The following is a 57423-nucleotide window of genomic DNA, read 5'->3' as shown; positions in this document are numbered from 1 at the left end:
GATCAGATGGAAGGCGACAACGCCTACGTAGAGGCTTGGCGCGCCAAGCGCAAGGAAATCAAGGAACTGGAGCAGTCCGGCTCCGGGTTGGATGGTCAGCGTTATCAAGTCTTTGAGCACGCCGAGAAGTGGTGCGCGCCGATTGAAAATGCGAGCCGGTTGGCGGATGAAATAAGCGCTTGCATGTCTGCGCTTTATCAAGGAGGGGCGGCAATCGCGCAGGCAGTGGAAACTCTGCAACATCAAACCCGTCTTCAGCTTTCGACGCCGGCTTTGGCAATGCCGAGCGATCAGGAGATGCAAGCCGCACGGTCGCAGGAGCGTCACGCTGAGAGGGTTTTGGCCGATCTTCATCAACAGTACCTCCAGCACGCAATCAATGAGACAGGCTTGTTGAGCGACGATGCCATCAAGCAAGGCAACCGGCTACCACCTGCACCTGATGCATCCCTGGCGCAACGCATGGAAACCGCATCTCAAGCCATCGAGGCACTCAAGCAACGCGAATTGGCAAACCGCGAAGAGCGTCAGATATGGCAGCCGTTGCTAGACGATTGGGCGGCAGATTTACGACGCAACAAAGCTGCTGAAGAAGACTGGCAGCACATGGGGCCGGAATTCCTGGCCAGTTGCAATGTGGTTGCTATCACGTGCAATGAAAATGAACGCACCCTCGATGATGCAGGGCAAACAAGTTTTGATGTCGCCATTATTGATGAAGTGAGCAAGGCCACGCCGCTGGAATTGCTGATGCCTCTGATGCGGGCGCGCCGGGCAGTGCTGGTGGGCGACCATCGTCAATTGCCACCGCTGTTCCAGGAAGGTGATGAGGCGCGCAGCATTCAGGACGAGGTGGAAGAAAATGAAGCCGAAGGCGACGAATCCAACGGAGCCTCGGCGCAACCCCTGCTCACAAGAGACAACCTGCGCCGTTTTGAAAAAATGGTGACGGCTTCACTGTTTAAATCGCACTTCGAGAATGCCGACGATGCGATTCGCTCACGGCTGAATGAGCAATTCCGCATGCACCCCCAAATCATGGATATGGTGAACCATTTTTATGATAAGCGGCTGTTGTGCGGCATCGTTGATGCCGACAAGAAACGCTTCCATGGTCTGGGCCTGGCGAACGTGGAAGGCGGCTCGCCGCTGCTGACGCCCGATGACCACGTCTTGTGGGTCGATACCACCTATAACCTGCGTAACGAGATACATCGGGAAGACATGAGCGGCAACCAGCCGTTGCGAACCAATCGGCTTGAAGCCGAGTTGATCGCCGAAGCCCTTGAGCAAATCAATCGACAATCCGAAACGCAGGGCTACTCCTCGTCCCGCAAGCGCAAGGTGGGTGTGGTGTCGTTCTACGCCAACCAATGTCGGGAAATTCGCGCAGCCATGCGCCGCCGCAGGCCGCAGGGTTCCAACGGCCGATATGAATGTCTCGATGTTGAGGTCAATACCGTGATTCGCTACCAAGGTAAGGAAAAGCCCATCATCCTGGTCAGTCTGGTGCGACACGATGGTCATGACCCAAGGCGTTCCGGCAATCAGCCACGGCGACGATCCAGCAAAGCTAACGTAGCGCGGTTCGAATTCATTAACGTGGCTTTCTCGCGAGCCCAGGAGCTGCTTGTCGTTTTTGGGGCCCGCAGCATGTATGAGTCCTATGAGGTGGACTTGCCTCATATGGATCAGGCAGGTACGGAGAAACGCACGGTCTACAAAGACATTCTGAATCAGTTGGAGCGTGATGCCCGTCTTGTCCCCGCAAGACAGCTTATGACTGCTGACAGGATGACGACGGCGCAACCGCAGGCTAAACGTACTTACAACGCTTCACAGGGCAAACCGCGATCGGACCGGGGAGGTCGCCGTCCATGAAGCTTGGAAATTATGCGGTCCCTCTGCCGGTGTATCAGATTGAATCCAGTGTGACTTATCACACCGAGCGCAAGCCTACGGTGTTTGAGCGCATGGTATTGCGACTGTGTGATCCCATGGTTCATTTCCCTGGCCGACAGAGCTTGTCTCTGCTGAGTGTCTTCCGTGATCAGTTGGGCGCAGGCGATGTGCGCGAATTGCTGGAAGGCTGTGTTTCCGAACTTGTTGCGCTGGGGGCATTGCCTGGATTTTCCGGGCGAGATCCACTGGTCGTTCCTCTTAGTGAGTTTGGGCTGACCCCAGAAGGCGTGCAGTTTTTGCGTGACGACCGCCTGCCTGTACGTTCTCGCACAGTCAAAGTCTGGCATCGTTACGACCCCATCAGTGACGAGATCAAGCTGGCCAGTAGCGATGGGGCGCGTATGCACCAGAGCAACACGAGCCGCATCTGCGCCGCAGAGCCGGCTTTGAGGCCGCAAAACCCATTGGCTCAGGTTGAGCGTGCCATAGCGCAGGAAGCTTACGACTGGAAAAATCCTGCGACGGTTATCGACCGCATTGTGCCTGTCGTTAATTCAGCAGGATGGGTAGAGCGCCGGCTCGAAGTATCGTGCAGCGAAGACGCCGTATTGTCGGCCCGAGCGCCGCAGGATGCCGCCCTGCAGCGGTGGTTAGAGCAGGCACAGCCTGAGCTGGCATGGGAAATTCTGCTTGCCGATACTCTGACCGGCGAATTAGACGCTTCCCTTCCTGTCATTGATTCGGCTGTTCTGCGGGCTGCCCGGGCTGCTCGACCTATTGCGGTAGCCGATGGCGGGTCAGTCAAGGTGCAACTCTGCGTCGTTGCACAGGGCTTTCCTGCTGCTGAATCCTGGACGCCAGTCATCGTTCTATCAGCCGAAGTGATCGAGCCCACACTGGTTGCCGACGGCAAGTCGTCAACTCTAACGCTGCATGTGCCCGTACCAGCGAAGATGGTTGCCGGATTTACCAGGTTATCGCTGGCCCATGAAGGTACTGCGAGTGTGAGTGCTGAAGTCACGGGGACGTTGCGCCTCTATTGGGCCGGGCAACCTCGTATGTGCGGCATGGCTGTTACCTTGAATGAGCAAGCAGCCACTGCACTTTGGGCAGATTTACGTGAGGATTTGGAGAGTGCTTGCGAGCATGCCGAGGATCCCCGCATCGCCTTTTTACCTTTAGCCTGGCGGGCCGGCGGCGCAATCACTGAAACCCTCTGGGCTTGGCTTGCTTCACGCACGGCGCTCGCTCTGGAGGATTTGTTTGCTGTGGCCGAGGAGGGAAGGCTAGCCATTTCTATGTGGCTGCCTGGCAGGAAAGACTGGATGTCTGCGTGGGGCGAAGCGTTGGCAAGAGCGGTGGATGAGTCACTTAGGCACTCAACGAACAAGCATGAGCTTGAAACGACAGTTTTTCTCTTGAATCAGATGAAAAGGATGCTGCCTCAAGACAAGGTCGAATCGCGGCAAAATGCGCTGCTGCGTCATGCCGCGCCCGTCAGAAAAATCGAGGATCTAAAGCAACTGCGAGCAGCGCTGTCGTCTACCGCAAAGATTCCCGAAGAGCTACTTGCGGCCGAGTTGCGGCAAGTATGGCTGGGACAGGCGTTGGCACGGGAAGAAATGAAACTCTATGGCCCACATGCCATGCAGCATCCCTTGCAGAATATCGAGAAAGCCGTTCAAGCAATTTATCGGGATATTGGCGAGCGGGCGCTTAAAGCTACAGAAAACGCCCAAATAGACACACGCGAGCTGACTCTAAGGGCTCTAGATGCTGTGCACATCTGGCGAGAAACCTCAGAAGACTTTGGCACCCTGAATACGCCATCGAGTCAATGGGCTGCTCTCAATGAGGCGATTGAACGCTGGAATCTCCTGGCGCAGGAGAAGCTGGCACCGGTTGAGGCAGGTCGCCGCATAGTCGTGCTGGATACAAGTGCCCTTATGGAGCATGCCGAGCTTTTAGTGAACTTGCCCCCTGACGTTGTTCCTGTGGTACCGCGCCGCGTTCTGAGTGAGCTGGACGGTTTAAAAACCAGCGAAGATGAAAGCCGCTCAGCTAAGGCTCGAAGGGCCATACGTCAGTTGGAGGGTGCCTCTTCTCGCATTCGCCATGAAACTGAGTACCTGGATTTGCTCCCTGTTGAATGGGATGCAAGTCAGCCTGACCATGCGATTCTTTCAGCAGCATTATTCTTCCGGCTTAACGCGGTGTTATTCGTCAGTAACGACATCAATCTGCGCAATAAAGCACACTCGCTTGGATTGAAGACTGAAGATGCCAGGGGTTTTGCGCCGGCTCGCGGCCACTCTGCTGGTACATCATCCAATTCCTCGAAAAAGCGAAATCAAAGGACGATTAATAGGACATGACGGCATGAGTCGGGCAGACGAGTATCGCTATCAGATACAAAGACAGCGTAAACAAGAACTGGATCGGCAGCGCGTACGCGCCACTACGCGCCCTTTCGTGGAACGCTACCGTAGCGTTTTGGATGACGTCGCAAGGCAGGGACTGGATGAGGGGGTTGCGGCGGAGTTTCGTGGGTTGAGCGCTGAACTTAGGCGCATGGAATCTTTACTGGATTCTGATCCGTTTGCCGCCAGAGACATGAGTCGTTCCCTAGGAGGAAGATTCCATGGTCTACCGCGCTTGGCGCGTGAGCAGCACCGCTCGCGCCAAGAGGCAGAGCGGGCCGCATCCGAGGCATTCCGTAAAGCGCAGTTAGCCGAGGCTGAGCGGCAGTTACAAATTCGGGTCGAACTTGACGTGGCATGGCGCGACGGTTTGAGCGGCTGGAGTACACCTGTTGCCCTCAACGCCGCGTTTGGCGAACTGCAGCAACTGCGCGCGCGGCTGTCAGGTGGCGCCGCCAACAGCATGACTCCGGCGCAAGTGGCAGCCGTATTGCTCGAAGTTCGGCAACGTTATGAGGCCGATGCGGAGCGCCAACTGGAGGTGATGAGGAATCGAGTTGAAAGCGAGGCGGTGGTCGACGCACTGACGTTACAAAGGAAGCAGTTGGAAGAGGAAGTCAACGAGAATGGTGGCGAACGTGCCGCCAGGCTGCGTGACGCCTTGATCCATGCCACTGGGCTGGCTCCTGCAGCGCAGACCGAAGTATTGAACCAGCTGGCGCAAGAGCAGGATGATGTAGCAGTTGATGAGAGTCAGCGCCGTGACGTCGTGCGGGCGGTTTATCAGTCGCTGCAAGACGCCGGCTTTGTTGTGGACGGACCAGAGCATCTTGTATCGCAAGGGCAAGATGAAGTGTTGATTCGTGCCCGTCGCCCCGCCGGTGCACAGGCAGATTTTCGGATCAACTTGAGCGGCCACCTCAGCTATAAATTTCATCAATACAAAGGCAAAACGTGCGAGCGCGATGTAAGTCCTGTGATGGCAACGCTGCAAGATGCTTACGGTATTAGTTTGACTGATAAGCGTGTGATTTGGGTGAACCCCGATGACAATGACCAGGATGCCCGCCCGTATCCGGATGCTGCCCAGGAGAGAAGTAAATGAGCTCGACATTGTTGGGTTGGCAGGAAGACTTTCGGCGCGAATGCGGCATTCGGCGTGGTTTGATTTTGCACGGCAATACAGCTGACCTGACATCCGACCCCGAAGTGCCCGGGCAATGGGTAGCAGTGCCTGCCGCATTGACGAGTCTGCTGCGTCAGCGCGGCTATCAACATGTGGTTTTCTGGAATCGTATCAATGGTGTCAGCGGGATTGATGCGAGAGCCTGGGCAGAATTGCAAAGTTCAGCTTCGCCGCCTGCGCAAAGCGAAAGCTCCCCTAGGGGACAGGCGTATGACATGGGAGATATGTCGCCCCCCCCTGTACCAGCGCCGGTATCGGGCGCCATTATAGCCACCGCCGATGATGTGTTGGCTGTGGCGGCGCACTGCTTGCGAGAACCTCGCCCAGAAAAGCCGGTTGCTTTCATTATGGACTGGACACAATACCTGTTTGGTAGCGCCAACTCTCTGAGTGAGAACGAGCGCGGATGGTTGCTGCGCATCGGCCAGGCTACCCGTGATGCGGCTGTAGTTCGCAATGCTGAGAGTATCGGACACGCGCAATCAATGTTGGTGATGCTGTGTGGGGGCTTGAATGTATTGCCACCGGCCCTCTATCTGAATAACCCGCTTTTTCGGGAAATATCCATTCCCCTGCCTGCGCGGCAAATTCGTGAATCCGCCGTTCTGGGTTTGAAAGAAGTATTCCGGCTGCAGCCCCCCTTGCAACAAGGCGGACGAGAATTGGCCGACTTCGTGGATGGGCTGGAAGGACAAAGCATCCGCGACATTCACAATCTGGCGCGGCTTTCGCGCCAAGAGACTGAAACCTCAGGCGCGTTATCCTTGCTCAACTTGTATCGCCACGGGCGCAGACACAGTCCCTGGGAGCAACTGGATCACAGAAAGCTTCAGACCATCGCGGAAACTTTAGGTCGGCGCGTAAAAGGGCAAGGCGAGGCTATTGAATCGGTGCGGCGCGTCCTTGTGCGCGCCTTCACAGGACTTTCGGGGCTTCAACATTCATACAGGCAACGCACTCCAAAGGGTGTGCTCTTTTTCGTAGGCCCTACCGGCGTCGGTAAGACCGAGCTAGCAAAGTCCATAGCGGAATTTCTGTTCGGTGATGAAGAAGCCTGTCTTCGTTTCGACATGTCCGAGTTCAACCACGAGCATGCCGACCAGAGACTGGTCGGTGCGCCTCCGGGCTATGTGGGCTACGAAGCTGGTGGGCAGTTGACCAATGCCGTCAAGCAAAGGCCGTTTTCTCTGTTGCTATTCGATGAAATCGAGAAAGCTCATCCGCGCATCCTTGACAAGTTCCTGCAAATTCTGGAGGACGGCCGACTGACAGATGGCAAGGGCGAAACCGTTATGTTTTCGGATACGGTCATCGTGTTTACCTCGAACATTGGTGCGGCCGATGTCAGCCATGAAAGCCAGAGTGTGCGCGATGACTTTATCCAGGAGGTCAGGCAGCATTTTGTGCATGAGCTGAAGCGCCCGGAACTTCTAGGGCGCATCGGCGAGGCCAACATCATTCCGTTTAACTTCATGCGTGACGAAGGTTTCCTGATCGATATTGCCCGTGCCAAGTTGGAGCCACTGCGTAAAGGCCTCAAGGACAAATGGGGTGTTTCCGATTTGAGGTTGGTCAAAGAGGCAGGAATACTCGCGTTGTTGGTCAGCGATGTGGATCGCGGAGCCGGCGGGCGCGGTGTTCCGAATGCGATCACTAATAAACTGATTGATCCCTTGGCTGATTTCCTTTTTCAGAAAATGGCCAGCCCTGAGCTGTTAAAAGATAAAGCCATTGAGGTTCATATTGCGGGTGGCCAATTGATCTTTGAGTTGGAGTGACCTCATGGACTGGGTGAACCTGGCATCTCGCTTGCCTTGCACAGAAGTTGAAGGTCCGGGGCGAAGAGCCGCTGTGTGGGTACAGGGCTGTAACAAGCGCTGTCGCGGCTGTTGCAATCCAAGATATCTCCAGTTCGTTGAGCGCGAGCTCGTGTCAGCCCAGTCCGTTCTGGATTGGTTATCTGATGCGCATCAAGCCTACGACCTTGAAGGCGTTACCTTTCTTGGTGGTGAGCCTATGTTGCAGGCAAAAGGATTGGCTTTCATTGCGCAGGGGGCGCAGGCACTTGGGTTGTCTGTGATGGTCTTTAGCGGATACACCAGGGCTGAACTTGACGAGCTGAAATTGCCGGGCGCAGATCAACTATTGCGTAATACCGATGTGCTGGTGGATGGTCCATATGAAGCTAAGCTGCCAGACCAGAGCCGTCTCTGGGTTGGCTCCACTAATCAACAATATCATTACCTGTCTCGCCGGTACGATCCACGAATCGAGAAGGGCGAAGCTGTTGAGCGAGCGATAGAGTTGCACCTTGACGCTCGTGGGTCGATTTTCGTAAATGGATGGCCAGAAAAAATATATTCGAAGTTGATTGACTGATGAGTAATTTCAGGTGGGGGTGCCGAGGCGTTTGGCCAAGCAGCAATCATGAATCAATGGTTTTCCAGTCAGGATGATGCGGCAACAGGCTGCGCCTAGCTAGTTATGAAATCGACGATTTACGATCAGATGTGTTCCCAAGACCACTAGGCGTTCGGCAATCAACGCCTCGGATGAACCTGCTGAGACGCTGAGACGCTGAGACGCTGAGATACTGAGCTGCTCAAAATGCGGTTTAGGCGGCCTTCCACTCTGGCCAGTACGTCCCGTTACGTTATCTGTAACTACTACCAGATGGGTTGGGGAGTGCCTTGCGGGAGCTGAAGATGAAATGGAACATAGACCCTATTTGAATGGAGCGACTGGATGGACCGTGAAGAGTTAGAGCAGTGGGTTCAGTTCAGGATTTTGAAGAGGTTCGACGTTTTGGTCGATTGCTCCGAGCTGGAGACTCCCCTCCTTAAGAAGCTGGCAAAGAGACTGCCCCGCACCACTGGCGAAAAGCTGACCTACGCTGCTTGGTGTGAACAAGTGTTCGGCCCAGGAGTTCGCCCGCTGGTTGCCATCAATCATAACGAGGTTGCGGGACAAACGCGGCTTGGTTCCCTGGGGCTGGGCTTGGCCAGCGAACTTCGCCGCCAGCAACGGTCCCTCAAGGAGTTGCAATCTAGATTGGATCAAAGCTTGGAGAAGCGACCAGCCGCTCCTGGAGCTGCTCCTACCCAGCTACCTGCGATAGAAACCGAGCAATCATGGGGCTGGCGTAACTTTTACTCAGGTGGTTGGCGGGGCCTGCGTCGTTTGCTTGGCAAGGTTGAGAACGTTGGACCTGGGCATATATTCGATTACCAAGGCGCAACCAACAGAGACTATCGGATCGAACTGATCAAGCTAGTCAGAGCTACGCTCGCCAATGCGGCACAAGTAGGGCTTGGGGTGAATGCGGCGTTTCCAGCCGAGAAAATCAAAGATGCTGCTATTTCGGGCGGAGTTTTTTACGGCAACCCGGGAGAAGAGCCGAGCTACTCCGTAGGGAGTTTTGTGGTAAATGAGATGCCGACCGATATCTTGGATCTGACGGACGCCCTCCGTCATCATGCGCCAGAAGAAGTGCGAGACGAGAAAGCCTCCCTCCACGTGGAAGTTTACGAGCTTGGAGCCGCAGCGCCTTTGGACGACTCGACGGTGCAACACTTCATTCACTACCTCCAGAAGCTGTTTCAAGCCTTGGCGAAGTCTGCTGATCACGTTCCAAGAGGTGCTCTGCGCGAAAAGATCCTTCTGGGTCTTATGCTTTCGGTCTCCGCGCCTAACTGCTCACTCGAGTTGGCCCTAGCGGACCTGCACTGGCTGGGATGGCGTTCACATGATGACGATGACTGGAACGTTAGTGGGGAGCAAAAATCTGACCTCGATCCAGGGAGGATAGTGGATATGTTTATCGCCACGTTGAGCAGCCTGCGTTTCTGACAAGGCCTGCCACAACTGTTTTGGGCAATGGTGAGTCTTGCACCGCCAGATCTTCGACCTAGCACCTCAAGCAGCTAATGATGACCGGTGTATTTGGAAGGCGCGTTGGGCTGAGTCAATTGCAGGGATGGATACCTCCTCTCAGCTCCTCCAGTCCTCTTAGCTAGTAGTCAAAGGCATACTCCGCGCATAAGCCGCGTGGGATAGGGAGGCACGGTTTAGGCACAGAATTGGCACAGCGATAAACAAAAGGGCCCAGGTTTTCACCTGAGCCCTTGTTTTGTATGGCGCACCTGGCGGGATTCGAACCCACGACCCCTGCCTTCGGAGGGCGGTGGTCCACAGGCGGGTCTGGCCGACCTTGAGGTCAAGGCCGCTGGTGTAGCTGGCGGCGGCCCGGTCGATCAGCGCGCCCTGGCGCAGCAGGTAGCTGGCGGCGTCGGCATGCACCTGGCCGCCGACGGTGGACTCGACACCGCCGAGGCTGCCGGCATCGATGGCCGATTGCAGGTAGTAGTTGTAGGCGCTGTAAGTGCCGGACAGTTCGCTGTTCTGCAGTTGCTGCAACAGCAGGGCGCCGGCGGCGGCGTTGCCGGCGAGAGCGGTCATGCCGGGCAGGCTGTTGTAAAAGACCATCTTGCCACGCAGCACGTAGATCGTTTCTTGCGACAGGCCCAGGCCTTCCTTGAGGTAGTTGTCCATGCTGCCGTATTGCGTGGTGACCTCGTTCAGGCCGGCTTGCAGGTAGCTGGCCTGCACGCCCAGCAGCGGCGCGTAGACGGCTGCCATGCTCGACGGCATTGCGGCGAGGGTCGCGGCGACGCGGGCGGCGGTGTAGTCGTTGGTGGCCAGGTAGTCGGACATGATCGTGCCGCTGTCGACCCCGGCGATGCTCAACAGCACGGCCGCGGTCCAGCCGGTACGGTCCTTGCCTGCGGTGCAGTGGAACAGCGCCGCGCCGTCAGCGCTGGCCAGCTCGTTGAACAACACCGAGAACTGCCCGCGCATGCCGGCATCGCTGACGAAGGCACGGTTGGTTTCCTCCATCATCGCCACCGCCTGGGCGGCGCTGGTGAAGGCGATATTGGTGACATTGGCGCCGGAGGTGGTGCTGCCGATGATGTCGATATTCTGGTACTCGGCACCGGTGGGCAGCGTATCCGGCGTGGCGGCGATCTCGCTTGGCGTGCGCAGGTCGTAGACGTTGCTGATGCCCAGGCTGTTGAGGGTTGCCAGGTCCGAGGCGGTCGGCGTCAGCGCATTGGAGCGGTAGAACTGCCCGGCGCGCATCACCCCGTCATTGCTGGTGGTGTAGGCGCTGGTGGTGCCGGCGACGTCACGGAAGTTGTCGATGCCCTTCAGTCGTGGCGTATCGAGCGGTTCGCCGGCCTGGACCTGGGCGGCGGCGATGGACAGGCTGAGCAGGGACAGCGAACACAGGATGCGATGGAACACGGTGTAGCCTCTGGAAAACCTTGGGGAGGGCTACTATCAGCGGCGAACGGGGCGTGAATGTGACAGAAAAGGGGGTTGGAGAAATGCTTGCGCGATTGGTCCGTGGCGTGCGTTTTTGGTCTGTGATCCGCAACGGGCTCGGATAAATCACCGCTGTTTGTAGGGAAATAATGATGCCTCGGCGGAACTAGATCGATTTCGCTCAGTCTGTAGTGGCGTATTAATGTCAATCATTCAAGGAGGCAACCGGGTTTCGATTCAGTAGCGATTCATCTTGTTTTATCAGGCGACCGCGGCGTTGCTGTGTGCCTGTCCGCTAACCTTTCCGTTGCGAGGATTTTCATGAAGTTCAAGGACGTATTCCGCTGTGCCCCCGCCGCTTGCCTTGCCTCTGTTTCGAGCCTTTGTCCCAGGTTCTGATTCACGTGCTCTGCTTCAAACGAACCCGCCTCGCTGACTGAGTCGGGGGTGTTCGTTGTCGGCTGACCTCGTCAACAGGCAGCCATTCGAGTCGATGCCCTGGTCTGCATATCGCTGATTTCACCTGGCGGGACGGTTGTCGCCTGCCCGAAACAGACTGCGGCATTACTTTATTTCGGCACATGGTTTTCGCAAGGATGAGCAACCCAATGGCGCTATTCGTTCAAAAGCCCATTTTCTGGAATACCCGCCAGTACACCGCGCCTTCCGGTGCGCCCGGCACCGGTGGTTATCCCAAGGAACATGGTTATGGACAGGAAGAATGGAACAACGCTGCGCGGATGATCGTGACCCGCGACGGGCTGCGTTATCGGGTGTTTCATACCGGTGCTCTGGGCGCCGCACCGCTGGAGCGGCATGCGGGCCGTATTTTCATTTTCATGACTGCGTCGCACAACGGCATCCAGCAACTGGTCGGCGTGGCCGGGAACGCAACGTCGCTGCTGCATGAGCCGCAGCGGGTGCAACGTGATGCGATCGTCAAGGAGCTGTCGTTGCATGAGCTTTGGAAAGAGGCCTGGAGCGTGCCTCGGGTCCGGCGTAATTACCGCAATGATCCGCGGCTGTTCCTCAAGCGTTGGCGAAACGACCTCAACCGCATGCCAAGCTGGATATGCCCTGAGGAGTTGTTCTGGTGGTTCGATGAACCGGTGACCCTCGATCCCTGGGCAATCACCGGCAAGCGTCGATTGCTGGGTATGTTCAGCAGCTACACCGAGCTGGATACCCCCATGCTGGAGCGCCTGCTCGATGCCATTCCCGTCGCGCAGCGCCAGGAACAGTGGGAACGGCTCAACCACGCCATCCAGCGTTCCTTGACCGAGGCGGCGCTGGCGGAAGAGGTTGCGCAAGGCAATGCGGCGTTTTCGCCGGGTACCGTGAGCCTGCGGGCGCGCCGTGGGCAGAACAAATTTCGCGAGAACCTGATGCGCATCTGGGGCAATGCCTGTGCCGTGACCGGCGTCGCCTGCCGGGAGGTCTTGAGGGCGTCCCATGTGAAACCCTGGTCGGAGTCCACGCCGCGGCAGCGAATCGACGGGCATAACGGTTTGCTGCTGTCGGCGAACCTTGATGCGCTGTTTGATCGTGGGCTGATTACCTTCGATGAGTACGGCCAGATGCAGATCTCCGCGCGCCTTGATGCAGCGCACCGGCAGGCGCTTGGGCTGCCGCGCCCGCTGCGGTTTCTGCCGAAGGAGATGCTGGATTATTTGCGGTATCACCAGCAGCATGTGTTTCGCCATTGAGGGATGGCGGCACTGTGCATGCGCCCGTGCAGATGCCGCACAGCCCCTACCGAAGCCTTTCTTCCACCTGTCGAGTACAAACCATGCTCGTTGTGTTCAGCGGACTCCCGGGAACGGGCAAGACTACGATTGCCAAGCGCCTCACGTCCAGATTGGGCGCGGTCTATCTGCGGGTCGACTCGATCGAACAGGCGATCCGTCGCTCGGGAATAACGGACGTTGGCGTCAGTGGATACGCCGTGGCCAATGACCTGGCGCTGGGCAATCTGCGCCTTGGCCATTCGGTGGTGGTGGACTGCGTGAACCCGGTCCGCGAAAGCCGCGAAGCCTGGAGCGCAATCGCCGCACAGGCTGGTGTGGCTCTGCTGAATGTCCAGGTGGTGTGTACAGACCAAGAAGAACACCGTCGCCGCGTGGAACACCGCGAAGTCGATGTGCCGGGGCTGGTGCTGCCAGATTGGGCGGCGGTGCTGGAGCATGAATACGAACCGTGGCAAGAGGCGGTGTTCACGGTGGATACGGCGCGGGTTTCGGCGGAGGCGGCGGTTGATCTGATCACGAAACAGGGGCATGCTGGCTTTTTGATTCCATTGGCGCTGAAAGCGCGGGGACGATAGCTTCCCTGTTCGCCTGAAGCACTGCTGTTGCTCAACGGCATAAGGGACTGTCGCCGGGCTACCTGCCTTTCCCTGTGTCATCACGATCATGGTTGAGGGGAGGGGGCTTATGCCGGCTGCAGCGGTTGCGACGTATCTTGGAAACAGTGTGGGGCAGCAGTTCCTGTGGGAAGCGAGCAAGACGAGGTTGCTCAACGATTGTCTTTCCGCGCCACCGGTCGCGCGTCCGGCCTACAGCCTCAGTTGCTATGAGTTGCCGTTTTACGCGGCACGCCAGACCGGGGTAACGGACCTGGCCTGCGATGCCGTGGCACAAGGGCTGTTCGCGCTTATGCAGGGTCGACCCGTGCCGGCCACCGCATTCGTAGGTGGGTTGCGCTCCTACAACAACTACGGCTTGTGGCAGTACATCTGGTGGCAGAACCTGCCGCTGGCCGGCGATTTTGTGTTTTTCAGCGGCCCAGGCGCCAAGTACATGGCGCATGTGGCGATTGCGACGGGAGTCGGCTACGACACGGTGTCCTTCGGTCACAACGGTCTGGGCGGCGGCGGTGCTCAGGCATTGCAAGTCGCCAACCTGACCGTCGCCCAGATTTTCGCGCTGAACCCCCAACTGACTTCGGCGCATTTCTTTACGCCGACCTGGTAACGGGCGCTGTTGCTGAACGTACCCGCGATTACGGCGCCAACGTCGCGTTATCAATCACGAACCGGTACTTCACCTCACCCTTGAGCATCCGCTCGTAGCTGTCGTTGATCTGGTCCGCGCGGACCAGTTCGATGTCGGCGACGATCTTGTGTTCGGCGCAGAAGTCGAGCATTTCCTGGGTTTCCGGGATGCCGCCGATCATCGAGCCGGCGATGGCGCGGCGTTTCATGATCAGGTTGAACACGTTCGGCGACGGGTGGCTGGTGGCCGGGGCGCCGACCAGGGCCAGGGTGCCGTCGCGCTTGAGCAGGACGAGGAAGGCATCCAGGTCGTGGGGCGCGGCGACGGTGTTGAGGATCAGGTCGAAGGACTTGCCGTGGGCAGCCATTTCCGCGGCATTGCGCGACACCACCACTTCGTCCGCGCCCAGTTCGAAGGCCGCTTCGCGCTTGGACTCGGAAGTGGTGAAGGCCACCACGTGGGCGCCCATGGCGTGGGCCAGCTTGATGCCCATGTGGCCGAGGCCGCCGATGCCGACCACGCCGACCTTCTTGCCAGGCCCGGCACCCCAGTTGCGCAGCGGCGAGTAGGTAGTGATGCCGGCGCAAAGCAGTGGAGCGACGGCCGCAAGCTGTTCTTCCGGGTGGGTAATGCGCAGGACGTAGCGTTCGTGGACGACGATCTGCTGCGAGTAGCCGCCGAGGGTCCAGCCGGGTGCGTCCGGGGTCGGGAAGTTGTAGGTGCCGATCATGCCGTCGCAGTAGTTTTCCAGGCCGTCGTCGCAGTCGGCGCAGTGCTTGCAACTGTCGACGATGCAGCCGATGCCCACCAGGTCGCCGGCCTTGAAGCCGCTGACATGGGCGCCGACATGGGTGACGCGCCCGACAATTTCATGGCCGGGCACGCACGGGTACTGGGTGCCTGCCCATTCGGAGCGGACCTGGTGCAGGTCGGAGTGGCAGATGCCGCAGAAGGCGATGTCGATCTGCACGTCGTGGGCACCGGGCTCGCGACGGGTGATGGTCAGCGGTTCTAGTGGTTTGTCGCTGGCGTGGGCGCCGTAGGCGATGACTTGCATGAAAGAACTCCTTGGAGGGGCTGAAGACAGGTTCATGTTCCGCGCGAAGCGGCGCGCGCCGGTAACCCATTTCGACCGCGTTCTTGCCTGATCCTCGCAATCAGCCCTTGAGCGCGGCCTCGATGATGGCGATGTCGATCTTGCCCATCTGCATCATGGCTTCGAAGGCCCGTTTGGCCGCGGCCCGATCCGGGCTGGCGATGGCGGTTGTGAGGATGCGCGGGGTGATCTGCCAGGAAATGCCCCATTTGTCCCGGCACCAGCCGCAGGCGCTGGCCTCGCCGCCGTGGCCGATGATGGCGTTCCACAGGCGGTCGGTTTCGGCCTGGTCGTCGGTGGCGACCTGGAAGGAAAAGGCTTCGTTGTGGGTGAAGACGGGACCGCCGTTGAGGCCCAGGCAGGGGAGGCCCATGACGGTGAATTCCACGGTGATCACATCGCCTTGCTTGCCCGAAGGGTAATCGCCAGGGGCTTCGTGCACGGCGGTGACGGCGCTGTCCGGGAAGGTGGCGGCGTAGAAGGTGGCGGCCTCCAGGGCGTCGTGGTCGTACCAGAGGCAGATAGTGTTCTTGGCGGTCATGGCGGGGGCTCCCGAGTCGTGAAGACTGAGTCTAGCCCCTGCCTGACGGTTGCAAGGGCGCCTCCCGACCAACGCTGAAACTGACGCCGGATCTACAGTGAGGCATCAAAAAAGGCAGGCTGAATGCGGCTTCTCAAGGTGACGAAGTTCTTTTCCACGAACGCCAGGAACACCAACGCATCGAAGACCACGCTCAGCGTGCCACTTTTATCCTCGAGCAGTTCGATCAGGTCTCGTTGTTGCAGGATGGTTGTACTCAACGCCTTGATGGTGTCGTTCAGTTCTTCCCTGTAAGTCTCGAACGCGAGTTCATTGGCTTCATCTAAGTCGATGGTTTTGAGGTCAAGCTCCATGTCGGTTGTGCTGAGGGCGCCGTTTTCTAACTCAAGCTTTTTCTTCAAGGCGTCGACTTCCTCGCCAAGCCTTTTGATTTTCTCTTCCTTGAATGCCTGAAAACGAATCAGGGTGGCTTCCAGGCTGAGTTGATTGATCTTGTGTGAAGACTCTTCGATCACGTGTTTGGAGTTCGCGTAAGTCCGTTTTGAATCCTCGTCCAGAACGTACTGAAACGGCAGGCTCTCGGCATAAGGCGGGGGCTCCACGCCGGTATCCGCGAAGGGGTTGCTGACGAAGCCGACCCTCGCCGATGGCGACAGCGCACCCATGTCCCTGAAGTACTTGACCGCGTGATACATGTTCAGGGCATTGGGCCGGAAATGACCGCTGTGGGCATGCACCAGGGTGATCTTGCCTTCTACCACGATCAGTTCGCCGGCGGCCTTGGCGAACTTGCCGACAAACGAAGAGTGGGCAATCTGATCGGTCTTGTTGAGGTGGTTGAACAGGTAGACCGTGCCGTCGAGCCCGACGACAAAGGCCGCGATCCCAGCCTTGTCATGGGAGCTGTAGTTATGGGTCGAGACCGGCTTCCCGGTCGTGACGCTCTGGACCACACCGTCGGCAATGCGATAGGCGTAGCGCTGAACCTGGGTTTCACTAAAACGGATGGTGTTGCCCATGTCGCGGTTGAAGTTGCCAAGCGTGATCGCCAGGAGTTTTCCGTCCTTGAAGCCATCGCTCATGATCTTCCAGTAATCAGGCACCGGTTCTCTCCTTGATTCAGCGCTATGCACGGCAAGCGGAAGTGGGCAACGCAGGCGGGGACCTCGCCGCGCGAGGAAATCATAGCCTAATGCCACCGCCTGTCGATGACCAAGCGCAACCCCGCTCAGGCGCCGCTCAGGTCGCCACCCGCGACGTCGAGCCGATCACCGCCTCCAGCACGCTGAAATCGATCCAGTCGCGCACATCGAAATGCCGCGGAATGAACTGCCAGCGGTAGAGGAAATCGGTGAAGTCCTGCAAGGCCGTGATCGAGCGGCTGTCGAGGGTGGTGCGCAGGCGCCGGTGGGCGTCCTCGCCGTAGGCCGCCGCCACCCAGTACTCGCTGGTGTTCAGTTCGCGGGCCAGGTAGCGCCGGGTTTCGTCCGGGTTGGCCCAGGCCCATTGCTCGGTGCGCAGCAGCACATCGACGATGCGTTTACACGCGCCGAAATGCTCGTTCAGCAGGTTGATGTCCACGGTCAGTGTGCGTGGCGTGCCGTTGTTGGCGCGGATCAGCGGGTCGGGGTGCGAGCCGGTGTCGATCACCACGTGCAGGCCCAGTTCGTAGGCCAGTTGCAGGGCCGAGGCGCCCTTGAGGAAGATCGCGTCGATATCGCCGCGCAGCAGGCCGATCAGTTCGTTGTTGCGCCGGCTGATGCGGGTGCCGCCCAGGTAGACGGCGGCGCCATGCACATGGGTGACCTGTTCGTCGCTGTGGGTGCCGCCGTAGGGGTAGTCCACCAACTCGACATCGGCCACGTTCAGGCCTTCCAGGCGCAGGGCGTTTTCCAGCCCGCGCAGGGCCTGGGCGCGGGTGAAGTCGATTTGCACGTTGGCCCATTTCGGCAGGCCGAAGCGGCGGTTCTTCAGGTCGCGGACGGTTTTCACCCCGCTTTCGGCGGTGGTCAGGATCAACTGCACTTCATCCGCCCAGCTCAAGCCGAGCACCCGCGTATCGACTCCGGCCGAGTAGGCCCAAATGGCCGGGATGTTGCCGCCGTGGCGGACCGAGTTGGGCAGGTGATGGTCGTAGTGCGCTTCACGCACCTCCCGTTCGCTGGATTCGCGCAGCGACTGGATCGAGGTGCCCAGCGGGGCGAAGGCTTCGGCCAGGCGGCCGGTCTGCACGGCGATGCCGAGGCCGGTGGGCACCGGGCTATGGGTGTACCAGAGGGTATCGAGGGGTTTGCTCATGTGCGGATCTGGTCCTTGAAAAGTGGCCGGTTATCCGGCCAGTGGTGTATTCGGCCCGTCCTGGTGGGCGTGCGCTCAGGCGCTGGCCTTGAGCGCGTCGGGTTTGCGCTCGCGCAGCAGTGGCAGCACTTCCTGGCCGATGCGCAGGGCTTCTTCCAGGTGGGGGTTGCCGGCCAGGATGAAGGTCGAGAAACCGGCGTCGCGGTACTCGGCCAGGCGCTCGGCGATGTTCTGGTGGCTGCCCACCAGGCCGACGGTCGGGCCGGGCTTGGCCTTGGCGAAACCGGCCCAGAGGTTCGGCCCGAGGATCAGGTCGTCGAAGCGCTGGATGTTCTGGTGGTAGGCGGTCTGGCGCGCCGCGCCGACCGAGTCGCTGGCGCGGGTGAAGGCGCTGGAGACCACGCTGGGCTTGCCTTCGATCCGCTCGAACTGGCGGCGCAGGTCGGCCCAGGCGGCTTCTTCGGTTTCCCGGGCGAACAGGTCCACGCGCAGGCCGAAGCGCACGCTGCGGCCCTGTTTGTCCGCCAGCTCGCGCACCCGCTCGATGTGCGGCTTGAGCTGGTCCACCGGTTCGGCCCAGTTCAGGTAGACATCGGCGTGACGCGCGGCGACGTCCAGCGCCGGGTCGGAGAACCCGGAGAAATACACCCCCGGCTTGCGCTCGTTGCCGAGGCCCGGCGGCAGCGCGCCGTTTTCCAGTTGGTAGACCTCGCCGTCGTAGCTGAAGCGCTCGTTGCTCCACAGGCCCTGGATGATGTCGAGGAATTCGCCGGTGCGCTTGTAGCGCTGGTCGTGGTCGAGGTAATCGCCCTGGGCGCGCTGGCTGGCCGGGTTGCCGCCGGTGATGATGTTCCAGTCCAGGCGGCCGTGGCTCAGGTGCTGGAGAATCGCCGCCTGCTGCGCGGCGTAAGCGGGCAGGGTCCAGGTGGCCTGGAAGGCGATCAGAAAGCGCAGGCGCCGGGTTTCCCGGGCCAGCGCCGCAGCGACAATCCACGGCTCCGGCCCGGTGGGCAGCAGCGCGCCTTCGAAGCCGGCCAGTTCGGCGGCCTTCGCCACCTGGGCGATGTAGTCGATGTAGGTGAAGCCGTCCGGCGTGCCGTCGGCCAGCAGCCCCGGTGCGATATGCCCGTGACGGCCGACGAAACTGCCGCGGTTGTGCTTGTCGGTGGTCAGTTGCGGGCCGTCGGTGCCCAGTGGCAGACGCCAGAAGAATTCGGTGCTCATGGCAGGTCCTCAGTGGATGTTGGAAGGGTGGTGCAACCGGCGTGCCACGGTGGCTGCCGGGCCCTTATCGCTGGCAGGCCAGCGCCCACGGGGCCGGCATTTACAAGGCTTTGTGGGCGCTGGCTTGCCAGTGATGAGTCCCTGACAGGCGACGACGTTTCCAACCGGGTGCTGCCTGAGCAGCACCCGACAAGCAGCCGCTGTAGCCGATGCAACATCAGCCCTCCACCAGCTCGCCGCGCTGTTCATAACTGCGATACAGCGCCGCATACGCGCCATTCGCCTCCAGCAACTGGCGGTGCGCGCCTTGCTCCTGCACCTGGCCCTGGCGGATCACCACGATGCGATCGGCGTCGCGAATGGTCGCCAGGCGGTGGGCGATGATGATCGCGGTGCGGCCTTCGCAAAGCCGGCGCAGGGCGCGCTGGATGCGCCGTTCGGTATGCACGTCGACCGCCGAGGTGGCTTCGTCCAGCACCAGCACCGCCGGGTTGGCCAGGTAGGCGCGGACCAGGCACACCAGTTGCCGCTGACCATGGCTGAGGTGGCTGCCGAGGCTGCCGACCTGGGTCGCGTATTGATGGGGCAGGCGCTCCAGCACTTCGTCGGCGCCCAGTTCCCGCGCCGCGGCGATCAGGCTCGCGTCGTCGGCGCCGGGAGCGGCCAGACGCAGGTTGTCGAGGATGCTGCCGGCGAACAGCACGTTGTCCTGCAGCACCACGCCGACATGCCGGCGCAGTTGCTGCTGGCTCAATTGGCGAATGTCCACGCCGTCGAGTTTCACCGCGCCTTCGTCGACCTCGTAGAACCGCGTCAGCAACTGCACCAGGGTGCTTTTGCCATGCCCGGACGGGCCGACGATGGCCAGCACTTCGCCGGCGCGGATGCGCAGGTCGAGGTTGTCGATCACCGGTTGCGCGGCCCCGGGCTGATAGGCGAAGCGGACCCGTTCGAAATGCACCTCGCCCTGTACCCGCGGCAACGGCAGCGGGCTCTGCGGGTCGAGAATCTGCGGCGCGGTGTCCAGTAGCAGGAAGATCCGCTGCGCCGAAGCCGAGCCGGTGGCATAGCGCTCGAACAGGTCGGTGAGTTCCTGCAGCGGACCGAGGAACAGCATCACGTAGAACAGGCTTTCGCCGACCTGGCCCACGGTTACCGTGCCCTCGGCCAGCGAATAACCGCCCACCAGCACCAACACCGCCATGCCGGTGGCGGAGAGCAGCGCGGTGAACGGGGCGAACCAGCCGGAGCGGATGCTGCCGGTGATCAGGGCGTTATTGAAGTCGTCCAGCAGGCCGCGATAGCGCTGCTGGTTTTCGCCTTCGCGGCCGCTCTGCTGCAACAGGCGCACGCCGCTGACGCTTTCCACCAGGTGCGCGGTAAAGCGGCTGCGCTGTTCGGCGACTTTCGCCCAGTTACGCTGGGCCACGCGCTTGAACGCCCAGGTGGCGATAAACAACAGCGGCACGCTGGCGATCAGGCTGAAGAAGAACAACGGTGTGATCAGCCACAGCATCAGTCCCGCCAGGGTGCAGCGCAGCAGGGCGCCGAGCAGTTCCGGCGGACCCTGGATCAGCAGCGGTTCAAGGGCGTCCACGTCACGGTCGGCCCGCGACAGGATGCGCCCGGCGCGGGTGCGGTCGAAGTAGCCGACGCTGAGCGACTGGACATGGGCGAACACCCGCACCCGCAACTGGTTGAGCACTTCGATGGCGGCGCTGCCGGCGATGTACTGCGACAGCCCGCCGAGCAGGATGCGCCCCAGCCAACTGGCGGCCAGCCCGGCGCCGAGCCAGAGCACCAGCGGCAGGTCGAGCAGCCAGGCGTTGCCGTCGTGGACCAGGCCGCGGTCGAGCAGTTCGCGGACGAACCACGGGCGGAGGAACACGGTGAACACCAGGATCAGCTCCAGGCCGATCACCCAGGCGACCTGGCGCCGCACCGGTTTGAGCAGCGGCAGCAGGCGTTGCAGCATGCCGCGGTCGAGGGACTTCTTGGCCAGGCGCTCTTCGATCTCGATGTCGCTCATGGCCGTGTTGGTCGTGGTCTTACTCATGGTCGATCCCCAGCAGGTCGCGGTAGGCCGGGTTGCGGCGTTGCAGTTCGGCGTGCGGGCCGCTGTCGACGATGCGGCCCTGGTCGAGCAGCAACACCCGGTCGGCGCGCTGCACGGTGCTGGCTTTGCTGGCGATCAGCAGCAGGGTCGGGCCGCCAGGACGGCGCAGATGGTCCAGCACATGGCGTTCGCTGATGGCGTCGAGGGCGCTGGTGGCGTCGTCGAGGCACAGCAGGTCTGGCGCGGCGAGCAGCGCGCGGGCCAGGCACAGGCGCTGGCGCTGGCCGCCGGAGAGGGTGACGCCGCGGTCGCCCAGCGGACTGTCGAGGCCCAGCGGCAGGCGTTCGAGAATGTCGTCGGCGGCGGCGCGGTGCAGGGCGTCGAGCAATTCGGCGTCGCTGGCCTCGGGCGCGCTCAGGCGCAGGTTGGCGGCCAGGGTGTCGGCGAACAGGAAGCTTTCCTGCGGCAACACGTGCACGCGACGGCGCAGGTCGGCCAGGTCCAGCGCACGCACGTCCTGCCAGCCACCGGCCTGGTTGCCGATCAGCACCCGGCCGCTGCCGGCGTCGGTCAGCCGCGGCAGCAGGCTGGCCAGCAGGCTTTTGCCGGTGCCGGTGGCGCCGACCAGCGCCACCACTTCACCCGGCGCCAGGAGCAATGAGCACTGACGCAGAATGTCCCGCTCGCTGCCCGGCGCGCTGACGTTGACCTCTTCCAGTTGCAGCCCCAGCGGCCCCTCGGGCAAGCGCCGCGGGCCGCTTTCGATCTGCGTCGGGGCGTCCAGCAGTTGCCAGATGCGCCCGGCCGAGGCGCGGGCATCGGCGAAGGTCTGCATCACCCGGCCGATGCCTTCGATGCGGAACACCAGCGTCGTGGCGATCAGCAGCGAGGTCACCAGTTCGCCGATGCCGATCTTGTTGGCGGCCACCAGTTGCGCGCCGACCACCAGGATCCACACATGCCCCAGCGCCACCAGCGCCTGCGGCAGCGGAATCCGCGAACTGGCCCAGGCCAGTGCCTGGCGGGCCAGCCCGGAAAACTGTCGAACCTGTTCGGTAAAACCGTCGATGCGCTGCTGTTGCAGGCCGAACGACTTGATCACCCGCACCGCGCCGATGCCTTCGGCGAGGTCCTGATTGACCCGGTCATAGGCGGCGCCAACCGCCCGGTCCAGCTCCACCAGGCGCTCGGTCTGCAGCACGAACAGGTACAGCCCGAGCAGGGTCAGCAGCAACGGGCCGACCGCCAGCAGCGGGTGATACCAGGCCAGCAGGCCGACCGTGGCCAGCACCACCAACGGGGTTTCCACCAGTTGCCGCCAGAAACTCACCAGGGCGTCGCGGACCTTGTCGGCGTCGCGGGTGGTGCGGGTGACGATCTCGCCCATGCCGTGCTGCCAGTGATAGCCCAGGTGCAAACGCAGGACCTGTTCGAGGATGCGCTCGCGCAGGCGCGTGAGCAGCGCCTGGCCGAGGATCAGCGAGCCGAGCCCGGCGGCGTATTGCAGCACGGCGCGGCCAAAGGCGACGGCGAGGATCAGCCAGAACCAGGTCCAGGCGACATGGCTGTCGAGGCTGCCATCGGCTTGGCGCTGTACCGCGACGCCATTGGTGACATCGTTGAGGGCGTGGCCGATCAGCCATTGCTGCCAGACCAGGCCCAGGTTGATAAAGACGAACAGCCCGGCGACCAGGGCGAAACGCCAGGGCATCTCGCGGTAGATCGCCAGGCTGCGCAGCAGCGGATGTCGATGGCTCATGAACGGCTCGAAACAGGATGAAGAAGCGCGCGGGTGCCGTCACCGGTTGCCCGCGCAATGGGTTCAGCGGCTGGCACCGGCCTTCTGCTTGGCGGTGAGGATCGCGGTGTACTCGCCGGGATCGACGCCGTTGAGGTAGTAGTTGCCGACGTGGTGCAGGCGCCAGCGGATCGGGTCGTGGGTGGTGTGGACCCGGGCGTTGCGCCAGAAACGGTCGAGGTTCCATTTGCTCAGGGACGCGCTGGCGCCGAGCAGCGAGAAGATGTCGCTGGAAATCTTCAGCGAGGCTCCGTCGGAGTGGGCGCGGGCGGTGGCCACGCTGAGGATGAGTTCGTCCTGCAACTCCTTGTTTTCCGGGTCGCGTTCATGGGCGTCGAACACCCGCGCGGCGTCGCGCAGCAGCGATTCGGCGGCGCGCAGGGCGACCGCGTACTCGCCGATCTGGCGAATGATGTGCGGCTCGTCGCTGGCCCGTTCGACTTCGCTCTCGACCCACGGCCGGGCGTGCTGGTTGAGGTAATCGATGCCGGCCTGCAGCGCGCCGGCGGCGATGCCGGTGTCGATGGCGGCGTGGAGGATCTGCGGGAAGGTCAGGCCGGTGCGTTTCATCGGGCCCTGGCGGCGCAGCACGTAGCGCTCGTCCAGCTCGATATTGTCGAAGCGCACGGTGCCGCTCACCGAGTTGTGCTGGCCAAAGGCGTCCCAATCATCGACCAGGGTCAGGCCGGGGGTGTCGCGGTGCAGCAGCACGCCGGCACCGCCGTCGTCACTGGCGGCGGTCAGCGAAATCCACTCGGCCAGGTACGAACCGGTGGAGTAGAACTTGCTGCCGTTGAGCACCAGCACACCGTCCTCGCGGCGTTCGACGCGGGTCTTCAGGGCGAACTTGTTCTTGCCGCCGACCTCGGCCAGGGCATTGCCCAGGCGCTTGCCGGCGAGCACGTCGCTGATCAGGCGCTGGCGTACTTCATCCGGGTAGCCGCTGAGCACGCCACGCAGCATGACGTTGTGGATTTGCAGCAACTGGCCGACGCCGCCGTCGGCGCGGGAAATGATCCGCACGGTCTCGACGATGGTTTCCACCGAGGCGCCGAGGCCGCCGTCGGCACGCGGCACGCCGATGGCGGTCAGGCCGCTTTCGGACAGCAGTTCGGCCTGGCGGCGCGGCAGGGTGCGGTTGTGTTGCGGGTCGGCGGCGATCGCGGCGATGTGCTCGGCGATCTCATGGGCGACGGTAATGGCCTGGGCTTCGCTTTCCAGGCGGCGGGGCAGGGTAGTCACGATTAACGCTTCCTTGAATGAACAGGTGCGTGGACTGGAGCAGGTTCTGTGCCATCAGCCCGCAGCCCTTGTGCGGCGTGGCTTGCAGTGAAAGCGGCGGGAGCGGCTGCTGCTCCAGCAGCAGTCGGCGGGTGGTTGTTGCTCAGGCAGCAGCAGGTCCGTTGCGCGGGTGTTGCCAGATCAGCAGTCGGTCCTTGGGGTCATGAGTAAACGCCAATGAAATCAACGGTTTGACGAGTTGGCACGGGCGCTGCAATGACACTGGCAAAGGCCACCCGGCCCATTCGATCCGCTTGATGGAGTCTGTTCATGTCACTTGCCGCCGCTCTTGCCTCCACTCAGCCGTTGCCCGCCGCAACGCCCCTGGAGCAACTCTGGTTCACCCGCTGCCCGGTGCCGACCGCCTCGGGCATCGCCTACACCCTGGGCTGGCTCGGCGAGGAATTCGCCGCCGAAGGCCTGCCGGTGCTGACCCTGCAGGAAGCCCGTCAGTTGGGCCATCACCACTACGATCATCAATTGCCCGGCCTGTTTCGCGAGGGCGGCAACGTCCCGGCCCTGGCCGCCCGCGCCGCCGGTTCGCCGAGCCGCCTGATCGGCCTGACCTGGATCGAGGAATGGCAGACCATCCTGGTCCGTCCCGGCTCCGGCATCCGTAGCGCCGCCGACCTCAAGGGCAAGCGCCTGGCCCTGCCGGCGTGGGGCGAGAACCGTCCCGGCAGCATCGCCCGGGCCATGAGCCTGCACGGCTACAAGGGCGCATTGAGCTCGGCCGGCCTCAGCTTCGACGACGTCAGCCTGGTGGAAGTGGCACTGGCCGATCAGGCCGCGGCGCCGACCCCGGAGCAGGGCCTGCAACGCCTGTGGTCGGGCCTGGATTATCTGGTGCGCGGCGAAGTGGACGCGGTCTACGTCAAGGGCGCATCCGCCGCCGACGCCGCCCGCCGCCTGGGCCTGGAAGTGGGCATCGACCTCGACCAACTGGAGCCGCGCTTCCGCATCAACAACGGCACGCCACGGCCGATCACCGTGCACCAGAGCCTGCTGGACGACCACTTCGACCTGGTGGTGCGTTTCCTCGCCCAGACCCTGCGCGCCGCCGAATGGGCCAAGGACAACCGCGAAGGCCTGTTGCGCATTCTCCAGGACGAAACCCGCGCCGGCGCCGAGGGCGTCGACGAAGCCTACCGCGGTGACTTCCACACCACCCTGGAACCGGACCTGTCCGAGCAGCGCCTGGCCTTCCTCGATGTGCAAAAAACCTTTCTCAACCTGCACGGCTTCCTCGAAGCCGACTTTGCCCTGGCCGACTGGGTCGACCCGCGTCCACTGCAAGCTGCCCATGAACTGTTGGCCGAGCGCACGAAGCGCGTCTGAAGGAGCAAGACCATGACCGTATTGACCACTGAACACCTGATCGATGCCGAACTGAAAGCCTTCGTCGACCAGGCCACGCACCTGGCCGGCGAGGCCTTCCGCGTCTACCGCGAAACCAACACCATCACCGCCAACGGCACCGTCGGCTTTATCGAGCGCGTGCCGGGCCGCGACCTGCTGGTGTCGGTGAACTACCCGGGCCCGTGGAAAAAGGACCAGCCGCTGAAAGCCAGCGTCACCGACTTCGCCGGCAACCTGGTGTTCGGCCAGGGCAAGGGCGGCCTCAACCGCTACACCCGCCTGTTTATCGAACAACCGAAAATTACCACCGTGTCCCACGTGCACAGCCCGTACCTCGGCGCCTGGGCGCAAACCCAGCGTTCGCTGCCAATCAGCTATGTGCCGGTGCAGCGCTTCCAGTTGGCCCGCGAGCTGCCGGTGTACATCGACCGCCGTCAGGACGAAGTGGATTTCATCCTCGACAGCCTGGCTGAAAACCCGTTCACCACCGCCATCCTCGAAGCCAACGGCGGCTCCACCGTGTGGGGCACCGAGGGCCTGCAGGCCACCGCCGAATTCATCCTGCTGCTGGAGGAGGGCGCGCAACTGCAACTGCTCGCCGAAGCCCTCGGCGGTTCCCGCGCCTACGGCCCGGGCGTGCTGACCCAGCAATGGACCATGAGCAAGCTGCTCGGCCAGGCCCGTGAACTCGGCCTGGTTCCACCGAACGACAGCCCGCGCGCATAAGGACATCCGATCATGGCAGTAAAGATTCTCTGGTACCTCACCAGCCCCGATGGCCCGTATCCGTGGGAAGAAAAGGGCCGCTGGGTGACTGATTTTTCCCACCTCAAGCAACTGGCGGTGGCTGCTGACCGCCTGGGTTACTACGGCTCGCTGCTGGGCTCCAGCCCCAATGAAAGCCTGACCGTGGCCGCCTCGCTGATCGACGCCACCGAGCGCCTGCGCTTCCTGGTGGCGCAGCATCCCGGCGAAGTCTCGCCGGCGGTGCTGGCCAAGTGGGCGCTGACCTTCGACGCGTTCTCCGGCGGTCGCCTGCTGTTCAACGTGGTCAACGGCAGCGACGCCGGCCTGGCGACCCTCGGCGTGCATTACCCGCACGACGAGCGCTACCAGTTCAGCCTGGAATACTGGCGCGCCTTCCAGAACATCTACGCCGGCGGCACCGAGGGTTTCGACGGTCAGTACGTCAAGCTGGCGCCGCGTCCGGCCGCGGCGGCGCGGCATCCGCTGGGTGGCTGGCATCCGCCGAAGCGCCTGTCAGTGCCGCTGTGGGGCGCCGGCACCTCCGGCCCGGGCGTGGCCCATTCGGTGCAACTGCTCGACGTCTACCTGAGCTTCGCCGACACCCCGCCGAAGCTGGGCGACAAGTTCCGCCGCGTCGGTGCCGAAGCGGCCAAGCTCGGTCGCGAGCTGACCTACGGCACGCGCTTGCAGATCATCGTCCGTGAGACCGAGGAAGAAGCCTGGGCCCACGCCCAGAAACTGTTGGACAACACCTCGCTGGCAACCACCCGCGCCGCCCTCGAACGGCAACTGCCGGCGGGCCAGACCCTGGACAGTTTCCACAGCGACGACCCGCGCATCGAAGCCAACCTGCAAGCGATCCGCGAAGGCCGCCTGCCCAAGGCCCGCGACCTGGAGATCTACCCCAACGTCTGGACCGGGCCGAGCCTGTTCGGCTTCAACCTGCTGGGGCCGGCCGCCGGCACCTACCTGGTGGGTAGCGCCGAGCAGGTCGCCGAGCGGATTCGCGAATACGAAGCCCAAGGCACCAGCGCTTTCATTCTTTCCGGCTTCCCGCTGATCGATGAGGCGCACCGGGTCGCCGACCTGCTGTTCCCCTTGCTTGACCTGGACCACGGCTTCGAGGTCCCGCGCCTCAACGCCCGCACCATCGCTGAAACGGCCGCCCAACCGGCCTGAGGAATGACCCATGCCCAACGAATTTTCCCGCCGGATCTTCCTCGGCAACAGCCTGACCATCGGTGGCGGCCTGCTCCTCGGCTCCAGCCTGCTGACCGGCTGCGGAGGCGGTGAACCCGCCGCCGTGGCCGGTGCCAAGGCCATCGCCAGCACCCCGGTGCGTGGCGGACGGCTGCGCGTCGGCATCATCGACGGCGACCAGGCCGGCAACCTCGACGCGCACAAGCCGTCCGGCGGCGGGATCATTCGCGGCTGGGCGCTGTACAGCAAATTCTGGGAATGGAACGACGACGTCAGCACCCGCCTGGGCCTGGCCGAGTTCGCCGAGCCCAACGCCGACGCCACGGCCTGGACCATCCGTATCCGTCCGGGCCTGGAGTTCCATCACGGCAAGACCATCACCGCCGATGACATGCTGTTCTCGATCCTGCGCCTGACCGACCCGAAACTGGCCTCGCCGTACGCCGGGCTGGTCGGCGCCATCGACCGCCAGGCCCTGCGCAAGTTGGACGAGCGCACCATCGAAATCCGCTTCAAGGAAGGCCGCAGCTTCTTCCCGCTGGATGAAACCCTGATCGCCTTCGGCGGCATCGTGCCGACCGACTACGACCCGAACAATCCGGTGGGCGCCGGGCCGTATCGCCTGAAGCGCTTCGTGCCGGGCCAGCGCGCGCTGTTCACCCGTTTCGAAAACTACTTCAAGCCCAACCAGCCTTACGCTGACGAGCTGGAAATCATCGAATTCAAGGACCAGGTGTCGCGGGTCGCGGCCCTGCGTGCCGGGCAGATCGACGTCGCCAGTGGCGTGCAGGCCGAGCACAGCGCCTTGCTCAAGGCCGACCCGCGCCTGCAACTGGTGGTCTCGCCGACCACCTCGTTCACCGGTTTCAACCTCAACACCGCCAAGGCACCGTTCCAGGACGAGCGCGTGCGCCAGGCCTTCCGCCTGCTGGCCGACCGCCAGGAGCTGGTAGACCGTGGCCTCAACGGTTTCGGCCGGGTCGCCAACGACCTGTATTCGCCCAACGACCCGACCTACAACCACGCCATCGCCCAGCGCCCCTATGACCTGGAACAGGCCCGTTCGCTGCTGCGCCAGGCCGGCGTCAGCGACCTGCGCCTGGAACTGACCACCACCGCCAACGAGGTCAATGCCGCGCTGGTGTTCGCCCAACAGGCGAAGAAGGCCGGGGTGGAAATCAAGGTCACGCCGGTGGACGGCTCGGTGTTCAACGGTCCGCAGAAAGAGCAGTGGCTGATGTCGCCGGGCTCGACCCCGGCGCGCGGCTTCCTCGCCACCGGCCTGCACAACGACGCGCCGCTGGCGATCTACAACCGCAGCAACTTCCGCGACGAGCGTTTCTCGCAACTGTTCACCCAGGCCCTCGGCCAGCCCGACCTGGCCAAGCGCCGCGAGCTGGTGCACGAAGCGCAGACCATCCAGCACCAGCGCGGCGGCCTGCTGATCTGGGGCTTCAGTGACGTGCTCGATGCCGCCTCGAACAAGGTCGGCGGCCTGCACGGCGAACAGACCACCTTCGCCTCCTGGCGCTTTGACAGCCTGTGGTTGAACCATGCCTGATCGCCTGAAAATTTCCCGTTTGCCTGCCTGGCTGCCGTGGTTCGTTGGCCGCCTCGGTTATGGCCTGCTCACCGCCTGGGTCATCAGCCTGGTGGTGTTCCTCGCCACCCAGGCGCTGCCGTCGGACCCGGCGCGGGTCATCCTCGGCCCCGACGCGCCGCTGGAAAGCATCCTCACCCTGCGCCAGCAACTGGGCCTCGACCGGCCGATCCTGCTGCAATACCTGAGCTGGCTGGCCCAGTTGCTGCGCGGCGACCTCGGTGTGTCGCTGGACTCGGCGCAGCCGGTGGCGACCATTCTCTTCGACCGCTTCGGCAATACCCTGGCGCTGCTGCTGGGGGTGTTGCTGCTGGTGCTGCCGCTGGCGCTGGTGATCGGCGTCGGCCTGGCCCTGCGCCGCGACAGCCGCCTGGACCGCTGGGGCCTGGCGGCATTGATCGTGCTCAAGGCCACGCCGGGTTACCTGCTGGCCATCGGTCTGGTGCTGCTGTTCTCGATGCCGCACTTCGACCTGCTGCCGGCGGTGTCGCTGATCGACCCGGACCGGCCGTTGTGGCGGCAACTGCATTACCTCGCGCTGCCGGTGATTGCCCTCAGCCTGACGGCGCTGCCGTACCTGGCGCGGCTGGTGCGCGCCTCGATGATCGAGACGCTGGACTCCGACTTCGTCGGCGCCGCCCGCCTGCGCGGTGTGCCGGAACGGCGCATCGTCTGGCGCCACACCTTGCCCAACGCACTGGTGCCGGCGATCCAGGGCGTGGCGCTGACCCTGCGCGTGCTGATCGGCGGCGCGCTGCTGGCGGAAGTGGTGTTCAGCTACCCCGGCATCGGCACCTTGCTCAACAGCGCGATCCAGATGCGCGACCTGCCGCTGATCCAGGGCGTGGTGCTGGTCATCACCCTCGGCGTGGTGCTGATCAACCTGCTGGCCGACCTGCTGACCGTCTTGCTGACCCCGAAACTGCGTACCGCGCGCCGTCCCGGACTGATCGCCCGCAACCGCCGTGGCATCCAGAGCTGGTGGCGGCGCCCGGCGGCGAAAGCCCCTTGAAAGGAGTAGAGCATGTTCACTGCACGATTCTGGCGTGAGCCGAGCATTCGCCGCGGCGCCCTGGTGACCCTGGCGGTGGTGCTGCTGGCGCTGTTCGGCCCGTGGCTGGCGCCCCATGCGCCGACCGATATGCTCGGCGGCGTGTACGGCGCGCCCACCGCCGCGGCGCCGCTGGGCCACGATTTCCTTGGCCACGACGTGCTGTCGCGGCTGCTCGCCGGCGGCTTGTCGATTCTCTGGATGTCGCTGGCCGCCGCCAGCCTGGCGCTGGTGGTGGGCAGCGTGCTGGGCATGCTCGCCGGCCTGTCGCGGCAGCGCCTGGACCAGGTCATCACCTGGCTGGCGGATGTCTGGCTGGCTTTTCCCGACCTGATCCTGGTGCTGCTGATCGTCTCCATGCTCGGCCGCGCGCCGTGGCTGATCGTCCTCACCGTAGCCATTGCCTTTATCCCCGGCGTGATCCGCCTGGCCCGCGGCAGCGCGGTGTCGGTGGCCAGCCAGGAGTTCGTCGAGGCGGCGCAGATGATGGGTTTTTCCCGCACCCGCATCCTCTTGCGCGAGATTCTGCCGAATGTCCTGACGCCGCTGCTGGTGCACTTCGGCAACATGCTCACCTGGGGCATCGGCATGCTCTCGGGCCTGAGCTTCCTCGGCTACGGCGTCGCCCCGCCGGCGGCGGACTGGGGCCTGATGATCAATGAAAACCAGGCGGGGCTGTTGGTCCAGCCCTGGGCCGTACTGGCCCCGGCGCTGCTGATCGCGGTGTTCGCCTATGGCACCAACTTGCTGGCCGAAGGCATTGCCCGGTACAGCGCGGGAGCGCGCTCATGAATGCATTCGTCCTGTCCGAACCGGTGCAGACCGGCGCCAGCGCCGATGAGGCCCGTGTGGCGGCCTTGCAGGTCGAGGGCCTGCGGGTCGACCTCGACAACGGCAGCGATGTGATCGACCACATCGACTTCAGCCTTGAACCTGGGGAAATCCTCGGTCTGGTGGGCGAGTCGGGTTCCGGCAAGACCACCCTCGCCACCGCCTTGCTCGCCCACGCCCGCCGTGGCGCGCAGATCAGCGGCGGGCGGGTGCGGGTCGCCGGCACCGACTTCCTCGCCCTCGACGGCGAAGGCTTGCGCCGGGCCCGTGGCGGGCTGATCGGTTATGTCGCCCAGGACCCGGCGCTGGCCCTGAACCCGGCGATCCGCATCGGCAACCTGCTGCTGGAAACCCTGCGCGCCCACGAACCGACGCTGGGCCGCGAGGCCTGGGAGCAACGCCTGCAACAGACGCTGGTGGATGTCGGCCTGCCGGGCGACCGCGAATTTCTCCGGCGTTTCGCCCACCAACTGTCTGGCGGCCAGCAGCAGCGGGTGATGCTGGCGCTGGCGTTCATTCTCCGGCCGAAACTGATCGTGCTCGACGAGCCGACCACCGCGCTGGACGTCGGCACCCGCGCGCACATCCTGCAAACCGTGCGGCGGTTGTGCAAAGAGCAGGGCGTGGCGGCGGTGTACGTGTCCCACGACCTCGGCGTTATCAAGGACCTGGTGGACCGGGTGATGGTCATGTACGCCGGGCGCATCGTCGAAGTCGCCAGCCGCGAACGGCTGTTCGAGCGGCCGGGCCATCCGTACACCCTCGGCTTGCTCGCGGCGATTCCCGAAGTCGGACGCCAGCGTGTGCTGCGCGCCATCGCCGGGCACGCGCCGGCGCCGGGGCAGCGTCCGGGTGGTTGCGCCTTCGCGGCGCGCTGCGAGCGGCGCAGTGCCGCCTGCGAGCGGGCCGAACCGGCGTTGCAAGCGCTGGACGGCACCCAGCAGGTAGCGTGCCTGCACCCGCAACTGACCGCATTGCCCGAGGCGGAAAGCGCCGCGCCGCGGCTGTTTGTCGAAGGACGCACGCCGTTGCTGGAACTGCGCGAACTGAACCTGACCTATGACCGCCAGGTGCTGTTCGACCTGGACCTGCATGTGTACCGCGGCGAATGCCTGGCGGTGGTGGGCGAGTCCGGTTCGGGCAAGACCAGCCTGGCGCGGACCCTGGCCGGCCTTGGCGACAACGCCACCGGCCACTTGAGTTTCGACGGCCAGCCGCTGAGCCTGTTGGCGCGCCAGCGTCCCTCGGCGACGCGGCACCGGATCCAGTACATCTTCCAGAACCCGTACCGCGCCTTGAACCCGCGCCAGACCGTCGCCCAATGCCTGCAAGCGCCGCTGGAACATTTCTTCGGCCTCAAGGGCGCCGCCTGCCGGGCCCGCATCGATGCTGCGCTGACGCGGGTGGCGTTGCCGCTGGAAACCGCGAACAAATACCCGCATCACCTGTCTGGCGGCGAGCGCCAGCGCGTCGCGATTGCGCGGGCGCTGGTCTGCGAGCCTGAAGTGCTGATCTGCGACGAAGTCACCTCGGCCCTCGACGTCTCAGTGCAGGCCGCGATCCTTGCGCTGCTGCGCGAATTGCAGGCGGAAGGCATGACCCTGGTGTTCGTCACCCATGACCTCGGCGTGGTGCGGGCGATTGCCGACCGCATCGTGGTGGTCAAGGAAGGCCGGATCATCGAGGCCGGCGCCAGCGGCGACGTGCTGGACCGACCGCAGACGGGGTATGTGAAGGGGCTGGTGGAGCAAGCGATGTTTTTGCGGTAGGTGTGCCGACAGATCTTTAGCGTTCTCCAGATCGAGCGCCGCGCGGGCGGCGCATCGCGAGCAAGCTCGCTCCTACATTCGTTGCAACGTGCCATGGCCTGTCAGAAGGGTGTTGCCCGCCTTTGGCGTTTGGCGATGAATCGCTGGGAGGCTGTCGTACAAACAAGGCAGTCAACCATGGCCTGGCAGACATAGGCACGTTACAACCAATGTAGGAGCGAGCTTGCTCGCGATGCGCCGCGCGGGCGGCGCTCGATCTTGAGAGCGCTGAAAGCCTGTCGACTAGCACCTGTCCGCGATTTCCCGTTCCCCTGACTAGCGCCTCAAGTCCAGGACCAGTGCACCACCAACGCACGAATTCCCCTACATGCGCCATTCTGGCCCGCAATGTGCACTTACACCTTCCATCGATTACTGATCGATCGATCAGGTCTGCGCGACGGCCCGCAACCCGCGCCCGCGCAGACGTTCTTTAACCGCCGCGTGTGCCTGGGACTGCCCGTCAGCCCCAATAAACGCGGTGTTTACCGGAACCGCTGGAATGTCCCTACCCGAACAGCTTCCGCCCGTGAATTCCACTGCGGGCTGGAGCGCCGAGCTGATGCTGCGCTTCGTTGCACGAGGCGGTAAGACCTGTATTGGTGCGCGGCGTCATTTCGGACCTCTTTTGGTGCAAAGACCCTTCTATCCCGAGGGCGCACCGTGCCACGTTTATGTGCTGCACCCGCCCGGCGGTGTGGTGGGCGGTGATCGCCTGACCCTCGACGTGCACCTGGAACCCGGCAGCCACGCGCTGCTGACCATGCCCGGCGCTACCAAGTTTTATCGCAGCGCCGGCCCCGTTTCGGTGCTCAAACAGCATTTCCACCTGGCTGAAGGCAGCACCCTGGAGTGGCTGCCTCAAGGCAATATCTGTTTCGACGGCGCCCGGCTCAGCCTGGAAAACCGCTTTACCCTGGCGCCCGGCGCGCGGCTGCTGGCCTGGGAAACGTTGTGCCTGGGCCGGCCGGTGATGGGCGAAGTGTTCAACCACGGCACGCTGGACAGCCGCCTGTTGATCGACATGCCGGACGATCCCGGCCTGCACGAACGCCTGCGCATCGACGGCGGGCAGTTGCACAAGCTCGCCGGTTATCCGCTGCAAGCCACCTTCTGCGCCGCGCCCGCCACCGCCGAGTTGCTGGCGCAGGCCCGCGCGCTGCTCGACGAACTCACCGTCCCGGCCGGGGCGACCCTGCTGGGAAAACTGTTGGTGGTCCGCCTGCTGGACCACGACAACCAGCGTCTTCAATCCACACTGGCGCGGCTCTGGCACGCGCTGCGCCCGGCCGTCACCGGCCTGGCGCCGTGCCCGCCGCGTATCTGGGCCACCTGAGAGAGCGACCATGGAGCTGACCCCGAGAGAGAAAGACAAACTGCTGCTGTTCACCGCCGCGCTGCTCGCCGAGCGCCGCCGTGACCGTGGCCTGAAACTCAATTACCCGGAAGCGGTGGCGCTGATCAGCGCGACGGTGATGGAGGGCGCCCGCGACGGGCGCACCGTCGCCGAACTGATGAACCTGGGCCGCGAGGTGCTGACCCGCGAGCAGGTGATGGAGGGCGTGCCCGAGATGATCCACGACGTCCAGGTGGAAGCCACCTTTCCCGACGGGACCAAGCTGGTCACCGTCCATGACCCGATCGTCTGAGCGGCGCAACAGGAGAGCAGGATGATTCCCGGAGAAATACAGGTCGCCGCTGGCGACATCGAGCTCAACGCCGGACGCGAGACGATCAGCGTCAGCGTGGCCAACCACGGCGATCGCCCGGTGCAGGTCGGCTCGCACTATCACTTCTTTGAAGTCAACGACACCCTGGTGTTCGAGCGTGAGGTCACTCGCGGCTATCGCCTGGACATTCCCGCCGGCACCGCCGTGCGCTTCGAACCGGGGCAGTCGCGCAGCGTCACGCTGGTGCCTTACGCCGGCAAGCGCGAAGTCTACGGCTTCCAGGGCAAGGTCATGGGCAAGCTGGAGGCGCGGGCATGAGCCGGATTTCCCGTCGGGCCTACGCCGACATGTTCGGCCCCACCGTGGGCGACCGCGTGCGCCTGGCCGATACCGAGTTGTGGGTGGAGGTCGAGAAGGACTTCACGATTTACGGCGAAGAGGTCAAGTTCGGCGGCGGCAAGGTGATCCGCGACGGCATGGGCCAGGGCCAGATGCTCGCCGCCGAGGCCATGGACCTGGTGCTGACCAACGCGCTGATCATCGACCACTGGGGCATCGTCAAGGCCGATATCGGCGTGAAGAACGGCCGCATCGTCGGCATCGGCAAGGCCGGCAACCCCGATGTGCAACCGGGCGTGACCCTGCCGGTCGGGCCGGGCACCGAAGTGATCGCCGCTGAGGGCAAGATCGTCACTGCGGGCGGCATCGACTCGCACATTCACTTCATCTGCCCGCAGCAGGTGGAAGAAGCGCTGACCTCCGGCATCACCACTTTCATTGGCGGCGGCACCGGCCCGGCCACCGGCACCAACGCCACCACCTGCACGCCAGGGCCGTGGTACCTGGCGCGGATGCTCCAGGCGGCGGATGAGCTACCAATCAATATCGGCCTGCTCGGCAAAGGCAACGCGTCGCGGCCGGAGGCCCTGCGCGAGCAGATCGCCGCAGGCGCCGTCGGGTTGAAGCTGCACGAAGACTGGGGCTCGACGCCCGCCGCCATCGACTGCTGCCTGGGCGTGGCCGAGGAAATGGACGTGCAGGTGGCGATCCACACCGACACCCTCAACGAGTCCGGCTGCATCGAGGACACCCTCGCGGCTATCGGCGACCGCACCATCCACACCTTCCACACCGAGGGTGCCGGCGGCGGTCACGCGCCGGACATCATTCGCGCGGCGGGTTTCGCCAACGTGCTGCCGTCGTCCACCAACCCGACCCTGCCGTACACCGTCAACACGGTGGACGAGCACCTCGACATGCTGATGGTCTGTCACCACCTGGACACCAGCATCGCCGAGGACGTGGCCTTCGCCGAGTCGCGGATCCGTCGCGAGACCATCGCCGCCGAAGACATCCTGCATGACCTCGGCGCCTTCTCCATGACCTCCTCGGACTCTCAGGCCATGGGCCGGGTCGGCGAAGTGGTGTTGCGCACCTGGCAGGTGGCGCACCAGATGAAACTGCGCCGCGGGCCGCTGGCCGGGGATTCGTCGTACAGCGACAACACCCGGGTCAAGCGCTACATCGCCAAGTACACCATCAACCCGGCGCTGACCCACGGCATCGCCCATGAAGTCGGCTCGCTGGAAGCCGGCAAGCTGGCCGACCTGGTGCTCTGGTCGCCGGCCTTCTTCGGCGTCAAGCCGGCGCTGGTGATCAAGGGCGGGATGATCGCCACGGCGCCGATGGGCGATATCAACGGCTCGATCCCGACGCCGCAGCCGGTGCATTACCGGCCGATGTTCGGCGCCCTCGGCGCGGCGCGGCATGCCACGCGGATGACCTTCCTGTCGAAGGCCGCCCTCGATGGCGGCATCCACGAACAACTGGGCCTGCGCAGCCTGATCGGCCTGGCCCACGGCTGCCGCACGGTACGCAAGGGCGACATGCTGCACAACGGCCTGATGCCCACTATCGAGGTGGATTCGCAGACCTATGAAGTGCGTGCCGATGGCGAGTTGCTGGTGTGCGAGCCGGCCACGATATTGCCCATGGCCCAGCGTTACTTCCTGTTTTAAGCCCAAGGAGAAACCATGATTCTGTTGACCCGCCGGGTGACCGAAGCCGATGCCGCGGCGACTACCACGGCAACCCTGAACCTGGACACGCGGATCAAGAGCCGGGTGCGCATCACCCTCGATGACGGCCGCGATGCCGGCCTGCTGCTGGAGCGCGGTCAGTTGATTCGCGGCGGCGAGTTGCTGGCGGACGGCGAGGGCAGGGAGGTGGTGCGCGTCATTGCCGCCGCCGAGGCCGTCTCGACCGTGCGCTGCGACGACGCGCTGCTGCTGGCCCGCGCCGCCTATCACCTGGGCAACCGCCATGTGCCGCTGCAGATCGAGGCCGGTTTCGTGCGCTACCAGCACGACTATGTGCTGGACGACATGGTTCGCGGTTTCGGCCTGGAGGTGACGCTGGAGCAGGCGCCGTTCGAGCCCGAGGCCGGCGCCTACCAGAGCGCGCCGCACAGCCATGCCCACAGTCATGCTCAGGTTCAGGACCATCCCTTTATTCGCCTGCCTGCCCAGGCCCACTGATTCCAACAAGGAGCACCCGATGAAGAAGTCTCTCGCCCTGGCTTTGCTGCTGGTCGCCGTACCGGCCCTGGCCCACCCCGGTCACGACGCCAACCCGCTGCAGGACGGCCTGCTGCACCCGCTGACCGGCCTCGATCACTTGCTGATGCTGATCGGCACCGGCGTGCTCGCCGCGCTGACCCGCAGCCGCCTGACCCTGCCGCTGCTGACCTTGTGCGCCATGTTCAGCGGCGCGGTGCTCGGCCACCTGTTCGGTGGCGTGATCGGCATGGAAGCAATGATCCTCGGCTCGCTGCTGGTGGCGGGCGCCGCGTTGTTGCTGCCGCGCCGTCAGGTGCTGCTGTCGCTGGTGATGCCGGTGTTCGCGCTGTTCCACGGCTGGGCGCACGGCGTTGAATCCAGCCCGGGCGCGTTCTGGGTGTTCAGCGCCGGCTTCGTCACCGTCAGCGGCCTGTTGCTCCTGGCCGGCTTTGGCGTGGGTTGCTTGCTGCGCCGTCATACCCGCCTGCAACAAGCCTTCGGCGGCGGCCTGTTGGCCGGTGCGGCCGTGATGCTGGCGGGCTGATGAGCACCGACCTGAAACTGCTGCGTCTGCTGCAACTGGCCAGCCCCAACCTGCCGGTGGGTGGTTTCACCTACTCGCAGGGGCTGGAGTGGGCGGTGGAGGCCGGCTGGGTGCGCGGCGCCGCGGGCTTTGCCGACTGGCAGCGCCAGCAGTTGCACGACACCCTCGGCTACCTCGACTGGCCCTTGCTGGCGCGGCTGTACCACGCGTGCGAAGCCGGCGATGTCGCCGCGTTCGCGCAGTGGAGCCGATTTCTGCTGAGCAACCGCGAAACCGCCGAGCTGCGCACCGAAGAACGTCAGCGCGGCATGGCCCTGATGCGCCTGCTGGATGGCTGGCAACTGGGCCAGGACCCGGCCTGGCGCGCCAGCCTGGAACTCAGCCAACTCGGCGGCATGGCCTGGCTCGCGGTGCACTGGCAGATCCCGCTGCGCGACCTGGCGCTGGGGCATGGCTTTATCTGGCTGGAAGGCGCGGTGATGGCCGGGGTCAAGCTGGTGCCGTTCGGCCAGCAGGCGGCGCAGACACTGCTGCGTGATCTATCCGAAGAACTGCCCGCGGTCCTCGAACGGGCCCTGGCCTTGCCTGACGAGCAACTCGGCGGCGGCCTGCCGCTGCTGGCGATTGCCTCGTCCCGGCACGAAACCCAATACACCCGATTGTTCCGATCCTGAGGAATCCCCTATGCAAAGTTACAAACAACCCCTGCGCGTCGGCGTCGGCGGCCCGGTCGGGTCCGGCAAGACTGCGCTGCTCGAAGCGCTGTGCAAGGCCATGCGCGACCACTACGAAATCGCCGTGGTGACCAACGACATCTACACCAAGGAAGACCAGCGCATCCTCACCGAGGCTGGCGCCTTGGCGCCGGAGCGCATCGTCGGCGTGGAAACCGGCGGCTGCCCGCACACCGCGATCCGCGAAGACGCCTCGATGAACCTGGCGGCGGTGGAAGAACTGGCGCGCACCTTCGGCAACCTGGACGTGATCTTCGTCGAGAGCGGCGGTGACAACCTCAGCGCCACCTTCAGCCCGGAGCTGGCGGACCTCACGGTCTACGTGATCGACGTCGCCGAAGGCGAGAAAATCCCGCGCAAGGGCGGGCCGGGCATCACCAAGTCGGATTTCCTGGTGATCAACAAGATCGACCTCGCGCCGTATGTCGGTGCCTCGCTGGAAGTGATGGAACGCGACACCCAGCGCATGCGCCCCGAACGGCCGTGGGCGTTCACCAACCTGAAGACCGGGCATGGTTTGCAGACGCTGATCGACTTCATCGTTGACCGAGGGATGCTGGAGGCGGCGAAGGTGGGGTGACGGGCTGAGGGAGGTCTGGCGGCCTTCACCCGATGTGTTCTAGGCTCTGTATGAAAAGCCTTGATACTCGGTGATGCTGCGTTGAAAACAGCCTCGGAATGCTCATTTACAACCCGTAAACTCCGCTTCCTCGGCTGTTTTCGCCTTGCCTGACCTTCGTCTCAAGGCTTTTCATACAGAGCCTAAGGTTGCCAGTCCCCGTGTGAGAAGGAACTCAAGATGAAGCACCCGCACCTGCTTTTCGCCGCGCTGTCGCTCGGTGCCAGTCTGCCGGCCCAGGCCGCCTTGCCCGGCGCGCCGGCCTATATCGACGACAGCGGCTACCTGCAAGCGGCGAAGCAACGCATCCTGCCGGCGATGTTCGAACAGCAACTCACCAGCACGCAGTACATCGCCAAGGCCGACAACCCGCTGATCACGGTGGCCGAAGCCAGCGATTTCCACCAGACCAGCACCTACGAACAAACCCGCACCTGGCTGAAAAAACTGGCCGCCGCGTCTGGTGGCCGGGTGGCGCTCAGCGACCTGCCGGAAAAGAGCGCCGAAGGTTACCCGATGCTGCTGGCGGTCGCCTCCACCAGCGCCGACAAGTCACCCGCCGGGCTGAAGAAGTCCGGCAAGCCGACCATTTTCGTCGAGGCCGAGATTCACCCCGGCGAGTCCAACGGCAAGGACGCCATGTTCATGCTGCTGCGCGATATGACCAGCGGCGACAAAGCGCTGGCCGGGCTGCTGGACCGGGTCAATATCCTCTTCATTCCCACCGTCAATATCGACGGCGACGTGCGCCGCAGTCCCTACGGCCGGATCAACCAGAACGGCCCGGACGTCAGCGGCTGGCGGGTCAATGGCCTGAACTACAACCTCAACCGCGACTTCACCAAGCTCGACAGCGCGGAGATCCGCAACGTCGCCTGGGTGTTCAACACCTACGAACTGAGCTTCTTCGCTGACACCCATTCCACCGACGGCGCCATGTACCCCTACGACAGCTCGTATTGCCACAACGGCAACGGCTGGTCGCCGGCCAGCAGCGCGTGGATGGACGAGGTGATGAAAGCGCCGGTGTACCGTGCGTTGCAGAACGAAGGCCATGTGGTCCACGAGTGCATCAGCTTCAATGACAACCAGGACCCGACCCAGGGCTATTACCCGTACCGCACCGACCTGGCGCGGTTCTCCAACCAGTACGGCGATATCCGCAACGTGCCGTCGATCCTCATCGAACAGCACGCCTTGCACCCGTACAAGACCCAGGTGCTGGGCAACTACGTGATGCTCAAGCGCATGTTCCAGGTGATCGGCGAACAGTCGGCTTCGCTGCGCGCCGCCATCGCCAAGGACCGCGCCCGCCTGGCGGCGCAGAAGGATGTGATCCTGACCTGGAAGCCGGGCAAGGCCGAGACCGTGCCGTTCACCGTGGGCGACTATCGCTACGACACCTCGCCGATCACCGGGGCCAAGACCATCGTCTGGAGCAACCAGCCGAAGAGCCTCGAAGTGCCGGTCACCGGCAACAGCGAGCCGGACCTGATCACCAAACGGCCGAAGCAGTACATCGTGCCGGCGCAGTGGCGCGAGGTGATCGCCCGCCTCAAGGCCCATGGCATCGACATGCGCACCCTCGACAAGCCCACCGCCGTGGCCGTGACCCTGTACCGCATGGACGAGGTGAAAGTGGCGGGCGGCTTCGAACCGGACCGGGCCAAGAGCAACGAGATTCCCGGCTACGAGGGGCATCTGCTGGTCAGCGGCGTGGCCAAACCGTTCGAGCGACTGCAGACCTTCCCGGCGGGGTCGGTGGTGATCAATGTCGACCAGCCGCTCGGTGTGCTGGCGATCAACCTGCTGTACCCGGAAAGTCCCGATTCGTTCTGGGCCTGGGGCTTTTTCAACTCAACCCTGGTGGTGGCGGAAGAGCCCGAGGAATACGTGATGGAGCCCATGGCGCGGAAGATGTTGGAGGAAAGCCCGGCGCTCAAGGCCGAGTTTGAGCGCAAGCTCAACGACGATCCGGCGTTCGCCGCCGACCCGCGGGCGCGCTTGAGCTGGTTCTATCAGCGCACGCCGTTCTATGACGTGAACGCCTTCGTGTACCCGGTGGGCGTGGTGTATTGAGGCGCGCCGGTCCCGTCGCGGGACCGGCATGGTTTACACCGAACGGGTAATCCCGCCGTCAACGCGCAGGTTCTGCCCGGTGATATAGGCCGCGCCCGGAGAGGCGAGGAAGGCCACGGTGGCGGCGATTTCCTCGCTGCTGCCGTAGCGCTGCAGCGGCACGCTGGCGCGGCGTTCTTCGGTGGCCGGGAGGCTGTCGATCCAGCCGGGGAGGACGTTGTTCATGCGCAGGTTGTCGCGGGCGTAGGTGTCGGCAAAGATCTTGCTGAACGAGGCCAGGCCGGCGCGGAACACGGCGGAGGTGGGGAACATCTCGCTCGGCTCGAACGCCCAGGCGCTGGAGATATTGATGATCACGCCGTCGCGCTGGCGCTGCATGATCGGCGTCACCAGGCGGGTCGGGCGGATCACGTTGAGCAGGTAGGTGTCGAGGCCGCGGTGCCAGTCGTCGTCGCTGATTTCCAGGATCGGCGCCCGCGGGCCATGGCCGGCGCTGTTGACCAGCACGTCGATGCGACCCCAGCGCGCCTGCACCTGGTCCACCAGTTGCTTGAGGTCGTCGTTGGACTGGTTGGAGCCGGTCACGCCGATGCCGCCCAGTTCCTCGGCCAGCGCCTCGCCCTTGCCGGAGGAGGAGAGGATGCCGACTTTGAAGCCGTCCGCCGCCAGCCGGCGTGCCGCCGCCGCGCCCATGCCGCTGCCGCCGGCGGTGATGATCGCCACTTTTTCTACCGTCATTGATCATGCTCCTGTGATTCGAGGTTTAAGCTGGACCAAGGCTAGCAGCCACGCGACCGGCCAGAGAGTCAGTTTTCCATCGTCCAGCCAGTAGAAAATCTATCGCCATGCCAGAACAGTCGATCGTCACGCTCAAGGTTGCTCACGGTCATGATCGGCTGTTTGTCGATCACCGCTCCGGCAGCGGTTCGGCGCACCTGCTGGCGATTCACGGTGGCGGCGCGGCGCAGGCGGGAATATTCGATGGCGTGCGCGCTGAACTGGCGCAGCACGGGGTGGGTTCCACGGCATTCGATTGCATCGGTCACGGCCGGACCGGGGGTGACAAATTCGGCACCTCGCTGCAGGACCGCACTGCCCAGGCCCGAGCGGTAATCGAAGCAACCCGAAGACCGACGGCAATCATCGGGTCGAGCATGGGCGCCTACAACGCCATCCGTCTCAGCGAAACCCTTGATTTGTCTGCGCTGGTGCTGGTGGTCCCCGGTGTTTATTGCCCTGAGGCCTACGACGTGCCATTCGGCCCGGCATTTTCCCGGCTGATCCGCCAGCCACGCAGTTGGGCCGACAGCGATGCCTGGATGACGCTTTCGCGTTTCCGCGGTCGCCTGCTGGTGATCACTGCCGGCCAGGACGAAGTAGTGCCGCCGGAGATTCCGCAACGGCTGCACGACGCGGCGGTCAATGCCGAATGGCGCTCGCTGCTGGTCGTCCCGGATGCGCCGCACAGTGGGTTGCTGGCGCGGATGCTGGATGATCCCCGGTGGCGCGGCGTGTTTCTGCGGCGTTTGATCGACTGCATGGGCGTCTGAGTCGGGTAATTGTTGCAACTCTTTTCTATGCCCCTCCGGAAGCGTCGGGCTTATCTCACCGTTCAAGGCGTCCGCCAGCGTGTCCGATCCGCCCCGGACCAGCAGCGGGGCATTCAATCCGGGGACGCCTGCGATGGCCTGTTCGGCGCGCTTTCGTGTATCGATAAAGCCATGATCAGTAAGGTCTTTTGCCTCTTGCGCGGGGGCTGTTGGACGGTCGCCGGCATACAGCTCCGAAGGTTGTTCGCGCGGATCTGCGAGGCGCTGAGGGTAACCGCATCCGGCTCAGGGCAGGGGGACCAATAGCGGCAAACAGACATTAGTGTCATATTGAGATCAATCGTTTGCGAATGTTACTATTCCCTTACTGAAAGTATGGGCAAAAACAGGGCAACGGATGCCCAAGTACACCCGGTTCCCGCGCTCGGGAACTGCACGGATGCCAGTGTGAATCCCTTCGGAACACCTCTGCGCACCAGGGTCTGTACGGGCTTTTTCGTACACGGCCTGATTCCCCACGGCTTCAGCGTCATGACATTACTCCCGGTTTTTTGGGCTTGCCGATTACCGTTACCTGCGGACCGGCGAGGATGAATTCACAGGTTGGAGAAAGGTATGTCACAGGCATTCACGCTGAAGAACCTCAGCGTCACCCGCAAACTCGGCCTGGGTTTCGGCCTGCTGTTGTCGTTTGCCTTGCTGTTGTCACTGCTGGGGGGCTTCGGGCTGCAGAACAGCAGTGCGTCGCTGAAGCGCATCAGTTTCATCAGTAGCCTGTTCGACGAGATCGTCTTCACCCGCGAAGCCAACTACAACCTCGCCCTGAGCAGCGATGCCCAGCACCAGGCCCTGCACCAGGAACACCACGCCAAGCTCAAACAAGGCTTCGACCAGTTGGTGCTGGATGCCCGCGAAGGCCGCTGGCCGGCCCAGGACCTCGGCGCCGCGCAGAAGCTGCGCGCCGACCTCGACACCTACTCCAAGGCTCGCGACCAGGCCCGTTCGGTGGCCGAGCTGACCGCCGCCAACCAGTTGCTGTCACGTCTGCAGGACGGCGCCAACGAACTGTATTACGCCGAAGAAGCGCGCGCCTCCGAGCAAGTGAAGAGCACCCATATGGGTCTGGCCGTCGTGACCCTGGTGGCGATCCTCTGCGGCATCGCCGTCGCGCTGCTGATCAGCCGGCAGATCGTCTACCCGCTGCGCCAGGCCGTGCAGGCGGCGCAGCGTATCGCCGGCGGCGACCTCACCGCTGACATCAAGGTCGAGCGCAGTGACGAACTGGGCGTGCTGCTGGGTGCGTTGAACACCATGAACGCCAGCCTGCGCGAGGTGATTTCGCAAATCGGCTGTGGCTCGCAGCAACTGGCGGCTTCGGCCTCGCAACTGGCGGCGATCACCAGCACCACCCAGGAAGGCATCGACAGCCAGCGCAACGAGACCGACATGGTGGCCACCGCGATGAACGAGATCGCCATGACCGTGCAGGAAGTCGCGAAGAACTCGGAAGAGGCGGCCAGCGCCGCCAAGGGCGCCGATCACGAGGTCAGCAGCGTGTTGGCGATGTCGCAACAGGCGATCCGCCAGATCGAGGAAATGGCCAGCGGCGTCGGCACCTCGGCGGAGTCGCTGGGGCGTCTGCAACAGGAGTGCGGGCGTATCGGCGCGATCCTCGACGTGATCAAGGCCGTGGCCGAACAGACCAACCTGCTGGCGCTCAACGCTGCCATCGAAGCGGCACGGGCCGGCGATGCCGGGCGCGGGTTCGCCGTGGTCGCCGACGAAGTGCGCAACCTGGCGCAACGGACCCAGGCGTCGTCCAGCGAGATCGAGCAACTGATCGTCACGCTGCAACACATCGCCGACGAAAGCACCGGGATGATGAAGACCAACCTGCAGCAGACCAGCGCCTCCGTCACCGGCGTGCGCGATACCGGCATGGCCCTGGAGCACATCACCCGCCAGGTGTCGAATATCCAGCAGATGAGTGAACTGATCGCCACTGCGGCGGAAGAGCAGGCGGCGGTGACCGAGGAGATCAACCAGAGCGTGACCCGCGTGCGGGAAACCGCCGAGGAGTCCGCCACCGCCAGCGCGGAAATCTCCGCGGCGAGCACCGAACTCAAGCACCTGAGCAATCGGTTGCACGGGATGGTCGGGCATTTCCGTTTCTGAAGCGCTTTGCGCCGGCGCATCTGATCCGTATTTTTCAGTGCTTTCTGCCTCTGTTATGCAAACAGCCGCTTGCCGACAATAAGCCCCGTAAAGGCGTGGTTGGCGGCGGTTGTTGCGCTGCTCCCGTCTGAACCGTTGTTTAGGTAATCGGAGGCAGTGATGGGCAAGATGGCGATTTTTCTGTTCGGGTTTCTGGCGTTGGCGATTCTGATTGGCGCGTTGGGGACGATTTCTCCGGTTTGAAGCATTGAAAACGGAGGTCGATCCGCGGGAGTTTCGCCCGCTGGCCGAGGCATTTGTGCTGTACGAATCGTCCAAGGGGCGCTATCAGGCCGTCCGGCAGTGGCCGTTGCGGGCCGGGTAAGGTGTTTTGTCGCCACCGTCCTGACGGGCCACTTCTATACTCGAAAAACGGACGCTGAACCGCGTCCGGGGCGGGCGCCCGTGCAGGGTGCCCCGGTGTAGTCCCTCGATTCCGGCGGGGCGCAATCGTGAAACAGCCTGTGCTGTCTGTCGCTTTGTTCGTCGGCGTGTTGTTGACGCTGGGTGGCTGCGGCTCCAGATCTCGCACGCCGGAGCCACCTCCGGTGGTGCTGTCGCAGGCTGCCTGGCAGCAAGTGGATCGTGAAATCGTCGTGGCCTCGCGCGGCGCCACGGGCTCGGCGGGGGATTATGCGCGCCGCTCCATGCGGGTCTGGCGCGAGCGCGTACAAGCCCGCACCGAAGAAGACTTCATTCCCTGGTTCACCGGTTATTGGACCCAGCAATGGCTGACCCTCAAGGTCGCCTGGTACAAGATGAGCCAGAACAAGAATGACACCCAGCCGGACAATCGCCTGGCGCTGTACCTGCAGGAGCAGTACCGCGAACGGGTGCTGGAGCCGGTGGCTGAAGAGATCAATCCCGACCTGATCCGCGAACGCGCCACTGAACTCTATGTGCAGTTGCTCGGCCAGCAAGTGCAGGGCATTGCCCAGCGCTATCGGGCGCCGCCGGAGCAGTTCGCCCTGCACCTGAACCGTATTCCCGCGATTGCCCTGGGCCCGCCGCCAGCACGGGATGCCAGCATTCAACAGGCGCTTGCGGCGCGGCCGTTCCTGCAGCTTCCCGCCTGGCTCGCGCTCGACGAACAGATCCGCAAGGCTGCGGCGAGCAATGCCACGGCTTCGGACACCGGCCTGTCGTCGGTGGCCAGCAAGGCCAGCACCCGTCTTGAAGCGACGTTGGCCCCGCGCGGCGCGGCCAGCGCGGTAGCCGCGGCGGTCGGCAAGGCGGCTGGTCTGCTGATCTCCGTGGCTTCGGCCGGGATCGGCGCGATGATGCACGAGAGTGACCGGCCGGAAATGGTCGAGCAGTTGCGGGTGATCCTCAATGTGGCGCTGAACGAGGAGTGGCAGAGCCTGATGGAGAATCATGCCTCTGGGGTAATGGCGGGGGTGTGGTCGATGGCGGGACAGATCGAAGGGCGCCTGGGGGCGCAGTCGGAAATGGCGCCGAGGATGGATGCTTTTCCTTAGATAAATCATTAAAAACAAATAGTTATGATCTTTTATTGATTTGTTTTGTGAGGTTAAAGAAGAACAATCTAACCCAGTGCTTTTATCGTAAAAATACTTATATTTCAGCAGATTGAATGATTTAGTTAATGTTGATTGGATTTTGAGTCAGACAAAAAAGCCGCATCAAGGTGTCCTTGATGCGGCTTTTTTCATGATTAAAAAATCAACTAAATCATGGTATTGCGTGGCTTTTCTCAAGCAAGACTTTGGGTCTTGCTCTGTTGCCGTTTGGTCGCCTGGGTACGGCAGGCGTCACCGAACGCTTCGAACATCCTGACCGAGTCAGGGTTCTTCGCGGCTTGCCATTCCGGGTGCCACTGCACCGCGAACAGGAACGGCGACAGGCTTGGCGCATGGATCGCCTCGACCAGGCCGTCTTCGGCACGGGCCAGCGGCTCGACGCCTTCACCCAGGGTTTTCAGGCCTTGGCCATGCAGCGAGTTGACGCGAATCTCGTCGCTTTGCAGCAGTTCCTGCAACCAGCTTCCTGGCTCGATGCGCACGCTGTGCACCGCGCTGTATTGCACCTCCACCGGATCTTCCGGGTTTTCCCGGTGATCGTTGAAGCCAGGCTCGGCGTAGACCTTCTGGTAGATGTCGCCACCCAGCGCCACGTTGATTTCCTGCATGCCGCGGCAGATACCAAAGATCGGCAGGCCACGGGCGATGGCCAACTGCACCAGCGGCAGGTCGAAGAGGTCGCGGTTGCGGTCCTGACCCTTGCCTGGAGTCTGGTTTTCCTGGCCGTAGAGGGCCGGGTCGATATTGCTGCCGGCGCCAGTCAGGTACACACCGTCAGCCATGTCCAGATACTGTTCGAGGTCTTCGGTGCCGCAGCAGGTCGGAACCAGGAGGGGGACGCAGTCAGCGTGTTCGACCAGCGGCACGATGTACTTGTGGGTCATCACTTGATAGTCGTGACCCTTGCGCTCTTGAGAGCCCATGGTCATCAGGACGACAGGTTTGCGGGCTTTTTGATTCTTATTGCCAATGTTGCTGTTGGGCATATGTCACCTTGGGACAGGCGCGGCCTGTCATTGTTGTGCAGGCGCGCCGATTGCTGCGGGGCGCTACCCGAGGTTTCGAGCACTGCCGGGTGTGCACGCGAACGTCGATTCCCGGTCGAAACCTGCCGCATAGCTTGCCAGAGCCGTTAAATATATCAAGCGGATTAACCGTTTCGTGTGCATATTTTTTAACGTAAAGCCTTTGATTTATCGTTTAACTCTCTGATTGGCCTCAGGTAAATGTGATTTTTAGCGGACACGGCAGTTCATTATATTTGACGAGCCTTTCACCGCTGTCCGCACCGTGGCCATTACGGGCCTTGCGGCCCTAAAGCCCCGCTCTTAAGCTTCAGAACCTCCGTTGATGTCAGCCTGCCAATGCCTACTCCAAGACCGTCCCTGACCCTCACGCTGTTGCAAGCCCGCGAAGCCACCATGGCCTTCTTCCGTCCGTCGCTCAACGCGCACGGCCTCACCGAGCAGCAGTGGCGGGTGATCCGCATCCTGCGCCAGCAAGGCGAGCTGGAAAGCCATCAACTGGCCGAACAGGCCTGCATTCTCAAACCGAGCATGACCGGCGTGCTGAGTCGCCTTGAGCGCGACGGCCTGGTGCGGCGCAAGAAATCCGTGCAGGACCAGCGCCGGGTCTTTGTCAGCCTCACCGAGCAGGGCCAGCAGTGCTTCGTGGACATGAGCGAAGACATGGAGCGCAACTACCAGCGCATTCTCGAACAGTTCGGCGACGCCAAGCTGCAAACGCTGCTGGGGCTGCTCAACGAGTTGAAGGGCGTCAAGCCCTGAGGGAACGGCTGTTCGCGCAACTGAAAAGTCCTACATATACTGTCGGTTATCCGCAACAGCTTGCCGTCGTTGGTCGGACCACGACGTCTCAACGCCGGTGGTAGTGGCCGTATCTGAAGTAACCCGCTCGCGAGTCGTCATTTCAGGCGCTTAAGAGAGGCTATGGCGATGGATATCATCAGTCTGATCATTCAGATCATCAGCGGTGTGGTAGGCGGCAACGCGGCGGGCATGAGCAAACAAGGCATGGGGCCGCTGCTCAATTCGATTCTTGGCGGGGTGGGTGGCGTGGTGCTGGGGCAGATCCTGGCGTCATTCACCGGCGATCAGAGCCTGGCCCAGGCTGGCGCGGCAGGCACCCTGGATTTGCCCGCGATCATCAGCAGCGTGGTGGGCGGCGGGGCTGGCGGGGCGGTGCTGACGTTTATCGTCGGGCTGATCAAGAACAAGCTGCAGCCGCATTAGCCACAAAATAGGGCCAGTCAGTTAAGCCCGTCGAGACCCTTCGCGAGCAAGCTCGCTCCTACACTGTAGGAGCGAGCTTGCTCGCGAAGGGCATTAACTGAAGGGCATTACTGCATCGTAGGCCCTTTCTTCAATGAGTCGGGCAACCCTCGGCCTTCACCGTTCGCACCGTCGTTGCCGGATTGCGCGCCAGCTTCTCGCCCACCCTGGCAGGCCTTGGCTGCAACTCGCCGCCGCAGTTCGGGCATTTGCCCTTCAACTGACCTTCCGCACAACTGCGGCAATAGGTGCATTCGAACGAGCAGATCAGGGCATCGCGGCTGTCGCCTGGCAGGTCGGTGGCGCAGCATTCACAGCAGGGGCGCAGTTCAAGCATTGAAGGTAGTCCTTTGAGGTATGCCGAAGCGTTAAATTGAAGCAACGCTGATGGCAATGCAATAGCGCGGTCAGGGACGGTACAGATGCGCGTGGCCCGCCCGGTAAAGCGCGGACTCACTGAAATTGTCGCTGGCAAGCACCCGTCCCACGAGGATCAGCGCCGTGCGGCGGAAACCTTTGAGTGCCGTCTGCTCGACGATGTCGTCCAGCGTGCCCAGCACCCAGTCCTGATCCGGCCAGGTGGCGCGGTGGACCACGGCGATCGGGCAGTCGCCGCCGTAATGCGGGCGCAGTTGCTCGACGATCTTTGGCAGATGCCGCACCCCGAGGTGAATCGCCATGGTTGTCTTGTGGCTGGCCAGGCTGGCCAGCGCTTCACCTTCGGGCATAGGGGAGCTGTCGGCGAAGCGGGTGAGGATCACGCTCTGGGCGATGTCCGGCAGCGTCAGCTCGCAGCCGAGCAGCGCGGCGCTGGCCGCAGTGGCGGTCACGCCGGGGATGATCTGGTAAGGAATGCCCAACTCGCGTAGATGGCGAATCTGCTCACCGATGGCGCCGTACAGGGCGGGGTCGCCGCTATGCACCCGGGCCACGTCCTGGCCCTTGGCATGGGCGGCGCTGATCGCCGCGATGATCTGCTCCAGGTGCAACTCGGCGCTGTTGATGACGGTCTCGGCCTGGTGCCCTTCGAGCACCGCGGCGGGCACCAGGGAACCGGCGTAGATGATGACCGGGCACTGGCGGATCAGGCGCTGGCCCTTGACGGTGATCAGCTCCGGGTCGCCGGGGCCGGCGCCGATGAAATAGACGGTCATGGCAAATCCTTGAACGAGAGGGGGCGGATTATCCGCCAAACGACGGCGCCCAGGCCAATGCCAGGGTCATATCGTCCTGGACGATGCGGGTGACCCGCAGTTGTGCGGGAAGGCCGGTGACCTGTTCGGCCAGCGCCAGGGCACAGCTCTCGGCCACGCCATGGCAGCCGCTGTGGCGAAAGGCGACCGGCGAGCGGTGGCTGAGGCGGGCGGCGAAGGGCGCCAGTTGCGCGGCACTGAAGAAACTCAGCGGCAGGTCGAGTTGCGCGGCCAGTTGCAGCAGGCCGGGTTCGTCGTGCTTGAGATCGATGCTGGCCAGGCCGGCGAGGGCTTCGAGAGGGAGGTCATGGGCTTGCAAGGTCCGCCTTAGCAGCCCGGCCAGATTATCGGCCGGACTGCCGCGGCGGCAGCCCAGCCCGGCGAACAGCGGGGTTGCGCCGGGCGGGAAGGGCATCACGCAGCCTGGCGGCGGTACAGCCAGGCGCTGATCAGGCCGAGGGCGACCCAGAACGCCGCATTGGTCAGCAGCGAAGCGACGATGAACTGCGACTCCAGCGCTTCTGGTGCCAGGCTTTCGTGCACTTCCGGCTGCGGAGCGCCGATCACATGCGGCAGCACCAGCAGCACCAGGCCCACGGCCTTGAGCAGCCAGTTACCGGCGAACACCATCAGCGCCAGGCCAACGGCGGTCGCCGCGGCGGTGCCAATCCACCAGTACTGACGCAGGGCCAGGTCGGCGGCGGCGGTACCCGGCAGTTCCGGCGGCAGGCCCAGGTTCGGCGCCAGGCAGAAAACGGCGAAACCGCCGAGCCCCCAGAGCGCACCAGTGGCGATGCCACCAGGGTTGCGCAAGGTGTACATGGCGGCGAGCAGCAGGGCAAAGCCGACCGCGACCACCAGATTGCCGCCCGTGGTGGACAGCACGCGCTGCCAGCCATCTTCCGGCGACCAGGCTTCGGCGTCGTGATGATGCTCCGCGCCCGCCGCGGCGTCGGCGTGCTCGTGTTCTTGTACGGCTGGGGCCGCGGTTTCATAGGTTTCCGCCTGGAGAATCAGCGGCGCGACCCAGAAGCTTTGCAGCAGGGTCAGCAGCAGTGCGGCCAGCAGGCCGGCGAAGCCTGCGGTGCGAGCGATGCGCATGAACATTCGGGCAGGCCTCAGTGGCAAGGGAAAGCGGCGCTGTGACGGGTATCGTGCGCGGCGTTGTGCACCGCTTCGATGTGCGAGAAGCCGGCGAAGTAGACCAGGCACAGGCCCAGCACCGAGGCGCTGACGGCAGCGACGATGCGCTGGCTGAGGGTGGTCGGGGTGGCGATGGCGTGACTGGCGATGATCGGCATGGCGCTTTCCTCTTGGTGTTGTCGGCAACAGGCAAGCGCGAAGAACCCCTGGCCGGAATCGCCCAGGGGTTGCAACGTCGCCCGCCCACCGCGGGTTTGGTCAATGCTGTTGTTCAGGCCGGTCTCCGGGCTTGCGAGGGCATTTCGCCGTGGCGTCACCTTCCCATGCCCGCAGGCACAGTGGTCTTGACGCTTTCCTCGCTTACCGTTGCGGGGGCAGCACCGGAATTTACCGGTTTCCCGTTTCACCTTGTAACAAAAAGGCACCCAAACGAATCGCGCTAGGAAATCACGCGCGTTGACATCCGTCAATACAGCGGTTGACCGGCTTCGGGGCACTGCGTAGCCTTGCCGGTTCGAGGTTCTCTGGCACGGGCCGGAGCTAAGACGGGAACGCGGTGCGCCTTTTTTTCAGGCCAGGCCGCGGCTGCCCCCGCAACTGTAAGCGCTGCTCCCATCGACACAGCCACTGCCGAACCGGCGGGAAGGCGTCGATGCCGCCCTGAAGGGCACAGCGCGAGCCAGGAGACCTGCCTCGTTCAGTTTCCGACTTTCAACCGGGCGGGGTGATCCGGTGGCGAACGCGCCCAGGCTGCATGGCCTGTGGCTCCCGTCCCGCATGCCCGCCATCCTGCCAAGGGCATCCGACATGAAAACACTGGCCAAACTCCCCGTCACCATCGTTACCGGCTTTCTCGGCTCGGGCAAAACCACCTTGCTGCGGCACATGCTGGACAACGCCCAGGGCCGCCGTATCGCGGTGATCGTCAATGAATTCGGCGAGCTGGGCATCGACGGCGAAATCCTCAAGCAGTGCAGCATCGGTTGCACCGAAGAAGAAGCCAGCGGCCGGGTTTACGAACTGGCCAACGGCTGCCTGTGCTGCACCGTTCAGGAAGAATTCTTCCCGGTCATGCGTGAACTGGTGGCCCGCCGTGGCGACCTCGACCACATCCTGATCGAAACCAGCGGCCTGGCGCTGCCCAAGCCGTTGGTGCAAGCCTTCCAATGGCCGGAAATCCGCAACGCCTGCACCGTTGACGCGGTGATCACCGTGGTCGACAGCCCGGCCGTGGCCGCCGGCACCTTCGCCGCCTTCCCGGAACAGGTCGATGCCCAGCGCAAGCTGGACCCGAATCTGGATCACGAATCCCCGCTGCACGAACTGTTCGCCGACCAACTGGCCAGCGCCGACCTCGTCGTCCTCAACAAGGCCGACCTGATCGCTGCCGATGCCCTGGCCGCCGTGCGCGCCGAAGTGGCTGAAGAGCTGCCGCCTGCCGTGAAGGTGATCGAAGCCAGCAAAGGCGTGCTGCCGCTGGAAGTCCTGCTGGGCCTGGGCGCCGAGTCGGAAGCCCATATCGACGGCCGCCGTACCCACCACGACAGCCATCACGACGATGATGACCACGACGATCACGACCACGACGCCTTCGATTCCATTTCCCTGGAACTGCCCGAAGCCGACGAAGCCCTGCTGCTCGACGCCCTCACCCAGTTGGTGGTGGACAGCGGCATTCTGCGGGTCAAGGGTTTCGCGGCGATTCCCGGCAAGCCGATGCGCCTGCTGATCCAGGGCGTTGGTACGCGCTTCGACAAACACTTCGACCGCGCCTGGCGCAGTGACGAAGCGCGGGTCACGCGCCTGGTGCTGATCGGTCAGGAACTCGACGCCGAGGCGCTGCAAGCCCGTCTGCGCGCGGCCCTGGGCGCCTGATCCATGCACCTGCTGCGGACCCAGCCCGGCGGCTTCGTGCCGGACGACAGCATTGCCGACCTCGGGCAGACCCCCGCCGAGCTGGTGATCCTTTGCAGCGGTGACTCGCACCTGGCGCTGCTGGCGGAAACCGCCCGCGAGCTGGCGGACGACTACCCCAGCCTGCGCCTGGCCAACCCGATGCAGGTGCAGAACCATGCGTCGGTCGACCTGTATGTCGATCAGGTGCTGCGCCACGCCAAGGTCATCCTGGTGTCGCTGCATGGCGGCATCGGCTATTGGCGCTACGGCGTCGAGCAACTGGTCGCCCTGGCCGAGCGCGGCGTGCAACTGATCCTGGTGCCGGGCGACGACCGCCCGGACCCGGAGCTGAGCAGCCTGGGCACGGTCACCGGCGAGCAGGCCGAGCGGCTCTGGCACTTCCTGCGCCAGGGCGGCAAGGCTAATGCCCTGAATTTGTTCAACTGCCTGGCCAATCTCTGGCTGGGCCGTGATTACCAGTGGGATGAGCCCCGGCAACTGCCGCGCACCAGCCTTTATCACCCGGATCACGCCGAGGCGGACCTCGCCGATTGGCGGGCCGACTGGTGCGCCGGGCAACCGGTGGTGCCGCTGCTGTTCTATCGCTCGCACCTGCAGGCGGCCAATACCGGCTTCGTCGACGTGTTCTGCGAGCGCTTGATCGGCGCCGGGCTCAATCCGCTGCCGATAGCGGTCGCTAGCCTCAAGGAGGCCGGTTGCCTGGCCCAGGTCGAGGCCTGGCTGGACGAAACCGACGCGGCGTTGATCCTCAATACCACCGGCTTTGCCCAGTCCAGCCCGGAGCAGCCGCACCTGCGCCCGTTCCGCCGCGACATTCCGGTGCTGCAAGCGATCTGCGCCCAGGACAATGAACCCGGCTGGCAAGCCAGCGAGCAGGGCCTCGGGGCGCGCGACCTGGCGATGCACATCGCTTTGCCGGAGCTGGACGGGCGCATCATCACCCGGCCAATAAGCTTCAAGGACCTGGCCTGGCGCAGCGAGCGCAGCCAGTCCGATGTGGTCTGCTACCGCGCGCACCCCGAGCGCATGGATTTCGTCGCCGAACTGGCGCGGCGCTGGTGCGAACTGGCGCGGCTGCCCAACCCGCAGAAGCGGGTGGCGCTGATCCTCGCCAACTACCCGACCCGCGATGGCCGCATCGGCAACGGCGTCGGCCTCGACACACCCGCGGCGGCGCTGAACATCCTTCGCGCTTTGAAACAGCAGGATTACCCGGTAGGCGATTTGCCCGACAGCGGCACCGCGCTGATCCACGACCTGCTCGGCGGGGTCAGCAACGACCTCGACAGCCTCGACCAGCGCCCCTGTGCCCAGAGCATGGCGCTGGACGACTACCTCGCGGCGTTCGCGCAATTACCCGAGGCCAATCAGCAGGCGGTGCGCGAGCGCTGGGGCGAACCGCAACAAGACCCGATGTTTCGCGGCGGGCGGATGATGGTCGCCGGCCTGCGCCTGGGCCTGACCTTCGTCGGCATTCAGCCAGCGCGGGGTTACCAGCTCGACCCGAGCGCGGTCTACCACGACCCGGACCTGGTGCCACCGCACGGCTACCTGGCTTTCTATTTCTGGCTGCGACACGCCTTCGCCGCCGATGCGCTGATCCACGTCGGCAAGCACGGCAACCTGGAATGGCTGCCGGGCAAGGGCGTCGGCCTGTCCGCGCAATGCTGGCCGGACGCGCTGCTCGGGCCGCTGCCGAATATCTATCCGTTTATCGTCAACGACCCGGGCGAGGGCGCCCAGGCCAAGCGGCGCACCCAGGCGGTGATCATCGATCACCTGATGCCACCGCTGACCCGCGCCGAAACCTACGGGCCGCTGCGCAACCTTGAGCTGCTCGCCGACGAGTACTACGAAGCGCAATTGCTGGACCCGCGCCGCGCCATCGAATTGCAGAAAGAGATCCTGCAACTGGTGCGCGACAACCATATCGACCGCGAGCTGCAACTGGACGGCGCGCTGGATGACGCCAATGTCTGGCTGCCGCGGCTGGACACCTACCTCTGCGACCTGAAGGAGTCGCAGATCCGCGATGGCTTGCACGTCTTCGGCGAGTCGCCCGGCGGGCGCCTGCGTATCGACACCTTGCAGGCCCTGCTGCGGGTCGCCCGTGGCGATGGCCGCGGTGCCAATGCCAGCCTGCCGCGTGTACTGGCCCGGGCCCTGGCGCTGGGTTTCGATCCGCTGGACTGCGACCTCGGCCTGCCGTGGGACGGCCCGCGCCCGGAGCGTCTGGCGTTGCTCGACGCCGCGCCGTGGCGCACCCATGGCGACACTCGCGAACGTCTGGAACTGCTAGGCGCGCAACTGATCGAGCAGACGCTGGCCGGCGAGCCGGATGTGCCGGCCGAGCCGCAGTGGGACGAGGTGCGGACCTTGCTGGCCGCGCTTCGCGACCAGGTGGCCCCGCAGCTCGATGCCTGCGGCGAAGCCGAAATGCACGGCGTAATGACCGCCCTCGACGGACGTTTCGTCCCCGCCGGGCCGAGTGGCGCGCCAAGCCGTGGGCGCCTGGACGTACTGCCCACCGGGCGCAATTTCTACACCGTCGATGTACGCAACTTGCCCACGGCCACCGCCTGGCGCCTGGGTTTCGCCTCGGCCAACCTGATTCTTGAACGGCACCTGCAAGACCACGGCGACCACCTGCGCCAGCTCGGCCTGTCGGTGTGGGGCACGGCAACCATGCGCAGCGGCGGCGACGATATCGCCCAGGCCATGGCGCTGATGGGCGTGCGCCCGGTGTGGGCGGCCGGCAGCCACCGCGTCGATGACTTCGAGATTCTGCCGGTGAGCCTGCTGGACCGGCCACGGGTGGACGTGACCCTGCGCGTCTCGGGGTTCTTCCGCGATGCCTTCGGCAACCTGATCAAGCTGTTCGATGCCGCGGTGCAGGCGGTGGCGGCGCTGGACGAGCCGGATGACCTCAACCCGTTGGCGGCGCGGGTGCGCAGCGAGCGCGCCGAATTGCTCGCCAGCGGGCTGGACGAGGAGCAGGCGCGGCGTCAGGCGGGATGGCGGGTCTTCGGCTCCAAGCCCGGGGCCTATGGCGCCGGGGTGCAGAACGCCATTGACGGGCGCCTCTGGCACAGCCGCGAGGACCTTGCCGAGGTCTACCTGAACCACGGCGGCTACGCCTATGGCGGCGCCGACGACGGCACCGAGGCCCGCGGCCATTTCGCCAGGCGCCTGAGCCAGGTGCAGGCGGTGCTGCAGAACCAGGACAACCACGAACACGACCTGCTCGATTCCAATGACTACTATCAGTTCCAGGGCGGCATGCTCGCGGCAGTGGAAAGCCTCGGCGGCGCGCCGGTGGCCAGCTATCACGGCGACCACAGCCAGCCGGACCGCCCGCGCATCCGCACCCTCAAGGAGGAGCTGAACCGGGTGATCCGCGCCCGGGCGCTGAATCCGAAGTGGATCGACGGGGTCAAGCGTCACGGCTACAAGGGCGCGTTCGAGCTGGCGGCGACGGTGGACAACCTGTTCGCGTTCGACGCCACCACGCACCTGATCGACGACCACCATTACCAGTCGCTGGCCGACGCTTATGTGCTCGACGCCGCGACCCGCGAATTTATCCGCCAGCACAACCCCGAGGCGCTGCGCGACATCACCGAGCGCCTGATCGAGGCCCAGCAGCGCGGGCTCTGGGAGGAGCCGGGTGAATACCGCGAAGCCCTCGAAGAACAGTTGCTGGACGGCGAAGAAGAGACTTGAGATGACCGAACCCGTGCACTTTCCCCTGGCCGCCGTGGTGGGCGCCGAGGAACTGAAACTGGCGCTGTGCCTGACCGCCATCGACCCGAAGATCGGCGGCGTGCTGATCGAGGGGCCGCGTGGCATGGCCAAGAGCACCCTGGCCCGTGGCCTGGCGGACCTGCTCGGTGAAGGGCCGTTCGTCACGTTGCCGCTGGGCGCCAGCGAAGAACGCCTGGTCGGTACCCTCGACCTGGATGCCGCGCTCGGTCAAGGCCGGGTGCAGTTTTCCCCCGGCGTGCTGGCCAAGGCCGATGGCGGTGTGTTGTACGTCGACGAAGTGAACCTGTTGCCGGATCATCTGGTGGACCTGCTGTTGGACGTCGCCGCCAGCGGCACCAACCGCATCGAGCGCGATGGCCTGTCGCACCGGCACAGCGCGCGCTTCGTGCTGATTGGCACCATGAACCCGGAAGAGGGCGAGTTGCGTCCGCAATTGCTCGACCGCTTCGGCTTCAACGTCGTCCTGCACGGCCAGCCGCTGCCAGAGGCGCGCGGGCAGATCCTGCGCCGCCGACTGGCCTTCGACACTGACCCGGCGGCGTTCTGCGCCGAGTGGGCGCCGGCCCAGGCCGAGCTGCGCCAGCGTTGTCAGGCGGCGCGCCAGCGTCTGGCCTCGATCGAGCTAGATGATCGTTCGCTGGAGCTGATTACCGCGCGTTGCTTCGCCGCTGCCGTGGACGGTCTGCGCGCTGATCTGGTCTGGTGGCGCGCGGCCCGCGCCCATGCCGCCTGGCGTGGCGCCAGTGCTATCGAAGATGAGGATATCGACGCGGTGGCGGAGTTTGCCTTGCGCCATCGTCGTCGCGAGCCGGAGGCCGGCAGCAGCCAGCCTCCGGCGCCAGCGCCGCAAACCGGCCAGCAACCCCCGGCACAAGACGCGACAGGCGCC

General features: G+C 63.8%; 48 protein-coding genes, 1 pseudogene and 2 riboswitches (1 of these 51 only partly in view). Of the genes and pseudogenes, 33 read left to right on the top strand and 16 right to left on the bottom strand.

Going from position 1 to position 57423, the window contains the following annotated elements; genetic code table 11:
• From NTD82_RS11085 to NTD82_RS11060, 6 genes are all read left to right on the top strand, one after another.
• Positions 1–1881 carry the final stretch of an AAA domain-containing protein gene (locus NTD82_RS11085; protein ID WP_262128779.1) on the top strand. 1989 nt of this gene lie to the left of the window's left edge, so 1881 of the gene's 3870 nt are visible here — the last part of the coding sequence; the start codon falls outside the window, past its left edge; it ends in the stop codon at positions 1879–1881.
• Entirely contained in the window at positions 1878–4277 is a 2400-nt protein-coding gene (locus tag NTD82_RS11080; RefSeq protein ID WP_262128778.1) for a PIN domain-containing protein, read from the top strand. Before NTD82_RS11085 ends, NTD82_RS11080 begins: the two co-directional genes overlap by 4 nt.
• A gap of 4 nt (positions 4278–4281) precedes the next feature.
• The gene (locus NTD82_RS11075) at positions 4282–5427 is read left to right on the top strand and encodes a hypothetical protein (protein ID WP_262128777.1); all 1146 of its coding nucleotides are present in this window, start codon (positions 4282–4284) and stop codon (positions 5425–5427) included.
• Positions 5424–7286 carry an AAA family ATPase gene (locus NTD82_RS11070; protein WP_262128776.1) on the top strand — a complete coding sequence of 621 codons (1863 nt, stop codon included), beginning with the start codon at positions 5424–5426 and terminating at the stop codon, positions 7284–7286. Before NTD82_RS11075 ends, NTD82_RS11070 begins: the two co-directional genes overlap by 4 nt.
• A 4-nt stretch (positions 7287–7290) precedes the next feature.
• Complete coding sequence (locus NTD82_RS11065; protein ID WP_262128775.1) at positions 7291–7887, top strand: 4Fe-4S single cluster domain-containing protein; 597 nt, start codon at positions 7291–7293, stop codon at positions 7885–7887.
• Between the two features lie 366 nt (positions 7888–8253).
• Positions 8254–9357: a hypothetical protein gene (locus NTD82_RS11060; RefSeq protein ID WP_262128774.1), complete on the top strand. Its 1104-nt coding sequence runs from the start codon at positions 8254–8256 to the stop codon at positions 9355–9357.
• Between the two features lie 327 nt (positions 9358–9684).
• On the opposite strand, the pseudogene NTD82_RS11055 reads toward NTD82_RS11060, so the two are convergent.
• Positions 9685–10812, bottom strand: a pseudogene (locus tag NTD82_RS11055) (tyrosine-protein phosphatase); the annotation flags it as partial.
• Positions 10813–11441: 629 nt separating this feature from the next.
• Here NTD82_RS11055 and NTD82_RS11050 point away from each other — a divergent pair.
• The 3 genes from NTD82_RS11050 (at position 11442) to NTD82_RS11040 (ending at position 13805) form a co-directional block, all read left to right on the top strand.
• A complete protein-coding gene (locus tag NTD82_RS11050) occupies positions 11442–12539 on the top strand; it encodes an HNH endonuclease (protein WP_262128773.1) in 1098 nt (365 codons plus the stop codon).
• A gap of 83 nt (positions 12540–12622) precedes the next feature.
• Positions 12623–13156, top strand: coding sequence for an AAA family ATPase (locus NTD82_RS11045; protein ID WP_262128772.1), 534 nt, complete (start codon positions 12623–12625; stop codon positions 13154–13156).
• A 109-nt stretch (positions 13157–13265) separates the two neighbouring features.
• Positions 13266–13805 (top strand): hypothetical protein, encoded by a 540-nt coding sequence (locus tag NTD82_RS11040; RefSeq protein ID WP_143501855.1) that lies wholly within the window; start codon positions 13266–13268, stop codon positions 13803–13805.
• Between the two features lie 28 nt (positions 13806–13833).
• Here the strand turns inward: NTD82_RS11040 and NTD82_RS11035 are convergent, their stop codons facing one another.
• From NTD82_RS11035 to NTD82_RS11000, 8 genes are all read right to left on the bottom strand, one after another.
• Positions 13834–14883 (bottom strand): NAD(P)-dependent alcohol dehydrogenase, encoded by a 1050-nt coding sequence (locus tag NTD82_RS11035; protein WP_262128771.1) that lies wholly within the window; start codon positions 14881–14883, stop codon positions 13834–13836.
• A 100-nt stretch (positions 14884–14983) separates the two neighbouring features.
• Complete coding sequence (locus NTD82_RS11030) at positions 14984–15463, bottom strand: VOC family protein (RefSeq protein ID WP_262128770.1); 480 nt, start codon at positions 15461–15463, stop codon at positions 14984–14986.
• A gap of 92 nt (positions 15464–15555) precedes the next feature.
• Complete coding sequence (locus NTD82_RS11025) at positions 15556–16566, bottom strand: hypothetical protein (RefSeq protein WP_262128769.1); 1011 nt, start codon at positions 16564–16566, stop codon at positions 15556–15558.
• Between the two features lie 136 nt (positions 16567–16702).
• Complete coding sequence (locus NTD82_RS11020) at positions 16703–17761, bottom strand: ABC transporter substrate-binding protein (protein WP_095153630.1); 1059 nt, start codon at positions 17759–17761, stop codon at positions 16703–16705.
• Positions 17762–17836: 75 nt separating this feature from the next.
• Complete coding sequence (locus tag NTD82_RS11015) at positions 17837–18985, bottom strand: LLM class flavin-dependent oxidoreductase (RefSeq protein ID WP_095153629.1); 1149 nt, start codon at positions 18983–18985, stop codon at positions 17837–17839.
• A gap of 217 nt (positions 18986–19202) precedes the next feature.
• The gene (locus NTD82_RS11010; RefSeq protein WP_262128768.1) at positions 19203–21041 is read right to left on the bottom strand and encodes an ABC transporter ATP-binding protein; all 1839 of its coding nucleotides are present in this window, start codon (positions 21039–21041) and stop codon (positions 19203–19205) included.
• Positions 21034–22800 carry an ABC transporter ATP-binding protein gene (locus tag NTD82_RS11005; RefSeq protein WP_095153627.1) on the bottom strand — a complete coding sequence of 589 codons (1767 nt, stop codon included), beginning with the start codon at positions 22798–22800 and terminating at the stop codon, positions 21034–21036. Before NTD82_RS11005 ends, NTD82_RS11010 begins: the two co-directional genes overlap by 8 nt.
• Before the next feature lie 63 nt (positions 22801–22863).
• Positions 22864–24081: an acyl-CoA dehydrogenase family protein gene (locus NTD82_RS11000; RefSeq protein ID WP_095153626.1), complete on the bottom strand. Its 1218-nt coding sequence runs from the start codon at positions 24079–24081 to the stop codon at positions 22864–22866.
• 309 nt (positions 24082–24390) lie between these two features.
• Between NTD82_RS11000 and NTD82_RS10995 the strand changes: the two genes are divergently transcribed.
• The 16 genes from NTD82_RS10995 to NTD82_RS10920 all read left to right on the top strand — a co-directional run bounded on the left by NTD82_RS10995 (position 24391) and on the right by NTD82_RS10920 (position 40920).
• Positions 24391–25458, top strand: coding sequence for an ABC transporter substrate-binding protein (locus tag NTD82_RS10995; protein WP_262128767.1), 1068 nt, complete (start codon positions 24391–24393; stop codon positions 25456–25458).
• Between the two features lie 12 nt (positions 25459–25470).
• Positions 25471–26205 (top strand): class II aldolase/adducin family protein, encoded by a 735-nt coding sequence (locus NTD82_RS10990; protein WP_262128766.1) that lies wholly within the window; start codon positions 25471–25473, stop codon positions 26203–26205.
• Between the two features lie 12 nt (positions 26206–26217).
• The gene (locus NTD82_RS10985; RefSeq protein ID WP_262128765.1) at positions 26218–27405 is read left to right on the top strand and encodes an LLM class flavin-dependent oxidoreductase; all 1188 of its coding nucleotides are present in this window, start codon (positions 26218–26220) and stop codon (positions 27403–27405) included.
• A 10-nt stretch (positions 27406–27415) separates the two neighbouring features.
• A complete protein-coding gene (locus tag NTD82_RS10980; protein WP_095153622.1) occupies positions 27416–28987 on the top strand; it encodes an ABC transporter substrate-binding protein in 1572 nt (523 codons plus the stop codon).
• Positions 28980–30038 carry an ABC transporter permease gene (locus NTD82_RS10975; RefSeq protein WP_262128764.1) on the top strand — a complete coding sequence of 353 codons (1059 nt, stop codon included), beginning with the start codon at positions 28980–28982 and terminating at the stop codon, positions 30036–30038. The genes NTD82_RS10980 and NTD82_RS10975 overlap by 8 nt, the downstream gene beginning before the upstream one ends.
• A gap of 12 nt (positions 30039–30050) precedes the next feature.
• Positions 30051–30869, top strand: coding sequence for an ABC transporter permease (locus tag NTD82_RS10970; protein WP_262128763.1), 819 nt, complete (start codon positions 30051–30053; stop codon positions 30867–30869).
• Positions 30866–32677, top strand: coding sequence for an ABC transporter ATP-binding protein (locus tag NTD82_RS10965; RefSeq protein ID WP_262128762.1), 1812 nt, complete (start codon positions 30866–30868; stop codon positions 32675–32677). The genes NTD82_RS10970 and NTD82_RS10965 overlap by 4 nt, the downstream gene beginning before the upstream one ends.
• A gap of 541 nt (positions 32678–33218) precedes the next feature.
• The gene (locus NTD82_RS10960; protein ID WP_262128761.1) at positions 33219–34052 is read left to right on the top strand and encodes an urease accessory protein UreD; all 834 of its coding nucleotides are present in this window, start codon (positions 33219–33221) and stop codon (positions 34050–34052) included.
• Between the two features lie 10 nt (positions 34053–34062).
• Positions 34063–34365 carry an urease subunit gamma gene (locus NTD82_RS10955; protein ID WP_095153617.1) on the top strand — a complete coding sequence of 101 codons (303 nt, stop codon included), beginning with the start codon at positions 34063–34065 and terminating at the stop codon, positions 34363–34365.
• A 21-nt stretch (positions 34366–34386) separates the two neighbouring features.
• Entirely contained in the window at positions 34387–34704 is a 318-nt protein-coding gene (locus NTD82_RS10950) for an urease subunit beta (RefSeq protein ID WP_262128760.1), read from the top strand.
• Positions 34701–36404: an urease subunit alpha gene (gene ureC, locus NTD82_RS10945; protein WP_262128759.1), complete on the top strand. Its 1704-nt coding sequence runs from the start codon at positions 34701–34703 to the stop codon at positions 36402–36404. The genes NTD82_RS10950 and ureC overlap by 4 nt, the downstream gene beginning before the upstream one ends.
• A gap of 15 nt (positions 36405–36419) precedes the next feature.
• The gene (gene ureE / locus NTD82_RS10940; protein WP_262128758.1) at positions 36420–36923 is read left to right on the top strand and encodes an urease accessory protein UreE; all 504 of its coding nucleotides are present in this window, start codon (positions 36420–36422) and stop codon (positions 36921–36923) included.
• 19 nt (positions 36924–36942) lie between these two features.
• Complete coding sequence (locus NTD82_RS10935) at positions 36943–37488, top strand: HupE/UreJ family protein (RefSeq protein ID WP_095153613.1); 546 nt, start codon at positions 36943–36945, stop codon at positions 37486–37488.
• Complete coding sequence (locus NTD82_RS10930; RefSeq protein ID WP_095153612.1) at positions 37488–38162, top strand: urease accessory protein UreF; 675 nt, start codon at positions 37488–37490, stop codon at positions 38160–38162. Before NTD82_RS10935 ends, NTD82_RS10930 begins: the two co-directional genes overlap by 1 nt.
• Before the next feature lie 10 nt (positions 38163–38172).
• Positions 38173–38802, top strand: coding sequence for an urease accessory protein UreG (gene ureG, locus NTD82_RS10925; protein WP_262128757.1), 630 nt, complete (start codon positions 38173–38175; stop codon positions 38800–38802).
• A gap of 219 nt (positions 38803–39021) precedes the next feature.
• Complete coding sequence (locus NTD82_RS10920; RefSeq protein WP_262128756.1) at positions 39022–40920, top strand: M14 family metallopeptidase; 1899 nt, start codon at positions 39022–39024, stop codon at positions 40918–40920.
• A gap of 33 nt (positions 40921–40953) precedes the next feature.
• Here the strand turns inward: NTD82_RS10920 and NTD82_RS10915 are convergent, their stop codons facing one another.
• Complete coding sequence (locus NTD82_RS10915; protein ID WP_262128755.1) at positions 40954–41658, bottom strand: SDR family oxidoreductase; 705 nt, start codon at positions 41656–41658, stop codon at positions 40954–40956.
• A 107-nt stretch (positions 41659–41765) separates the two neighbouring features.
• Between NTD82_RS10915 and NTD82_RS10910 the strand changes: the two genes are divergently transcribed.
• From NTD82_RS10910 to NTD82_RS10900, 3 genes are all read left to right on the top strand, one after another.
• Positions 41766–42470: an alpha/beta fold hydrolase gene (locus NTD82_RS10910; protein ID WP_262128754.1), complete on the top strand. Its 705-nt coding sequence runs from the start codon at positions 41766–41768 to the stop codon at positions 42468–42470.
• Positions 42471–43085: 615 nt separating this feature from the next.
• Positions 43086–44645: a methyl-accepting chemotaxis protein gene (locus NTD82_RS10905; protein WP_095153607.1), complete on the top strand. Its 1560-nt coding sequence runs from the start codon at positions 43086–43088 to the stop codon at positions 44643–44645.
• Between the two features lie 491 nt (positions 44646–45136).
• Positions 45137–46162, top strand: coding sequence for a hypothetical protein (locus tag NTD82_RS10900; protein WP_256587661.1), 1026 nt, complete (start codon positions 45137–45139; stop codon positions 46160–46162).
• Positions 46163–46398: 236 nt separating this feature from the next.
• On the opposite strand, the gene NTD82_RS10895 is transcribed toward NTD82_RS10900, so the two are convergent.
• Positions 46399–47211 carry a gamma-glutamyl-gamma-aminobutyrate hydrolase family protein gene (locus NTD82_RS10895; RefSeq protein ID WP_095153605.1) on the bottom strand — a complete coding sequence of 271 codons (813 nt, stop codon included), beginning with the start codon at positions 47209–47211 and terminating at the stop codon, positions 46399–46401.
• Between the two features lie 378 nt (positions 47212–47589).
• On the opposite strand from NTD82_RS10895, the gene hpaR reads away from it, so the two are divergent.
• Together hpaR and NTD82_RS10885 are read left to right on the top strand one after the other, a co-directional pair.
• The gene (hpaR, locus tag NTD82_RS10890; RefSeq protein WP_262128753.1) at positions 47590–48012 is read left to right on the top strand and encodes a homoprotocatechuate degradation operon regulator HpaR; all 423 of its coding nucleotides are present in this window, start codon (positions 47590–47592) and stop codon (positions 48010–48012) included.
• 168 nt (positions 48013–48180) lie between these two features.
• Positions 48181–48477 (top strand): hypothetical protein, encoded by a 297-nt coding sequence (locus tag NTD82_RS10885; protein WP_371864249.1) that lies wholly within the window; start codon positions 48181–48183, stop codon positions 48475–48477.
• A 130-nt stretch (positions 48478–48607) separates the two neighbouring features.
• Here the strand turns inward: NTD82_RS10885 and NTD82_RS10880 are convergent, their stop codons facing one another.
• The 5 genes from NTD82_RS10880 to NTD82_RS10860 all read right to left on the bottom strand — a co-directional run bounded on the left by NTD82_RS10880 (position 48608) and on the right by NTD82_RS10860 (position 51010).
• The gene (locus NTD82_RS10880; RefSeq protein ID WP_095153602.1) at positions 48608–48853 is read right to left on the bottom strand and encodes a DUF1272 domain-containing protein; all 246 of its coding nucleotides are present in this window, start codon (positions 48851–48853) and stop codon (positions 48608–48610) included.
• A gap of 70 nt (positions 48854–48923) precedes the next feature.
• Positions 48924–49670, bottom strand: a complete 747-nt coding sequence (cobM, locus tag NTD82_RS10875; protein WP_262128752.1) for a precorrin-4 C(11)-methyltransferase — start codon at positions 49668–49670, stop codon at positions 48924–48926.
• A gap of 28 nt (positions 49671–49698) precedes the next feature.
• Positions 49699–50124, bottom strand: coding sequence for a cobalamin biosynthesis protein (locus tag NTD82_RS10870; protein ID WP_262128751.1), 426 nt, complete (start codon positions 50122–50124; stop codon positions 49699–49701).
• A complete protein-coding gene (locus NTD82_RS10865) occupies positions 50124–50816 on the bottom strand; it encodes a CbtA family protein (RefSeq protein ID WP_262128750.1) in 693 nt (230 codons plus the stop codon). The genes NTD82_RS10870 and NTD82_RS10865 overlap by 1 nt, the downstream gene beginning before the upstream one ends.
• A gap of 11 nt (positions 50817–50827) precedes the next feature.
• On the bottom strand, positions 50828–51010 hold the full coding sequence (locus tag NTD82_RS10860; protein ID WP_095153598.1) for a CbtB-domain containing protein: 183 nt from the start codon (positions 51008–51010) through the stop codon (positions 50828–50830).
• Between the two features lie 98 nt (positions 51011–51108).
• Positions 51109–51296, bottom strand: a riboswitch (cobalamin riboswitch).
• A 56-nt stretch (positions 51297–51352) separates the two neighbouring features.
• Positions 51353–51563, top strand: a riboswitch (cobalamin riboswitch).
• Between the two features lie 96 nt (positions 51564–51659).
• On the opposite strand from NTD82_RS10860, the gene cobW reads away from it, so the two are divergent.
• From cobW to NTD82_RS10845, 3 genes are all read left to right on the top strand, one after another.
• Positions 51660–52727 carry a cobalamin biosynthesis protein CobW gene (gene cobW, locus NTD82_RS10855; RefSeq protein WP_262128749.1) on the top strand — a complete coding sequence of 356 codons (1068 nt, stop codon included), beginning with the start codon at positions 51660–51662 and terminating at the stop codon, positions 52725–52727.
• Positions 52728–52730: 3 nt separating this feature from the next.
• The gene (gene cobN / locus NTD82_RS10850; RefSeq protein WP_262128748.1) at positions 52731–56492 is read left to right on the top strand and encodes a cobaltochelatase subunit CobN; all 3762 of its coding nucleotides are present in this window, start codon (positions 52731–52733) and stop codon (positions 56490–56492) included.
• Between the two features lies 1 nt (position 56493).
• Positions 56494–57423 (top strand): ATP-binding protein (locus NTD82_RS10845; RefSeq protein ID WP_262128747.1); only part of this gene is annotated, 930 nt, incomplete at its 3' end.

Origin of the sequence: Pseudomonas sp. 5P_5.1_Bac1 (assembly GCF_025466015.1) — a bacterium.
Lineage (GTDB): Bacteria > Pseudomonadota > Gammaproteobacteria > Pseudomonadales > Pseudomonadaceae > Aquipseudomonas.
Note: the sequence above shows the minus strand (reverse complement) of the source record. Positions and strands in the feature narration are given on the sequence as shown.

What these genes read in the sequence shown, in the direction of transcription:
- NTD82_RS11080 (WP_262128778.1), top strand. Translation starts at nt 1,878, where the DNA reads ATGAAGCTTGGAAATTATGCGGTCCCTCTGCCGGTGTATCAGATTGAA.
- NTD82_RS11075 (WP_262128777.1), top strand. Translation starts at nt 4,282, where the DNA reads ATGAGTCGGGCAGACGAGTATCGCTATCAGATACAAAGACAGCGTAAA.
- NTD82_RS11070 (WP_262128776.1), top strand. Translation starts at nt 5,424, where the DNA reads ATGAGCTCGACATTGTTGGGTTGGCAGGAAGACTTTCGGCGCGAATGC.
- NTD82_RS11065 (WP_262128775.1), top strand. Translation starts at nt 7,291, where the DNA reads ATGGACTGGGTGAACCTGGCATCTCGCTTGCCTTGCACAGAAGTTGAA.
- NTD82_RS11060 (WP_262128774.1), top strand. Translation starts at nt 8,254, where the DNA reads ATGGACCGTGAAGAGTTAGAGCAGTGGGTTCAGTTCAGGATTTTGAAG.
- NTD82_RS11050 (WP_262128773.1), top strand. Translation starts at nt 11,442, where the DNA reads ATGGCGCTATTCGTTCAAAAGCCCATTTTCTGGAATACCCGCCAGTAC.
- NTD82_RS11045 (WP_262128772.1), top strand. Translation starts at nt 12,623, where the DNA reads ATGCTCGTTGTGTTCAGCGGACTCCCGGGAACGGGCAAGACTACGATT.
- NTD82_RS11040 (WP_143501855.1), top strand. Translation starts at nt 13,266, where the DNA reads ATGCCGGCTGCAGCGGTTGCGACGTATCTTGGAAACAGTGTGGGGCAG.
- NTD82_RS11035 (WP_262128771.1), bottom strand. Translation starts at nt 14,883, where the DNA reads ATGCAAGTCATCGCCTACGGCGCCCACGCCAGCGACAAACCACTAGAA.
- NTD82_RS11030 (WP_262128770.1), bottom strand. Translation starts at nt 15,463, where the DNA reads ATGACCGCCAAGAACACTATCTGCCTCTGGTACGACCACGACGCCCTG.
- NTD82_RS11020 (WP_095153630.1), bottom strand. Translation starts at nt 17,761, where the DNA reads ATGAGCAAACCCCTCGATACCCTCTGGTACACCCATAGCCCGGTGCCC.
- NTD82_RS11015 (WP_095153629.1), bottom strand. Translation starts at nt 18,985, where the DNA reads ATGAGCACCGAATTCTTCTGGCGTCTGCCACTGGGCACCGACGGCCCG.
- NTD82_RS11010 (WP_262128768.1), bottom strand. Translation starts at nt 21,041, where the DNA reads ATGAGTAAGACCACGACCAACACGGCCATGAGCGACATCGAGATCGAA.
- NTD82_RS11005 (WP_095153627.1), bottom strand. Translation starts at nt 22,800, where the DNA reads ATGAGCCATCGACATCCGCTGCTGCGCAGCCTGGCGATCTACCGCGAG.
- NTD82_RS10995 (WP_262128767.1), top strand. Translation starts at nt 24,391, where the DNA reads ATGTCACTTGCCGCCGCTCTTGCCTCCACTCAGCCGTTGCCCGCCGCA.
- NTD82_RS10990 (WP_262128766.1), top strand. Translation starts at nt 25,471, where the DNA reads ATGACCGTATTGACCACTGAACACCTGATCGATGCCGAACTGAAAGCC.
- NTD82_RS10985 (WP_262128765.1), top strand. Translation starts at nt 26,218, where the DNA reads ATGGCAGTAAAGATTCTCTGGTACCTCACCAGCCCCGATGGCCCGTAT.
- NTD82_RS10980 (WP_095153622.1), top strand. Translation starts at nt 27,416, where the DNA reads ATGCCCAACGAATTTTCCCGCCGGATCTTCCTCGGCAACAGCCTGACC.
- NTD82_RS10975 (WP_262128764.1), top strand. Translation starts at nt 28,980, where the DNA reads ATGCCTGATCGCCTGAAAATTTCCCGTTTGCCTGCCTGGCTGCCGTGG.
- NTD82_RS10970 (WP_262128763.1), top strand. Translation starts at nt 30,051, where the DNA reads ATGTTCACTGCACGATTCTGGCGTGAGCCGAGCATTCGCCGCGGCGCC.
- NTD82_RS10965 (WP_262128762.1), top strand. Translation starts at nt 30,866, where the DNA reads ATGAATGCATTCGTCCTGTCCGAACCGGTGCAGACCGGCGCCAGCGCC.
- NTD82_RS10960 (WP_262128761.1), top strand. Translation starts at nt 33,219, where the DNA reads ATGTCCCTACCCGAACAGCTTCCGCCCGTGAATTCCACTGCGGGCTGG.
- NTD82_RS10955 (WP_095153617.1), top strand. Translation starts at nt 34,063, where the DNA reads ATGGAGCTGACCCCGAGAGAGAAAGACAAACTGCTGCTGTTCACCGCC.
- NTD82_RS10950 (WP_262128760.1), top strand. Translation starts at nt 34,387, where the DNA reads ATGATTCCCGGAGAAATACAGGTCGCCGCTGGCGACATCGAGCTCAAC.
- ureC (WP_262128759.1), top strand. Translation starts at nt 34,701, where the DNA reads ATGAGCCGGATTTCCCGTCGGGCCTACGCCGACATGTTCGGCCCCACC.
- ureE (WP_262128758.1), top strand. Translation starts at nt 36,420, where the DNA reads ATGATTCTGTTGACCCGCCGGGTGACCGAAGCCGATGCCGCGGCGACT.
- NTD82_RS10935 (WP_095153613.1), top strand. Translation starts at nt 36,943, where the DNA reads ATGAAGAAGTCTCTCGCCCTGGCTTTGCTGCTGGTCGCCGTACCGGCC.
- NTD82_RS10930 (WP_095153612.1), top strand. Translation starts at nt 37,488, where the DNA reads ATGAGCACCGACCTGAAACTGCTGCGTCTGCTGCAACTGGCCAGCCCC.
- ureG (WP_262128757.1), top strand. Translation starts at nt 38,173, where the DNA reads ATGCAAAGTTACAAACAACCCCTGCGCGTCGGCGTCGGCGGCCCGGTC.
- NTD82_RS10920 (WP_262128756.1), top strand. Translation starts at nt 39,022, where the DNA reads ATGAAGCACCCGCACCTGCTTTTCGCCGCGCTGTCGCTCGGTGCCAGT.
- NTD82_RS10915 (WP_262128755.1), bottom strand. Translation starts at nt 41,658, where the DNA reads ATGACGGTAGAAAAAGTGGCGATCATCACCGCCGGCGGCAGCGGCATG.
- NTD82_RS10910 (WP_262128754.1), top strand. Translation starts at nt 41,766, where the DNA reads ATGCCAGAACAGTCGATCGTCACGCTCAAGGTTGCTCACGGTCATGAT.
- NTD82_RS10905 (WP_095153607.1), top strand. Translation starts at nt 43,086, where the DNA reads ATGTCACAGGCATTCACGCTGAAGAACCTCAGCGTCACCCGCAAACTC.
- NTD82_RS10895 (WP_095153605.1), bottom strand. Translation starts at nt 47,211, where the DNA reads ATGCCCAACAGCAACATTGGCAATAAGAATCAAAAAGCCCGCAAACCT.
- hpaR (WP_262128753.1), top strand. Translation starts at nt 47,590, where the DNA reads ATGCCTACTCCAAGACCGTCCCTGACCCTCACGCTGTTGCAAGCCCGC.
- NTD82_RS10885 (WP_371864249.1), top strand. Translation starts at nt 48,181, where the DNA reads ATGGATATCATCAGTCTGATCATTCAGATCATCAGCGGTGTGGTAGGC.
- NTD82_RS10880 (WP_095153602.1), bottom strand. Translation starts at nt 48,853, where the DNA reads ATGCTTGAACTGCGCCCCTGCTGTGAATGCTGCGCCACCGACCTGCCA.
- cobM (WP_262128752.1), bottom strand. Translation starts at nt 49,670, where the DNA reads ATGACCGTCTATTTCATCGGCGCCGGCCCCGGCGACCCGGAGCTGATC.
- NTD82_RS10870 (WP_262128751.1), bottom strand. Translation starts at nt 50,124, where the DNA reads ATGCCCTTCCCGCCCGGCGCAACCCCGCTGTTCGCCGGGCTGGGCTGC.
- NTD82_RS10865 (WP_262128750.1), bottom strand. Translation starts at nt 50,816, where the DNA reads ATGTTCATGCGCATCGCTCGCACCGCAGGCTTCGCCGGCCTGCTGGCC.
- NTD82_RS10860 (WP_095153598.1), bottom strand. Translation starts at nt 51,010, where the DNA reads ATGCCGATCATCGCCAGTCACGCCATCGCCACCCCGACCACCCTCAGC.
- cobW (WP_262128749.1), top strand. Translation starts at nt 51,660, where the DNA reads ATGAAAACACTGGCCAAACTCCCCGTCACCATCGTTACCGGCTTTCTC.
- cobN (WP_262128748.1), top strand. Translation starts at nt 52,731, where the DNA reads ATGCACCTGCTGCGGACCCAGCCCGGCGGCTTCGTGCCGGACGACAGC.